Origin of the sequence: Citrobacter sp. Awk 2 (assembly GCF_028069815.1) — a bacterium.
Taxonomy (GTDB): domain Bacteria; phylum Pseudomonadota; class Gammaproteobacteria; order Enterobacterales; family Enterobacteriaceae; genus Citrobacter.
The window spans coordinates 1-57234 of the sequence record NZ_JANEWL010000007.1 but is presented as its reverse complement, the minus strand read 5'-3'; the positions used below and the strand labels follow the sequence as shown (position 1 = coordinate 57234).

Genomic DNA, 57234 nt, shown 5'->3' with positions numbered 1-57234 from the left:
CATATCGATCTTATTCTGCAAGGTTTAACGCAAAGGAGTCTGGAGTCATGAAAAAACCTGTCGTTCTTGGGCTGGTTATCGCGGCCCTCGTTGCCGTGATTGCCGGTGGAACGTGGTGGTATCAAAGTCGGCAAGATAACGGCCTGACGCTGTACGGCAACGTCGACATCCGTAGCGTCAACCTGAGTTTTCGCGTCGGTGGTCGACTGGCCTCGCTGGCGGTTGACGAAGGCGATGCCATTACCGCAGGCCAGGTGCTGGGCGAACTGGATCACGCCCCGTATGAGAACGCGCTGATGCAGGCAAAAGCCAATGTTGCCGCCGCCCAGGCACAGTACGACCTGATGCTGGCAGGTTATCGGGAAGAAGAAATCGCGCAAACTGCCGCGGCGGTAAAACAGGCGCAGGCGGCTTATGATTACGCGCAGAATTTTTATAATCGACAGGTAGGATTGTGGAAAAGTCGCACCATCTCCGCCAACGATCTGGAAAATGCCCGTTCATCGCGTGACCAGGCGCTGGCATCGTTAAAATCCGCGCAAGATAAACTCACGCAATATCGCAGCGGTAACCGTGTGCAGGATATTGCGCAGGCAAAAGCCACACTCGAACAGGCTCAGGCTGAGCTGGCACAGGCTGAGCTTAATTTGCATGACACCACACTAACCTCACCGTCTGACGGTACGCTGCTTACCCGTGCGGTCGAACCCGGCAGTATGCTAAGCGCAGGCGGTACGGTACTGACGCTGTCGCTCACCCGCCCGGTCTGGGTGCGCGCCTATGTTGACGAGCGTAATCTGAGCCAGGCGCAGCCGGGACGTGAAATTTTGCTCTACACCGACGGTCGGCCGGACAAACCGTATCACGGTAAAATTGGCTTCGTGTCACCTACTGCAGAATTTACCCCGAAAACGGTGGAAACCCCGGACCTGCGTACTGACCTGGTTTACCGTCTGCGTATTGTCGTGACCGACGCAGACGACGCGCTACGCCAGGGAATGCCGGTGACGGTAAAATTCGGTACCGAGGCGCGGCATGAATGACGCCGTCATTACGCTGAATGGTCTGACGAAACGCTTTGCCGGGATGGAAAAACCGGCAGTCGCCCCACTCGACTGCACCATTCATGCAGGCTACGTTACCGGGCTTGTCGGGCCTGATGGTGCCGGGAAAACCACGCTAATGCGGATGCTTGCGGGTCTGTTAAAACCTGATGACGGCAGCGCCACAGTGATCGGCTTCGACCCCATCAAGGACGACAGTGCGCTGCATGCGGTACTGGGCTATATGCCGCAGAAATTTGGCCTGTATGAAGATTTAACCGTCATGGAGAACCTCAATCTCTATGCCGATTTGCGCAGTGTCACCGGCGAAGCGCGAGAAAAAACGTTTGCCCGCCTGCTGGAATTTACCTCGTTGGGGCCATTTACCGGGCGTCTGGCTGGCAAACTTTCCGGTGGGATGAAACAGAAGCTGGGGCTGGCCTGTACGCTGGTCGGCGAGCCCAAAGTATTGTTGCTTGATGAGCCGGGTGTCGGCGTCGATCCCATCTCCCGTCGTGAACTGTGGCAAATGGTGCACGAACTGGCCGGGGACGGCATGCTGATCCTCTGGAGTACCTCGTATCTGGATGAAGCAGAGCAGTGCCGCGATGTGCTGCTGATGAACGAAGGCGAACTGTTGTATCAGGGCGAACCGACGCAACTGACGCAAACCATGGCGGGCCGCAGTTTCCTGATGAGCAGTCCGCAGGAAAACAACCGTCGGTTGCTGCAGCGGGCATTAAAACTACCGCAGGTCAGCGACGGGATGATTCAGGGGAAATCGGTACGTTTGATCCTGAAAAAAGCAGCCACTGCGGACGATATTCGTCGGGCGGACGGGATGCCGGAGATTAACATCAGCGAAACGACTCCCCGCTTCGAGGATGCCTTCATTGATTTACTGGGGGGGGCTGGTACGTCGGAATCCCCACTGGGCGCGATCCTGCATACGGTGGAAGGAACGCCTGGTGAAACGGTGATCGAAGCTAAAGCACTGACCAAGAAATTTGGTGATTTTGCGGCCACCGATCATGTGGATTTTGCCGTACAACGTGGTGAGATTTTTGGCCTGCTTGGGCCGAACGGTGCCGGTAAATCCACCACCTTTAAAATGATGTGCGGCCTGCTGGTCCCCACCTCCGGCAAAGCGCTGGTGCTGGATATGGATCTGAAAGTCAGCTCCGGCAAAGCGCGCCAGCATCTGGGTTATATGGCGCAAAAATTCTCCCTGTACGGCAACCTGACGGTTGAGCAGAATCTGCGCTTTTTCTCCGGGGTCTACGGTCTGCGCGGCCGTGCGCAGAAAGACAAAATTGGGAGTATGAGCGAGGCATTCGGCCTGAAAAGCATCGCGTCTCACGCCACCGACGATCTGCCGCTGGGCTTTAAGCAGCGCCTGGCACTGGCCTGCTCGCTGATGCATGAACCCGATATCCTGTTCCTTGATGAACCCACTTCCGGGGTCGATCCCCTCACCCGTCGGGAGTTCTGGCTGCATATCAACAGCATGGTAGAGAAAGGGGTTACGGTGATGGTCACCACCCACTTTATGGACGAGGCGGAATACTGTGACCGTATCGGGCTGGTGTATCGCGGCAAGCTGATTGCCAGCGGCACACCTGATGACCTGAAAGCACAAGCAGCCGATAGCGACACGCCGGACCCGACTATGGAGCAGGCGTTTATTACGCTTATCAATGACTGGGATAAGGAGCATACGCATGAGTAGCCACTCTCTCTCCTGGCGGCGCGTGCGGGCGTTGTGCGTGAAAGAAACACGCCAGATCGTCCGCGATCCCAGTAGCTGGCTAATTGCGGTAGTGATCCCGCTACTGCTGCTGTTTATCTTCGGCTACGGGATCAACCTCGACTCCAGCAAGCTGCGGGTGGGGATTTTGCTTGAACAGCAAAGCAAAGAGGCGCTGGACTTTACCCATACCATGACCGGCTCGCCCTATATTGATGCCACCATCAGCGATAACCGTCAGGAATTGATTGAGAAAATGCAGGCCGGACGCATTCGCGGCCTGGTGGTGATCCCGGTAGATTTTGCCCAACAGATGGCGCGCCCCAACGACGTAGCGCCCATTCAGGTCATCACCGACGGCAGTGAGCCAAACACGGCTAACTTTGTGCAGGGTTATGTCGAAGGTATTTGGCAGATTTGGCAAAAGCAACGGGCGGAAGACCGCGGTGAATCGTTCGAGCCACTGATCGATGTGCAGACTCGGTACTGGTTTAACCCGGCGGCCATCAGCCAGCATTTTATTATTCCTGGGGCGGTCACTATCATTATGACGGTCATTGGCGCGATCCTCACTTCGCTTGTGGTGGCGCGTGAGTGGGAACGTGGCACCATGGAAGCGCTGCTGTCTACCGAAGTCACCCGCGTCGAACTGCTGCTGTGTAAGCTTATCCCCTATTACTTTCTTGGCATGCTGGCGATGTTGCTGTGCATGTTGGTTTCGGTATTTATTCTGGGCGTGCCGTATCGCGGTTCGTTGCTGATCCTGTTTTTTATTACCAGCCTGTTTCTGCTCAGCACACTCGGTATGGGTTTACTGATTTCCACCATCACTCGCAATCAGTTTAACGCCGCACAGGTGGCGCTAAACGCCGCCTTCCTGCCCTCAATTATGTTGTCGGGATTTATCTTCCAGATAGATAGCATGCCGGCGATTATCCGCGCGGTGACTTACATTATTCCCGCACGCTATTTCGTCAGCACCCTGCAAAGCCTGTTTCTGGCGGGAAATATTCCGGTGGTGCTGATTATCAACGTGTTGTTTTTAATCGCTTCGGCGGTGATGTTTATTGGCCTGACGTGGCTTAAAACCAAACGTCGGCTGGATTAAGGGGACTGGCATGTTTCATCGCTTATGGACATTAATTCGCAAAGAGCTGCAATCGCTGCTGCGTGAGCCGCAGACGCGGGCCATTTTAATTTTACCGGTACTGATTCAGGTCATTCTGTTCCCGTTCGCCGCAACACTGGAAGTCACTAACGCCACTATCGCTATCTATAACGAAGATAACGGTAAACATTCGGTGGAATTAACCCAGCGTTTTGCCCGTGCCAGCGCCTTTACCCATATTCTGCTGCTAAAAAGCCCACAGGAAATCCAACCCACCATCGACACGCAAAAAGCACTGTTGCTGGTGCGCTTCCCGGCAGACTTCTCGCGTAATCTGGATACTTTCCAGCAGGCGCCCATGCAGCTCATTCTCGATGGGCGCAACTCCAACAGCGCGCAGATTGCCGCGAATTATCTGCAGCAGATCGTTAAGGAGTATCAGCAGGAGCTGATGGACGGCAAGCCAAAACCGAACAACAGCGAGCTGGTCGTGCGTAACTGGTATAACCCCAATCTGGATTACAAATGGTTCGTAGTTCCGTCGCTGATCGCTATGATCACCACCATCGGCGTGATGATCGTCACCTCACTGTCGGTCGCTCGTGAACGCGAACAGGGCACACTTGATCAACTGCTGGTTTCCCCACTGACAACCTGGCAGATTTTCATCGGTAAAGCGGTGCCCGCACTGATTGTTGCCACCTTTCAGGCCACCATCGTACTGGCCATCGGCATCTGGGCCTATCACATCCCGTTTGCCGGTTCACTGGGTTTGTTCTACTTCACCATGGTGATTTACGGGTTATCGCTGGTGGGATTTGGCTTGCTGATTTCGTCATTGTGCGCGACACAGCAGCAGGCATTTATCGGCGTCTTTGTCTTTATGATGCCGGCGATTTTGCTGTCCGGATATGTCTCTCCGGTCGAAAATATGCCGGTATGGTTACAAAACCTGACGTGGATAAACCCGATCCGTCACTTTACGGACATCACAAAACAGATTTACCTGAAGGATGCGAGTCTGAAGATTGTCTGGGGAAGTTTGTGGCCGCTATTGGTAATAGCGGCCACAACAGGCTCAGCGGCGTATGCGATGTTTAGACGCAAAGTGATGTAACTTTTTGTCTTTCGCCAACAGCGAGACCACTGCGGGTCCGGCAAGGATCGCCAGCCCCGCCAGCGCCAGTAACACGTTGTTTTGCAGCACACGCGACAGCAGCCACAGTACGATCATTGCCGCACCGAAATACCACGTGGTCGTCAGTTCTTCCAGCACGTCAGCCACATCACGCCAGCGCTGTTCATGGTGACGTTGCAATGCCAGCATTAAGATAACCGTTACGCCATACACGACGCATAATCCCAGGCCGACGTGCACCAACTTGCCGCTCATCCAGCCCATTACCAGCAACGCCACTACCAGTAAATGCAACACAATCTGCCAGCAACTTAGACCCGTTGCGACACGAACACGTTGTTGCCACCTCATGGCTTTTCTCCTGAAGGATTTTTAACTAATTATTCAGAGTACCGGACTTTACGGAAAATTCCGCAACACCGCATCTTTTTGTGACGGCGACTACACTATTTATTTCGCCACAGAATTCGCGATACGGTCAAAACCCCCGCATCCCGAAGGATGACGGAGAGAGTCAGGAAAGTGACGCCAACGGGAGAATCATGAGCGAATCCGCAGACCGATTTTCATTCAATGTGCTCACCATTAATACTCACAAGGGTTTCACCGCCTTTAACAGACGCTTTATTTTGCCCGAGCTGCGGGATGCCGTCAGGGCAGTTGGCGCAGATATTGTGTGCCTGCAGGAAGTGCTGGGCGCTCACGACGTACACGCACTGCAGATAGAAAACTGGCCGGATACCAGCCACTACGAGTTTCTGGCCGACAGCATGTGGAGCGATTTCGCCTACGGGCGCAATGCCGTGTATCCACAGGGGCATCACGGCAACGCCGTGCTATCGCGTTACCCCATTGAACATTATGAAAACCGTGATGTATCCGTTGGCACGAGTGAAAAGCGTGGTGTGCTTTACTGCCGCATTGTGCCGCCGATGCTTTCCCGCCCGATTCATGTGATGTGCGTCCACCTCGGTTTACGTGAAGCCCATCGCCAGGCACAGCTCAGCATGCTGGCAAATTGGGTCAATGCCCTGCCCGACACGGACCCCGTGGTGGTTGCTGGCGATTTTAACGACTGGCGACAGCAGGCGAATTATCCGTTGAAGAGCCAGGCCGGTCTTGACGAGATTTTTACTCGCGCTCACGGTCGCCCGGCACGAACGTTCCCGGTGCGATGTCCTCTACTGCGCCTCGACAGGATCTATGTAAAAAATGCTAACGCCAGTATGCCAACCGCGCTGGCGCTGCGACACTGGCGACATTTGTCCGATCATGCCCCCCTGAGCGCGGAGATTCGTGTATGAAAACTGGCTGGCGTGAAGGCAATCAAATTCAGCTACTGGAAAACGGCGATCAGTACTATCCCGCCGTATTTCACGCGATTGAACAGGCGGAGCAAAAAATCATTCTGGAGACCTTTATCTGGTTTGAAGATGCGGTAGGGAAACAGCTACATGCCGCGTTACTCGGCGCTGCCCAGCGAGGAATCAAAGCGGAGGTGCTGCTGGATGGCTACGGCTCGCCGGATCTTAGCGACAGCTTTGTTGAAGAGTTAACCGCGGCGGGTATTGTTTTCCGTTATTACGATCCGCGCCCACGTCTGTTCGGGATGCGCACCAATCTGTTTCGACGGATGCATCGCAAAATTGTGGTCATTGACGATCGCATCGCCTTCGTTGGCGGCATTAATTACTCCGCCGAACACATGTCTGACTACGGGCCGGAAGCCAAGCAAGATTACGCTGTGCGTGTTGAAGGCCCGATTGTGGTCGATATTCTTACCTTCGTGCTGGAGAGCCTGCCGGGACAAAGCGCCGTACGCCGCTGGTGGCGGCGGCATCACCGGGCCGTCGAAAATCATCGCCCCGGTGAAGCGCAGGTGCTGTTCGTCTGGCGTGATAACGAGGAACATCGCGATGATATTGAACGCCATTATTTGAAAATGCTCGCGCAGGCAAAGCGGGAAGTGATTATTGCCAATGCCTATTTCTTCCCCGGTTATCGTCTGTTGCATGCACTACGTAAAGCGGCGCGACGCGGCGTACGGGTAAAACTCATCGTTCAGGGCGAGCCTGATATACCCATTGTGAAAGTGGGTGCCCGGCTGCTGTATAACTATCTGGTCAAAGGGGGCGTCCACGTTTACGAATATCACCGCAAGCCGCTGCATGGCAAAGTGGCGCTGATGGACGATCACTGGGCTACCGTCGGCTCCAGCAATCTTGACCCGCTCAGTCTGTCGCTGAATCTGGAAGCCAATCTCATTATTCATGACCGTGCTTTTAATCAGATACTGCGCGACAACCTGAACCCTATTATTGCGCAGGACTGCAAGCGGGTTGACGAATCCATGCTGCCAAAACGTACCTGGTGGAACCTGACCAAAAGCGTATTGGCATTTCACTTTTTACGCCACTTCCCGGCACTGGTCGGTTGGCTACCGGCACACACTCCACGCCTGACTGAAGTGGAGCCGTCGGCACAACCCGCGCTCGAAACACAAGATCGCATTCAAACCGGGGATGCAGGAGGAAAAAACTGATGGCGACGTCGGGTGAAAAAGTTGCGGGTATCAAACGAGGAGGCGATGGCTAAATCATCATGACTTTAGTGCCGGATGCGGCTTAACGCCTTATCCGGCCTACTTTCAAGGCCGGACAGGCGCAGCGCCATCCGGCGACAAGCATTATCGACGATTGCCGAAGATACGCAGCAACATCAGGAACAGGTTGATGAAGTCCAGATACAGCGTTAACGCGCCGAGGATCGCATACTTGCGCAGATTCGAACTATCACGCAAGTCGATCTGCTCACCGATGTTTTTCAGCTTTTGCGTATCGTAGGCCGTCAGGCCGACAAACACGATCACCCCAATGTAGGTCACCGCCCACATCAGCGCTTCGCTCTTCAGCCAGAAGTTAACCAACGAGGCCAGAACGATACCAATTAACGCCATAAACAGCATGTTACCCAAGCCGCTGAGATCGCGTTTAGTGGTGTATCCGTACAGGCTCATGATACCGAACATCCCGCCGGTGACCACGAAGGTACTGGCGATAGACGAGTAGGTATAAACGATAAAAATACTCGATAGCGTCAGCCCGGTTAACGCCGAATAGAGCATAAACAGCGTCGTTGCCATTCCGGCACTGAGCTTTTGCACCATTCCCGACAGGACAAATACCAGCGCCAGTTGTGCAATGATCAGCCCAAAGAAGGTAATTTTGCTGGAAAAGACAAACATCATCACCGCAGGCGTATTCGCCGCATACCATGCAATAAACGCCGTCAGTAACAACCCACAGGTCATCCAGCCGTAGACCTGCGCCATGTAGGTTTGCAGACCGGAACGGGCCTGCACAATAGAATCGGATCGTGGGAATCGGTCCATGACAATCTCCTGAGTCAGTATGTGCCTAAACCAATTGTACTCTACCAGCGTTTTGCTGCTTGCTTATCGCTGTCGCGGGCGTCGACCCAACGTTCACCTTCTGGCGTGGCTTCACGTTTCCAGAACGGCGCTCGCGTTTTCAGGTAATCCATAATGAACTGCCCGGCATCAAACGCGCTACTACGGTGTGCACTGGTCACACCGACAAAAACAATTTCATCGCCCGGCCACAATTCGCCAATACGATGGATCACCGTTACCCGGCCTAACGGCCAGCGCGTACGCGCTTCGTCAACGATTTCCGCCAGCGCTTTTTCAGTCATCCCCGGATAGTGTTCCAGCGTTAATGCTTGCACGCTGTCACCCAGATTATGATTGCGGACTTTACCAGTGAAGGTGACCACCGCGCCGTCTTCATCGCGCTCGGCAAGCCAGGGGTATTCGTCACCGACGCTGAAGGGTGCATGCCCAACAACAATTCGCGTTTCAGCCATTTTAGCCTCCGGTCACTGGCGGGAAGAAAGCCACTTCATCACCCGCCCTGAGAGGATGATCAAAGCTGACCAGCGTCTGGTTTACCGCCGCCAGCAGCTTGCCATCTTCCAGCGCCAGTGCCCAACGATCGCCTTTGCCTGCCAGATGCTGGCGCAGTGCTTCTACCGTTGCAAATTCAGCTGTCACCTCTAGCGCATCGGTGTTAACCAGTTCTCGCACCTGGGCAAAGAAAAGAACCTTAATCATGTGCATCCACCTTAAAATCCCCCGACTTGCCGCCGCTTTTTGCCAGCAGACGTACCGGACCAATCACCATATCCTTTTGTACTGCTTTGCACATGTCGTAAATGGTCAACGCCGCTACGGAAGCCGCCGTTAATGCTTCCATTTCAACACCGGTTTTTCCCGTCAGCCGACATAGCGTTTCGATGCGGACACGGTTGTGTTCCGGTTCGGCCTGCAGGTTGACTTCAACCTTGCTGAGCATCAGCGGATGGCACAGCGGGATCAGATCCCAGGTGCGTTTAGCCGCCTGAATACCCGCAATGCGGGCCGTAGCGAAAACATCACCTTTATGATGGCTGCCATCAATAATCATCGCCAGCGTTTCACTGCGCATGGTCACGAATGCTTCAGCTCGCGCCTCGCGTACCGTCTCTGCTTTGGCAGAAACATCCACCATGTGCGCTTCACCAGCGGCATTAATATGGGTTAATTGCGACATACTTATTTCTTCAAATGTGGGTGGAAGTTACACGGACGTGTACGGGCATCGAGCTGCGGCGCAATAATATTTTCCCAGGCGGTACGACACGCTTTGGTCGACCCCGGCATGGCGAAAATCAGCGTCTTATTTGCCACCCCGGCAACCGCACGAGACTGCAGCGTCGCCGTACCAATCTCCTCAAAGGAGAGCATGCGAAATACTTCGCCGAAGCCTTCGACTTCTCTGTCAAACAGCGGCAGCAGCGCTTCCGGTGCCTGATCGCCTTCGGTTAAACCGGTACCGCCGGTAATGAGCACCACTTGCACATCGTCACTGGCAATCCACGCAGAAACCAGGGCGCGAATCGCATAACGGTTCTCTTTGACAATCGCCTTATCAACAATCTGATGACCCGCTTCTTGCGCCGAATCACGCAGATAATGGCCGGAAGTGTCATCTTCTTCGCCACGACGGTTGGAAACGGTAAGAATAGCAATGCGTGTCGGGATAAATTCAGCGCTTACCTGACTCATGAGAAACTCCTTTTAGCGATCAGCCGCCAATGTAAGATAAGTTTTGCGTAATACCGGTATTGTTCTGATGCAGGAAATGGGTCTGCTTTTTCTCCAGCAACGCGGCAGAGATACGTTCTTCAAGCGCAGCCTGCTGGGCGTCGTCGGTCAGCAAATCACGCAAGTTCACCCCGCCTTCACCAAATAAACACAGATGAAGTTTACCGACGGATGACACACGCAGGCGATTGCAGGTGGCGCAAAAGTCTTTCTCATAAGGCATGATCAGACCAATTTCACCGGCATAATCAGGATGACAGAAAACCTGAGCCGGACCATCGCTGCGCTGGCGTAACTGGTGGATCCAGCCGCGCTTAAGCAGTTCATCGCGCAGTACCTGCCCGGAGATATGGTGTTTGCGGAAGAGAGAACTGCCCTCACCCGTTTCCATCAGTTCAATAAAACGTAGCTGAATTGGCCGCGGTTGAACCCAGGCCAGGAAGGTGTCCAGTTGATGATGGTTTACATCGCGCATCAGCACGGTGTTGACTTTCACTTTTTCAAAACCGGCATCGAAGGCGGCGTCAATCCCCGCCATCACCTGCTGAAACTTATCCTGCCCGGTAATGGCGTGAAACTGACGGGCATCGAGGCTGTCGACGCTGACGTTAAGTGCCGTCAGCCCGGCATCGCGCCATGCAGCAGCATCGCGCGCCAGACGATAACCATTGGTGGTTACCGCAATCTGACGAATCGCGTCGTTTTCACGTACGGCAGCAATAATGTCGGTAAAATCGCGACGCAGTGACGGTTCGCCACCTGTCAGACGCACCTTTTCCGTTCCCAGACTGGCGAACGCACGTGTGACGCGGCGAATTTCATCAACGGTCAAAAAGCCGTTATTAGTCACACCACCTGGCTTATAGCCATCTGGCAGACAGTAGGTGCAACGAAAGTTACACACATCGGTAATCGACAAACGCAAGTAGTAAAACTTACGCGCGAATGCATCGGTAAGTTGAGAGCCCATGTACACCTTTCCAAATACGGGAGGCGAAGTCATTTCTTCCTGCGCCCTGGTGACAATCGTATTCACGTATCGTCACGGCCAAAGCACCGTATCGTTTGACCCAGGTGCAGAGGCTAGAGTGTTTATACTCGTCATGCTTCGAGTACATTGTGGTTATGCCGATACTAGCGTGTAAATGACACTTTTGCCATGTACACTTTCGCTGTATAAATATGTATATAGCGACATGATCGTGCAATTTCGCTACAGAATAAGCAAAAACCATGGTTTTGCATTGATATACATCATCTTGCTATCAGGTCGATGTCGTCAGAAAGGGGTAGATCGCAGAAAATTATTTTCTGCCGATGGCGACTGGATAATTGCTGAAAACACGCTATTTACGTTACTGTAGCGCCGATCAATTGATATCAGGAATAACTATGCGCACTCGTACGCTGGCAGATCTGGATCGCGTTGTCGCTCTCGGCGGAGGGCATGGATTAGGACGCGTTCTGTCGTCACTTTCCTCTTTAGGTTCACGCCTGACGGGCATCGTCACGACCACCGATAACGGCGGTTCCACGGGGCGAATTCGCCGTTCAGAAGGCGGTATTGCCTGGGGAGACATGCGGAACTGCCTTAACCAATTAATTACCCAACCAAGCGTTGCATCGGCGATGTTTGAGTACCGTTTTGGCGGTAATGGCGAACTTTCCGGTCATAACCTCGGAAATCTGATGTTAAAGGCGCTCGATCACCTCAGCGTGCGGCCTCTGGAAGCCATCAATTTAATTCGCAGCCTGCTAAAAGTTGATGCACATTTAATTCCCATGTCAGAACTGCCGGTGGACCTGATGGCGCTCGACGATCAGGGACATGAAGTGTATGGCGAAGTAAATATCGACCAGCTCACTACCCTGCCGCAAGAATTAATGCTCTCACCTAAAGTTCCCGCCACGCGAGAGGCGATTGAAACCATCGCGGAAGCGGATCTGATCCTGATAGGACCGGGGAGTTTTTATACCAGCCTGATGCCGCTACTACTGCTTGACGAAATGGCGCAGGCATTGCGTCGTACACCGGCACCAATGGTTTATATCGGCAATCTGGGACGCGAACTTAGCCTGCCTGCCGCCAGCCTGACCCTTGCCGATAAGCTGGCTATCATTGAGCAATATGTTGGTAAGAAAGTGATTGATGCGGTGATTGTGGGGCCAAAAGTCGATGTTTCGGCCGTGACCGACCGCATTGTGATTCAGGATGAACTGGAAGCCAGCGATATCCCCTATCGTCATGACCGTCAGTTGCTGCATAGCGCGCTGGAGAAAGCGGTGCAGGCGTTAGGGTGAACGTCTTTGCCTGATGCGCTGCGCTTATCAGGCCTACAAAACGCGCTGCACTGCCATCGGGCACCAAACTCTGCCTGATGCGCTGCGCTTATAAGGCCTACAGGTGCGCATGTAGGCCGGATAAGGGGTTTATCCCGCATCCGGCACACACTTACGATGCCGCGATAAACAACTCGCGCAACTGATGCAACTGGTCACGGATCTGCGCGGCCTCTTCGAACTCAAGGTTCTGCGCATGCTGCATCATCTGACCTTCTAACTCATGAATCTTCTGCTGCAACGCTTTCGGCGTCATATCCAGCTCAACCACCTCGGATTTCGCCCCAGCACGCGACTTCCCTTTACCTTTCGCTTTGGTCTTCGCAATATTCTGACCCAACGCCAGAATATCAACGACTTTCTTGTTTAGCCCCTGTGGCGTAATACCGTGCTCTTCGTTATACAGTTGCTGCTTCTCGCGACGACGTTCGGTTTCACCAATGGCCTTCGCCATCGATGCGGTAATTTTATCGCCGTAGAGAATCGCTTTACCGTTGATGTTACGCGCGGCTCGACCGATGGTCTGGATAAGCGATCGTTCCGAACGCAGGAACCCTTCTTTGTCTGCATCCAGAATCGCCACCAGGGAGACCTCTGGCATGTCCAGACCCTCTCGTAACAGGTTGATACCCACCAGCACGTCAAACTCGCCCAGGCGCAAATCACGAATGATTTCCATGCGTTCGACGGTATCAATGTCGGAGTGCAAATAGCGTACCCGCTCGCCGTGTTCTTCGAGATATTCGGTGAGATCCTCCGCCATCCGTTTCGTGAGTGTCGTCACCAGCACGCGTTCGTTAATCGCCGCGCGAATGCGGATCTCAGACAGCAGGTCATCAACCTGCGTCGCGACCGGACGAACTTCAATGACCGGGTCCAGCAGCCCGGTGGGTCGCACCACCTGATCGACCACATCATCACCGGATTTCTCCAGCTCATAATTGCCCGGCGTCGCTGAAACATAAATGGTTTGCGGTGCCAGCGCCTCGAACTCTTCAAACTTCAGCGGACGGTTATCCAGCGCCGACGGCAGACGGAATCCATATTCAACCAGCGTCTCTTTTCGTGCCCGGTCGCCGCGGTACATCCCACCAATTTGCGGAATCGTAACGTGGGATTCATCCACCACCAACAGGCCATCGGCGGGCAGGTAATCAAACAGCGTCGGCGGCGGCTCGCCCGGACCGCGTCCGGACAGATAGCGTGAATAGTTTTCAATACCCGAGCAGTAACCCAGCTCGTTCATCATTTCCAGATCGAACTGCGTACGCTGGCTTAAACGCTGTTCTTCCACCAGCTTGTTATTCGCCAGCAGGATTTTGCGGCGCTCCGCCAGCTCGACTTTAATTTCTTCCATTGCCTGCACAATACGTTCGCGCGGCGTCACGTAGTGGGTTTTCGGGTAAATGGTGAAGCGCGAAATCGTGGATTCAACCTGCCCGGTTAGCGGGTCGAACAGCGATAAGCGCTCAACTTCTTCATCAAACAACTCGACGCGCAGTGCGATATCGTCAGATTCGGCCGGAAAGATGTCGATCACCTCACCACGCACACGGAACGTCCCGCGCTGGAATGCCTGATCGTTACGCGTGTATTGCAGCTCAGCAAGCCGGCGCAGGATCGCGCGCTGGTCGATAATCATCCCCACCGTCAGGTGCAACATCATCTTCAGATACAGATCCGGATCGCCCAGACCGTAGATCGCGGAAACCGAGGCCACAACCACCACATCCCGCCGCTCAAGCAGGGCTTTGGTCGCCGACAAACGCATCTGTTCAATGTGTTCGTTTACCGACGCATCTTTCTCGATAAAAGTATCAGAGCTCGGGACATAAGCTTCCGGCTGATAATAGTCGTAGTAGGAAACGAAATATTCCACCGCGTTATCCGGGAAGAACTCTTTCATCTCGCCGTACAACTGGGCTGCGAGGGTCTTGTTAGGGGCCAGCACCATCGTCGGACGCTGTAAGTCCGCAATCACGTTGGCGATAGTGAATGTCTTCCCCGACCCCGTCACCCCGAGCAGCGTCTGATGCGCCAGACCATCCTCCAGCCCTTCTTCCAGGCGACGAATCGCCTCAGGCTGATCGCCAGAGGGTTTAAAAGCGGAATTCAGTTTGAACGGTTTACTCATGAGCAGCTACCTGAAGCAATGGGCGGGCAGGTGTGTAATTTTACTCGCAGCAGTATATTTTGCCAGTAAAATATACTGGATGAAAAAACAGTAACGCACCAGAATATTTCTGTTACGCCATCAGAAAGCCCGTCATAGCAGGCTAAAATTTTGGCACTGGCGAGATAAAACACCAGCAAAAATGTGTTATCCCCAAACCAATGACTTTTTTAACATTTGTCAAGACGGCAGATGAAAGTTTTATGGCAACGCATGACGCTTCTGCGACAGCCATTGCTTTTATCTAACATTCTGTATTTCAATGACTATTCTCTCGAGCCGTCTTTCGCATCAATTTAGTCGCAGGCCGCGTCTTCTCTCGCTTACATTGTGTTTTCTAACTCTAATACACAAGGTTATCCACAGGAATAGTGGATAACTGCCTCCAGCCCGTGCTGACTGCCGCCTGGCAAAAACACCGACTTGCCCTTTTCGGGTGGGATAAAAAAAAATTATCGGCATTTTTTTATATTTATCAGCCAACGAAGCCCTGGAGACGGTCGAGATCTTGCTCGCATTTTCACCATTTACCTGCCTGCACCATCCCGACGCGACCAGGCACTGGCAGTGTGCGCAAAATTAACCCGGATCGTTAAAATCCAGACATCGCTGCCGGTGGATCACGCTATCCCGCTGTTTTTCGCGTATTTCCCTTTTCTGGCAAGAGATTTGCAATTTTCTTCTGCTTCCCGGCCTGTCGGGCGAATAACTTCATGATGGAGAAAATCGATGTTGAGTCTTCGCGCAGTGAATCACTATTACGGCAACCAGCACACGCTATGGAATGTGGATCTCGACCTGCAGCCCGGCAAGTGTACCGGCGTGCTGGGACTTCCAGGGATGGGGAAAACGACGCTGGCCAATTGCATCATCGGCAATTTGCCTATCGAAAGCGGTACGATGGTCTGGCATCAGGCAGGCGCGCCACCGTGCGATCTGAGTCCGATCCCGGCGGCAAACCGCATTGCGCTGGGTATTAACTCCGTTTCACAAGAGAGACGAATTTTTTCGCAACTGACAGTCGAGGAAAATCTGCATATTGCGCGCCAGGCGGTTGAAGAAAGCGAAACGATGAACAGCAGCGATATATACCGCCTCTTCCCACAGTTGTACAGTCTGCGTCAGACCAAAGGGGGCGTCTTATCAGAGGATGATCAGCACCAGCTCGCACTCGCCAGCGCACTGGTTACACACCCACGCCTGCTGATCCTCGATGAGCCTACGCGAGGCACGGGCCAGGCGTATATCCACAAGCTGGGGAACCTGATTGTGAGGCTAAGCCAGGAGTTGGGCATCGCGATTATGCTCGCAGAGCAAAGCCTGCCGTTTATTCGTCGGGTCGCTGATTGCTATTGCCTGTTACATCGCGGACGCAATGTGGCCCAGGGACAACTGACGCAGTTCAACGACCCGTTTCTTAACGCCTGGATGGTGCCAGAGGCAAAACGCTAAGGTCAAGATAGTGCCCTGTCGTTGCGCGTTCTGGCTCGTCTTCCAGCCAGGGGATTTCCCCCAGCAGCGGGGCCGGAATCGCGCGTTTCAGCGTTGCCATATATTCAGCATGGCGTTTCCCTGGCGGAGTCACATCATTGGCGACCCACCCCGCCAGCGTCAACCCAGCCTGTTGTACCGCTTGCGCAGTCAGAATGGCATGGTTGATGCAGCCAAGCTTGACGCCAACCACCAGAATCACCGGCAGTTGTTCCGTTTGTACCCAGTCAGAAAAACTCAGCGTGGGTGAAAGCGGCGTATACCAGCCGCCAGCACCTTCCACCAGCACCCAGTCGGCCTGCATTTGCAGCGCCTGTAAACCCGCAGACATCACTGAAGCCAGAATCGGTCGCCCTTCATCAGCGCTGATGATATGCGGTGACGTGGGTTCGGCAAAGGTATAGGGGTTGATTGCCGTATAGTTCACTGCCACAGCGCTGTTGCGCTGCAGGGCAAGGGCATCAGAGTTTCGCAGACCATCTGCCGTCATTTCACTCCCAGAGGCGACGGGCTTATAGCCGACCGTTCGATAACCCAATTGCCCCGCAGCCTGCAGGAGCGCACAGCTGGCAATGGTTTTACCGACCTCAGTGTCCGTCCCGGTGACAAAATACGTTCTGGTCACGTTGAATTACTCCTAAAAAAAGTTGATACGTCAGCGGGTATTTTCCCTGCACGGAGGGCCAGGCTAACTGTAACTGCTGCAGCTGTGAACGGGTCAGTACGCGCTGTTCGCGTCCATCATGGAGATGCGTCGCACCGATCCCTTTTAGCGAGCGCATGGCGCTCAGCGCGTCGTCAAACCACAGTGTCACCGTATGATGCTGATACTCGACGTCCCAGCCATGCAGCGCCTTTTCAAGTTGCTCCACGGGCAAGAAACGGTTGGTGTGCTCCCGGTCATCTACCGCTTGCCACGCCCGACGTAATTCCGGCATCGAACCATGTGCCAACGTACTAAACGCCACCGTGCCTCCGGGACGCACAACCCGGCAAAGCTCGTTTAGCGCCCCGCGTAAATTATCGCACCACTGAACCGCCAGATTGCTCCAGGCCAGGTCAAAGGTGGCGGTGTTTTGTGGGATGGCTTCAATATCCGCCAGCAGATAATGGTGGGCGGCATTTTGCCGCTGTGCCTCTGCCAGCATTTGTTCAGAAAGATCCAGTGCGCTGACTTCACTTCCCTGCTCACGCCAGTAGCGACTCATGCGCCCAGGGCCGCAGCCCGCATCCAGTACCCGTGCATATTCCCGTTCACCAAGCAGCGCCAGCAAGGCGTCGGCGCTTTGGCACTGTAGCCCGGCATGTTGTTCATAGTGGGAAGCGGCGCGTCCAAATGCGGCAGCAATGGCCTGTTTATTGACCTGCGCCATGCAGCACCTCCAGTAAACGGTCGATATCCTGGCATTCATGAGCCTGCGTCAGCGTCAGCCGTAATCTGGCTGTGCCGACCGGTACAGTAGGAGGCCGGATGGCGGTCACCCAACACCCCTGAGCGCGTAAAGCCTCCGCCAGTTGCAGCGCTTTATGGTTATCGCCCACGATCAATGGCTGGATGGCACTGTCTGAATTTGCCAGCGTGAAATCCGGCGTATCCAGGCCAGCACGAAAACGTTGGATCAACATCGCCAGTTTTTCCCGGCGTTCATCCCCCTCGCGACTGCGGATCACTGCCAGCGCGGCACGCAATGCCTGCGCCTGCGCTGGCGGCATGCTGGTGCTGTAAATCAGATGACGGGCAAACTGCAGCAGATAATCAGCCACGCTGTCAGAACACAGTATTGCCGCACCGCTGACGCCAAATCCCTTACCAAATGTCACCACCAGCAGTTCAGGTTTGACCTGCTGTCGGGAGCACGAGCCGCGCCCTTCCTCACCGCACACGCCGATACCGTGCGCATCATCCACCAGCAACCAGGCCGCCTGGCGTTGCGCTGCGGCATGGATATCCGCCAGCGGTGCGCTATCGCCATCCATGCTGAACACGCCTTCGGTAACCACTAACTGCTGCCCCGGACAGGGGGCAGACAGCAGACGAGTCAGATGTTGCGGGTCGTTATGGGTAAAACGGCGTAACACGGCGGGACTCAGGCTGGCCGCTTCCAGCAACGACGCATGGCTGAGGCGGTCGGCGACAATCCGATCCTCTTTTCCCATCAACGCGGCGATCACCGCCTGGTTGGCAGCAAAGCCGGAGATGAACAGCAATGCTCGTGAATAACCCAGCCATTGCGCCAGTTCGTCTTCGAGCGCCTGATGCGCGATGGAATAGCCGCTAACATGGCCTGACCCTCCGCTACCGACGCCAAAACGTTCAGCCCCCTGCTGCCAGGCACAGACTATCTGCGGATGGTGACTCAACCCCAGATAATCGTTACTGGAAAAATTCAGATACTGACGCCCCTCGGCCAACAACCAGCGCCCTGCCCCCTGCGTCACCGCATAACGGCGACGCAGGGCATCAGCACAACGACGCGCCGTTAGCGCATCGTCAATTTTTTGCTGCCAGGTCATACGGTTGCCGCGTTGTAGTAATCGTCTGTATCCGGGGTGCGCAACGCCTGCTCCAGACGTTGCTGCTGTTCGTTATCCCCCGCCAGCACCGCCGTTTGTTGCGGATTCAGACCGAGCTTGCGGAATAAAAGCAGATCTTTGTCTTCGTTCGGGTTGGGTGTAGTCAGCAGCTTGCAGCCGTAGAAAATCGAGTTGGCCCCGGCCATAAAACACATTGCCTGGGTCTGTTCGTTCATCTGCTCACGCCCGGCAGAAAGACGCACGTATGACGTTGGCATCATGATGCGGGCCACAGCGATAGTGCGAATAAAATCAAACGCATCGACATCGTCGTTATCTGCCAGCGGCGTGCCTTTTACTTTCACCAGCATGTTGATCGGCACGCTTTCCGGCGGTGTTGGTAAATTCGCTAACTGCAGCAATAAACCAGCGCGATCGGTCACCGTTTCACCTAACCCCACGATACCGCCAGAGCAGACTTTAATCCCCGCCTCGCGCACTTTGTCCAGCGTATCAAGTCGCTCCTGGTAGGAACGGGTGGTGATGATATTGCCGTAGAACTCCGGCGAGGTGTCGAGGTTGTGGTTGTAGTAGTCGAGTCCCGCACTGGCCAGACGCTGAGCCTGCGTTTCATTGAGCGTGCCCAGCGTCATGCAGGCTTCCAGCCCCAGTTCTTTTACGCCCTGGACCATCTGTTCCAGGTAAGGCATATCGCGCTCATGCGGATTCTTCCACGCCGCCCCCATGCAAAATCGCGTTGAACCGGCCTGTTTCGCCTTACGCGCGGAATCCAGAACCTGCTCAACTTCCATCAGGCGCTCGGTTTCCAGACCGGTTTTATAGCGTGAACTTTGCGGGCAGTATTTGCAATCTTCCGGACAAGCACCGGTTTTAATCGACAGCAGCGTACTCACCTGTACCTGCCGCGGATCAAAATGCTGACGGTGCACCTGTTGCGCTTCAAACAGCAGATCCAGCAGCGGTTTTTCAAATAATTCGGTGACTTGCGACATTGTCCAGCGAGAAGTGTGAGCCATATTGATATACGTTTCGTTGTAAGTTTGGTGTAGACTCGTAAACCTAAATCTTTTTAATTTGGTTTACAAGTCGATTATGACAACGGACGATCTTGCTTTTGACCAACGCCATATCTGGCATCCATACACCTCGATGACCTCTCCTTTGCCGGTTTACCCGGTGGCACGCGCCGAAGGTTGCGAACTGATTTTAGCCAGCGGTGAGAGACTGATTGACGGCATGTCATCCTGGTGGGCGGCGATCCATGGCTACAATCACCCGCAGTTGAACGCCGCGATGAAAACGCAGATTGATGCCATGTCGCATGTGATGTTTGGCGGTATTACCCATGCCCCGGCCATTACATTGTGTCGCCAGTTGGTGGACATGACACCCAAGGCGCTGGAGTGCGTTTTTCTCGCGGATTCAGGTTCGGTTGCCGTCGAAGTGGCAATGAAAATGGCGCTGCAATACTGGCAGGCAAAAGGCGAAGCGCGTCAGCGTTTCCTGACGTTTCGTAACGGCTATCACGGTGACACCTTCGGCGCCATGTCGGTCTGCGATCCCGACAACTCAATGCACAGCCTGTGGAAGGGTTATCTGCCAGAAAACCTGTTTGCGCCCGCCCCGCAAAGCCGCATGGGCGGCGAGTGGGACGAACTGGATATGGTACCGTTCGCCCGCCTGATGGCCGCGCATCGCCACGAGATAGCAGCGGTGATCCTTGAGCCAATCGTACAGGGCGCTGGCGGTATGCGCATGTATCATCCCGAATGGCTGAAGCGTATTCGCAAGATGTGTGACCGTGAAGGTATCCTGTTGATTGCCGATGAAATTGCCACCGGATTTGGTCGTACAGGTAAACTGTTTGCCTGTGAACATGCTGGTATTACGCCGGATATTTTGTGCCTCGGCAAAGCGTTAACCGGCGGCACGATGACCCTTTCCGCGACCCTGACCACCCGCCTGGTCGCAGAAACCATCAGCAACGGTGATGCTGGCTGCTTTATGCACGGCCCGACCTTTATGGGTAATCCGCTGGCCTGCGCCGTCGCCTCGGCCAGCCTGTCGCTACTCAACACCGGCGAGTGGCGCTCACAGGTCGCGGCCATTGAAACGCAGTTGCGTGAAGAACTCGCCCCCGCAGCAGATTCCGACTATGTCGCCGACGTGCGCGTGCTTGGCGCTATTGGCGTCATTGAAACTACGCGTCCGGTGAATATGGCCGCATTACAGAAGTTCTTTGTCGAACAGGGCGTGTGGGTACGACCGTTTGGCAAGCTGATCTATCTGATGCCGCCGTACATTATTCAGCCCGAGCAGTTGCGCCGCCTGACGCAGGCCGTCAATGAGGCTGTGCGCCAGGCAACATTTTTTTGCGATTAATCAGCGGTAAGCTCTGCAGTTTCTGGCTACACTTTTTGGCTAACGAGAGGAGTCAGCATGAAATTAATCAGCAACGATCTGCGCGATGGGGAAAAGCTACCACATCGCCACGTCTTTAACGGCATGGGGTACGACGGGGATAATCTTTCGCCACATCTGGCATGGGATGATGTGCCCGCCGGAGCTAAAAGCTTTGTCGTGACCTGCTATGATCCTGATGCGCCTACCGGCTCCGGCTGGTGGCATTGGGTAGTGGTCAATCTGCCGGCGGATACCCGCGCACTACCGCAAGGGTATGGCTCCGGACGGGTTACCCTGCCGGATGGGGTCATTCAAACCCGAACAGATTTCGGCAAAGCGGGCTATGGCGGTGCGGCACCACCGAAAGGCGAAACCCATCGCTATATATTTACGGTTCACGCGCTGGATGTGGAACGGATTGATGTCGATGAGAGCGCCAGCGGCGCGATGGTCGGATTTAACGTCCATTTTCATTCGCTCGCCAGCGCATCGATTACTGCGATGTTTAGTTAAACGCAGCGCCGGATAAGCGTCAGCGCATCCGGCAGGGTATTACAGAAACTCAGGCAACAATTTTAACAACGCACCCTGCGCTAACAGTTCGGTCGCACATTCAATATCCGGGGCGAAAAAACGGTCCTGCGTATAGTGCGCAACCTGCTCACGCAGCGTCTGGCGCGCCTGCTCCAGTAGCGGACTTGAGGTTAATCCTTCACGTAAATCAATCCCCTGACAAGCCGCCAGCCACTCCACAGCAATCACGCCACGCGTATTCGCCGCCATCTCCCACAGTCTACGACCTGCAGCAGGTGCCATTGAGACATGATCTTCCTGATTTGCTGACGTGGGTAAACTATCCACGCTGTGCGGGTGCGCGAGGGCTTTATTCTCGCTCGCCAGCGCAGCTGCTGTCACCTGAGCAATCATGAAACCGGAGTTAACCCCGCCATTTTTCACCAGGAAAGGTGGCAGTTGCGACATATGTTTATCCATCATCAACGCAATACGTCGCTCGGATAACGCCCCGATTTCGGCAATCGCCAGCGCCAGATTATCCGCTGCCATTGCCACCGGTTCAGCATGGAAGTTACCACCAGAAATAACATCACCTTCTTCGGCAAACACCAACGGGTTGTCCGAAACGGCGTTGGCCTCCACCAGCAACACCTCCATGACCTGGCGCATTTGTGTCAGACAGGCTCCCATGACCTGAGGCTGGCAGCGCAGAGAATAGGGGTCCTGCACTTTTTCACAGTTGTGATGCGACTGTGAAAGTGCGCTGGAATCGGTCAGCACATGGCGATACAGCGTCGCGGCATCAATTTGTCCACGCTGTCCTCGTGCCGCATGAATACGGGCATCAAACGGACGACGCGAGCCTAATACCGCTTCGGTGGTCAGTGCCCCGCACACCGTCGCGGAAGCAAACAGCTCCTGCGCCTCAATCAACCCACGTAATGCAAAGGCGGTGGAAGCCTGGGTGCCATTCAGCAGCGCCAACCCTTCCTTCGCTTCCAGAGTAATCGGCTCCAGCCCGGCCTTCTTCAGCGCGTCTGCCGCCGGGAGCCATTCTCCCTGCCAGCGCGCCTTGCCTTCTCCCAACAGTGTCAGGGACATATGCGCCAGCGGAGCCAGGTCGCCCGATGCCCCCACCGATCCTTTCGCCGGAATGAGCGGGTACACCCCGGCGTTGACCAGCGCAATCAGCGCTTCAATGACGTTCAGGCGAATACCGGAAAAACCACGCGCCAGGCTGTTAATTTTCAGCACCATAATCAGGCGCACCATCGCATCATCTAACGCTTCGCCTACACCTGCTGCATGAGACAATACCAGCGAGCGCTGTAAATTTTGCAGATCGTCAGTCGCGATACGTGTCTGAGCCAGAAGCCCAAACCCGGTATTAATGCCATACGCCGTGCGGCCTTCCGCGACAATGCTATTGACGCAGGCGACGCTGGCATTAATTGCGTCAATCGCACTGGCATCAAGGCTCAGTTGAACCGGCTGTTGCCAGATATCGCGCAACTGCGCAAAGCTAAGGTGGCCAGGCGTTAAGGTAATTGTGTTCATATCAGCGTTTCCCCTGCGTGGCGGCAATCATCGGCAAATTCAGCCCTTCTTCGACGGCACATTCCACTGCAATGTCATACCCGGCATCGGCATGGCGCATGACACCTGTCGCCGGATCGTTATGTAATACCCGGGCAATACGTGCAGCAGCTTCATCAGAGCCATCACAAACAATCACCATGCCGGCATGTTGGGAGAACCCCATTCCAACGCCACCACCGTGGTGCAGTGATACCCAGGTCGCACCGCTGGCGGTATTCAGCAGCGCATTCAGCAGCGGCCAGTCGGATACCGCGTCAGAACCGTCGCGCATCGCTTCGGTTTCGCGGTTCGGGCTGGCAACAGAGCCTGAATCCAGATGGTCACGGCCGATGACGATAGGTGCAGACACTTCACCGCTGCGTACCATCTCATTAAATGCCAGACCCAGCTTTTGTCGCCATTCCAGACCAACCCAACAGATACGTGCCGGTAAGCCCTGGAAGTTGATCCGCTCACGTGCCATGTCCAGCCAGTGATGCAGATGCTTATCATCAGCCACGATCTCTTTCACTTTGGCATCGGTTTTATAAATATCCTGCGGATCGCCGGAAAGCGCTACCCAGCGGAACGGACCAATGCCGCGGCAGAACAACGGACGAATATAAGCAGGCACAAACCCTGGGAAATCAAAGGCGTTTTCCACCCCCATCTCTTTGGCCATCTGGCGAATGTTATTGCCGTAATCAAACGTCGGTACACCCATTTTGCTAAACGCTAGCATCGCCTCAACATGCGTCGCCATTGAACGTTTTGCCGCCTGTACCGTACCTTGCGGATCGGATACCGCTTTCGCCTGATACTCTTCCCAACTCCAGCCGGACGGCAGATAACCGTGCAGTGGGTCATGGGCGCTGGTCTGGTCAGTGACCATATCCGGGCGTACGCCGCGCTTAACCAGTTCCGGTACAATGTCGGCTGCGTTCGCGCACAATGCAATGGACACCGCTTTACCTTCGCGGGTGTATTTGTCGATACGCGCCAAAGCGTCGTCCAGTGAGGTGGCCTGCTCATCCACGTAACGGGTGCGCAGACGGAAATCAATGCGGCTTTGCTGACATTCAATATTCAGAGAACACGCGCCCGCAAGCGTAGCTGCGAGCGGCTGCGCACCGCCCATGCCGCCCAGCCCGGCGGTCAGAACCCAGCGTCCGCTCAGGCTGCCCTGATAATGCTGACGTCCGGCCTCAACGAAGGTTTCATAAGTGCCCTGTACGATGCCCTGACTGCCGATGTAGATCCAGCTCCCTGCAGTCATCTGGCCATACATCGCCAGACCTTTGGCGTCCAGTTCGTTGAAGTGTTCCCAGGTAGCCCAGTGCGGCACCAGGTTGGAGTTGGCAATCAACACACGCGGCGCATTGTCATGAGTTTTGAACACGCCGACCGGTTTCCCGGACTGAACCAGCAGAGTTTCATCAGATTCCAGTTCGGTCAGTGCCTTGACGATGGCGTCATAGCACTCCCAGTCACGCGCGGCGCGGCCAATCCCGCCGTACACCACCAGCTCATGCGGATTTTCCGCCACGTCAGGGTCCAGATTGTTCATTAACATGCGCAGCGGCGCTTCGGTCAGCCAGCTTTTGGCCGTTAAGGTAGTGCCGCGTGGGGCACGCACATCCTGCTGACGATACTTGCTGTGAGACATGACAAAAACTCCTCAGGCTGAATGTAGGCCGGATCAGGCGTGTATACCGCCATCCGGCACAGCGCCTGATGGCGACGCTAACGCGTCTTATCAGGCCTACGATTAACGATCACATTAGCTAAAAGTATATACTTGTCTATACAATCAGGCGCAAGACCGTAATTAACAACTGAGCTACATTTTTGCCATACTGCGGCAGCAATCACGATTTTCAGGACATAAATCGCCCTTGCAGACGATAGCGGGAACCAGGGAAAAGTAAGCGGGCATGAGAGACAATAGAAGACGCCGACCAGGTCTTCCGGCGGATCAACAGGCAGGGATCGTGCTCTTTGATATGCAACAGCGCACACTCTTCCGCGCTGGCGCGTACCGCTTCGACAATATGTTCCCCTTCCGTCAAAGGGGCGATGAGTGACAGGTAAGCATGCGGCGTGGTCTGGCTGTAATCCTGCAACAGATACTCCGGCACAATCTCCGCATTCACGCAGCGATCTTCAATCTGCACCGGCAGCTCGTTCTCATAGTGCACCATGATGGAGTGAAAAATGGGGGTGCCTTCTTTGACGTTTAACGCCGTGGCTTGCTGCGCATTTGCCCGGGTTCTTTCCAGCGTCAGAACCTCACAGCGGTGCTGATGCTGGCGCGCATTAATTTCATCCGCGATGCTGCGAATTTCGAACAGCGCGGATTGACCTTTAGGTTCGGCGACAAATGTTCCCACCCCTTGCAAACGCACCAGCAATCCTTCATCCGTTAGCTCACGTAGTGCCCGGTTGATCGTCATACGGCTAAAACCATACTGCGCCACCAGTTCCGCCTCCGATGGGATACGATCGTGAGGTTGCCAAATACCGCTGGAAATCTTCTCACTGATCTCCATTTTGACCTTTTCGTAAAAAGGAGCCGGAGCAGTTTGGGGGCGGGTTCGGTGCATTCGTTAGCCTTCCTTAAGCTGAGAATTTTAATAAGTGCAGTTTACAGGTATAACCCGGACCTGATAAGCGCAATTCCCTTAGGCATATCAGTGCCACCAGTGCGCAATTTGCCAACCCAATCGTGCCGCAACGCGCGCCGCCCTGCCATCATCATCAAAACGCGGGTTAAACTCAACCATATCCACCGCCTGTAATTTACCGCTGCGACAAAGGGGTTCAATGAGCCCCAACAACGTCGCCAGCGGGACACCCAACGCGGCAGGCGCGGATACGGCCGGCATTTCCCATACCGGTAATACGTCAAGATCGATAGTCAGATAGATGACATCCATGTTTGCAACAAATTGCGCCAGCTGAGTCTGAGCCGTATGACAGTGCAGATCTTCCACCACGATGACCCCCAGCCGTTGCGCCTCATCCCACAAAGCCTGGGTATTCGCAGCCCGACTGACGCCCACGCAGGCGTAATGAAATTCACGCTGCTGTTGCTCACAGAGATGTGCCAGTTGACGAAACGGCGTACCGGATGTGGGTTGTTCGGCGTAGCGTAGATCCATGTGCGCATCGAGGTTAACAATCCCCACTTTTGCCTGCGGGAATGCATCCAACACCCCTGCACCATGAGCAAATGCCGTTTCGTGTCCCCCGCCCAACACGAAGGTACGCATATCCGCCTGCAGGCAACGCTGCACCGCTGTGCGCAGCGCCTGCTGAGCACCTTCAAGGTCGGGCGCCTGGGCCACAATGTTTCCCAAATCCACCAGCCGTTGATGGCCCGCGTGACTGGCTAAATTGGCCAGCGCTTTACGCAGCACATCGGGCGCACCAGCCGCCCCCATACGCCCCTGATTGCGCTTTACACCTTCATCACAGGCAAATCCGAGCAACGCAATCTGCTCACGGTACATTTCCGGTGTAAATGCCGGGCTAAGCGAAATGGTCTGAAACAGACGCAGCGCAGTCGGCGACTCAGCGCGGTCATCACGCCCCTGCCAGAGAGCAGGAGAAGCGGGTTGCCAGTTGGTCATGATGGTTGCCCTCTGAAAACGCGTTGATAGAGTGGGTTGCGACCGGGTTCATAGAGAATTTCGACCGGTAATTGTGCGTCCCACACAACAAAGTCGGCCACAAACCCGGCTTTCAGTTGTCCATGAGTGGCGTGACGACCCAGCGCGCGGGCAGCATGGCGCGTTACCCCTGCCCATGCCTCTTCCGGCGTTAAGCCAAACTGTACACAGGCCATATTCATTGCCCAGTGCAGGCTAATAAACGGGCTGGTGCCTGGGTTGTAGTCGGTCGCCACCGCCATCGGAACCTGATACTGACGTAATAACTCAACTGGCGGACGCTGCTTCTCTTTGAGGAAATAAAAAGCGCCGGGCAATAGCACCCCAACCGTACCGTTTTGGCTCATCGCCGCTACGCCCGCTTCGTCCAGATATTCAATGTGATCGGCTGATAATCCGTGGTAGCGGCTAACCAGTTGCGCCCCGCCCAGTAATGACAGTTGTTCGACATGACCTTTAACCGGGATGCCCAACGCCTGCGCGGCCTGAAATACGCGTTCGCTCTGCGCCAGCGTAAAGCCCACGGTTTCACAGAACAGATCAACGGTTTCAAACAATCCCTGTTCCCACAACTGCGGCAAAATCGTTTCGCAAACCAGCGTAATGTAGCTATCGGGATCATCGCGATACTGCGCCGGTGTGGCATGTGCAGCTAACAGCGTTGGGCTTATTTCGACGGTGTTTTCTGCTGCCAGCGCAGCCACGACGCGTAAAATTTTCTCTTCTGTCGTCAAATCCAGGCCGTAGCCCGATTTGATTTCCAGCAACGTAACGCCTTCTTTGATCAACCGTTCCATTCGCCCCTGCGCCAGCTGTAAGAGCTGCTCATCGGAGGCGCTGCGCGTCGCCGTAACGGTGGCATTGATCCCTCCCCCCTGAGCACTGATCTGTTGGTATGAAACACCGTTTAGCCGCTGTTCCCATTCACCTGCACGATTACCACCAAACACCAGGTGCGTATGGCAATCAATCAGACCCGGCGTAATCAATCGTCCTTGCATATCAAGGGTATTATCGTGTGTAAGGTATAACGACGACTCAGGCACAATGTCCCGAATCTTACCCTGACGGACGATTAGCGCATGGCCATCCACCAGCCCATACGGAGTATCACGTTCAGGATCCATGGTCGCCAGGCGGACATTACGCCAGATAGCATCATCAGGGAAAAATTGCTGCATTCGACTCACCACTTGTCATAGGTTGTATAGACATTTATTTTGCATCCTGTGGATGTTGTCAACCTGAAGGACCAAAATTGTTATCTAATTGTGATATAAGGACTCTCTACACCCGACATTGCTGCTATAAAAAACAACTTTTTACCTTTTCACCTTCCCGTTTCGCTCAACTTAGTATAAAAAAGCAGGCTTCAATGGATAACTTTCAAAGCCCGGAGCAACCTGTGAACATTTCATCAGTTTCCCGTCTGGCGCTGGCAATGGCTTTTGGCGTGACGCTGACAGCCTGTAGCTCTACACCGCCCGATCAACGTCCTTCCGATCAGACCGCGCCTGGAACGTCTATGCGCCCGATTCTGTCGGCAAATGAAGCGAAAAATTTTGTCGCTGCACATTATTTTTCAGCTCTGACGCCAAACACTGCGCCATGGAGTCCTTCCTCTATTTCCCTGCCCGCCCAGCCTGACTTTGTCGTTGGCCCCGCAGGAACTCAAGGCGTTACCCATACCAGTATTCAGGCGGCAGTTGATGCGGCAATCATCAAACGCACCAATAAACGTCAGTACATCGCCATCATGCCTGGCGAGTATCAGGGCACGGTCTATATTCCGGCCGCGACAGGAAGCCTGACGCTCTACGGTATGGGCGAAAAACCGCTTGATGTGAAAATTGGCCAGGCGATTGATGGCGAAATGAGTACCGCAGACTGGCGTCGTACGGTGAACCCTGGCGGAAAATATATGCCGGGTAAACCTGCGTGGTATATGTATGATAATTGCCAGAATAAGCGTGGCACAAACATCGGCGTGATGTGTTCTGCGGTTGTCTGGTCGCAAAACAATGGTCTGCAGTTGCAGAACCTGACCATCGAAAATAACCTCGGTGACAGCGTTGATGCGGGTAACCACCCGGCCGTCGCACTGCGTACCGATGGCGATAAAGTGCAGATCGACAAGGTCAATATTCTGGGACGTCAGAACACCTTCTTCGTAACCAATAGCGGCGTGCAAAACCGTCTGGAAAACGATCGTCAGCCGCGTACGCTGGTGACGAACAGCTACATTGAAGGCGATGTGGATATGGTTTCTGGTCGCGGTGCTGTAGTGTTCGATAACACCGATTTCCGCGTAGTAAACTCCCGCACCCAGCAGGAAGCCTACGTATTTGCGCCAGCAACCCTGTCGAATATTTACTACGGTTTCCTCGCCACCAATAGCCGCTTTACCGCAGCAGGCGATGGCGTCGCGCAGTTGGGCCGCTCGCTGGATGTCGATTCCAACACTAACGGTCAGGTGGTTATTCGCGACAGCGTGATCAACGAAGGCTTTAACATGGCAAAACCCTGGGCTGACAGCGTTATCTCAAAACGTCCGTTTGCCGGGAACACCGGTGCGGAAGATGACAAAGGTGAAATTCAGCGCAACCTGAACGACACCAACTTCAACCGCATGTGGGAATACAACAACCGCGGTATTGGCAGCAAAGTGGTTGCAGTACCTAAGCAGTAAACGTCATTCCCTTTCGTACGCCCGGTAAGCGGATGCGCCGACCGGGCAGTGTGCCGGACAGGGGTTTACATGCCCTGTCCGGCCTGCAAAACGAATAACGAATTAGTACGCGTTAACCACCACCCACATTGGGCCCTGGCCTACCGCATAGCGTCCTTTCTCTGCCAGCAATCCCTGTTCACCCGCAATTTCATACACCGCAATATGGTGGGACTTCTGCCCTGCGGCAATCAGGTATTTCCCGCTGTGGTCGATATTAAAACCGCGCGGCTGTGTTTCAGTAGGCTGGAAGCCTTCTTTCGTCAGCACGCTTCCGTCTTCTGATACGCTGAATACCGTAATCAGGCTGGCGGTACGATCGCAGGCATACAGATGACGACCATCTGGCGTAATATGGATATCTGCCGCCCAGCGGGTATCGGCGAAATCAGCCGGCATCATATCCAGCGTCTGCACGCACTCAATTTTGCCGTACGGATCTTTCAGTTCCCAAACATCAACTGAACTGTTCAACTCATTCACGCAGTAGGTATATTGCTGATTCGGATGGAACACCATATGACGCGGACCCGCACCTTCAACGGTGGTCACTTCTGCCGGCTCCTGCGCGACCAAATGGCCATCATCACTGACGGTGAACAGGCAGATACGATCCTGTTTCAACGCAGGAACCCACAACGTACGGTTATCTGGTGAGATATTGGCCGAGTGGCAGCCGTCAAGACCTTCAACCACATCTACCAGCTCCACCGGCAGACCCTCTTCCAGACGCGTAACGCTTACACTACCCGCGTTATAAGAGCCGACGAATACGAAACGCCCTTGATGATCGGTCGAAATATGCGTCGGGCTCCCCGGCAGTGCAGATTCCGCAGCGAATGTCAGTGCACCGTCATCAGGTGCGATACGGTATGCCAGCACCCGAAACTCCGGACGCACACCGACATAGAGGTAGCGTTTATCCGGGCTGACAACCATCGGCTGTACCTGACCCGGTACATCAACCACCTGCGTCAGCGTCAGTGAACCATCGTGATTCAGGCCCCAGACGTGAATTTGCTGACTCTCAGGGCTGGCGGTATAAACGGTTTGCTTCATGAAAACTCCTTTGCTTTTGGCAGGTGGCTGCAATGGCCTGACACACGCCTAAGGTAGACGCTTTTATCGGTGAATGCTTAATTAAGGCTCAGAATTTTGTCCGGCCCCCGACTCGGTGTACCATTCTGACAGACAAAATTCTCAACCTTCATCTGGAAAAACCTATGACCGCACGCGTGATTGCCCTGGATTTAGACGGTACGTTGCTGACCCCGAAAAAAACCTTGCTGCCATCCTCTCTCGAGGCGCTCTCTCGCGCCAGAGAAGCAGGCTACCAACTTATCATTGTCACGGGTCGCCATCACGTTGCTATTCATCCTTTTTATCAGGCACTGGCGCTGGATACACCTGCAATTTGCTGCAACGGTACCTATTTGTATGATTATCAGGCGAAAAAGGTACTGGAATCCGATCCCCTTCCGGTTAACCAGGCGTTGCAGTTGATTGATATGCTGAATGAACATCAGATCCACGGGCTGATGTATGTTGACGAGGCCATGCTGTATGAACGCCCGACCGGGCATGTGGTGCGTACCGCAAACTGGGCGCAAACGCTGCCGCCAGAACAGCGTCCTACCTTCACTCAGGTGCCTTCGCTGGCACAGGCCGCGCATGACGTTAACGCCGTGTGGAAATTTGCCCTGACCGACGAAGATATTCCAAAGCTGCAGCAATTTGGTAAACATGTTGAACAGCAGTTGGGGCTGGAGTGTGAGTGGTCCTGGCACGATCAGGTTGACGTGGCCCGTAAAGGCAACAGCAAAGGACGACGCCTTGCCCAGTGGATTGAAGCGCAAGGTGGATCAATGGAAAACGTGATCGCCTTTGGCGATAACTTTAATGATATCAGTATGCTGGAAGCCGCGGGCACCGGCGTGGCGATGGGAAATGCCGATGATGCAGTCAAAGCCCGCGCCAATATTGTCATTGGCGACAATACCACCGACAGCATCGCCAAATTTATCTATTCTCAGTTGCTGTAATCAGGCGGTAATCGATACGCTCTTAATTTGGGCGTACAACCACAGGCCAGGCTTGATGCCAAGTTCATCCCTGGCCCATGGGCTGATTCTCGCCCACAGCGTTTTCCCGCCGACTTCAAGCTGTACTTCTACCTGTCCGTTGTCGTCATAGCATGACGCCACCTTTGCCCGTAGTACGTTACGAATACTGGTCTGCTGCGGCGGTTGTAATACCAGCGAAACATCAGATGCCTGAATCCGGATACGCAATGCGGTTTGCAGCGGTTTATCCAGCTTATTGACCCACAGATGCTGATCGCCCAGCGCCAGCGCGGTCATCGCATAGTGAGGATGATGTTCCAGCACGCTGACTTTCAGAATGCTGCTCTGCTGCTCTTTCGGCAACCAGGGGTGCATTACGCTACTCCCCCAGACGTCCTCCAGCGAACCAAATGCTTTCACCTGCCCGTTTTCCAGCACCATCACTTTGTCCGCCAGGTGCAAAATTTCATCGAGCGAGTGGCTGACATACAACATGGGAATATTAATTTCGCGCGCCAGCCGCTGCAGATAAGGCAACAACTCACGTTTACGTGGAATGTCCAGCGAGGCTAACGGCTCATCGAGCAGCAACAATTCGGGTGCGGTCAGTAACGCGCGACCAATAGCAACACGCTGCTTTTCGCCACCAGACAGGCCGCCAGGTAGACGGTCGAGCAAAGGCTCTATGCCCAGCAATGCCACCAGCTTATCAAACTGCCCGGCCATGCTTTTCGCCATACCATAACGCAGATTACCGCGCACTTTGTAATGCGGGAACAGACGCGCATCCTGAAAAACATAGCCCACCCGGCGTTTTTCAGGCGTCAGGCAGATACCGTTTTCAACGTCATTCAGTACCCGACCGTTGAGCACAATGCGCCCGGACTGTGGTTGGGTCAGGCCACTGATAGCATTAATCAGCGATGTTTTGCCCGCACCAGAGACACCAAAAATAGCGGTGATACCGCTGGCTGGCAGCGTTTCGTTGAGCGTCAGACAGTGGGTTCCCAGCGTCTGGGAGAAATTAAGTTCCAGCATAATTATCGCCCCGTCCGCTCACGGCTAATTCGCGCCAGCCACTCAGAAATGAGCAGCGAAATCAGCGCCAGCACAATAGAAATAATGCATAACCTTGCCGCCGCACTTTCGCCGCCCGGCGTCTGGATGAGGGTGTACATTGCCGAAGGAATGGTGCGCGTTTCGCCAGGGATATTTGAAACAAAAGTAATGGTTGCGCCGAATTCACCGAGTGAACGCGCGAACGCCAGCACCGTACCGACAATTATGCCAGGCAGCATCAACGGTAAGGTAATGGTCATGAATACGCGCCAGCGCCCGGCTCCCAGCGTTCGGGCCGCTTGCTCCAGCTTGACGTCTACGCCTTCAAGCGCCAGACGTATTGCCCGCACCATAAGAGGAAAAGACATTACCGCTGCGGCCAGAACCGCACCACGCCAGCTAAACGCAAACGTGATACCGAACCAGTCATATAACCACTCGCCAATAAATCCGCGCCGCCCCATAGCCACCAGCAGCAGGTACCCCACCACGACCGGAGGCAGTACCAGCGGCAAGTGCAGTACGCTGTCGAGCAACGCTTTGCCCGGGAACTTGCAGCGTACCAGTAACCAGGCAAAGAAGATCCCAAACGGCAGGCTAAACAACACGGCCAGGGAAGAAACTTTCAGGCTCAGTAAGACAGCCTGCCATTCTGGATCAGTCAGTATCATTACTTGGTCGTAAATCCATAACGTTTGAAGATTTCAGAAGCCTGCGGTCCCTTCAGGTAATCATAGAACGCGCTGACCGTTGCGTTGGCGTGCCCATCAACAACCGCGATAGGGTATTCCACTTTTTTATGTGAGTCTTCCGGGAAGGTCGCCACAACTTTTACGCCTTTGCTGGCTACGGCATCAGAACCGTAGACAATGCCCAGCGGGGCTTCGTTGCGTTCAACCAGCGCCAATGCGCCACGAACATCTTCAGCCGGTGCCAATTTCGGTGCCAGGGTATCCCATGCACCCAATTTTTGCAGCGCTTCTTTGGCGTAAATACCTGCCGGAACATGTTCCGGGTCGCCTACGGCCAGACGCCCGCCGTTCAACAGGCTGGTCCAGTTGGTTTTGCTGTCGATGGTGAAGTCTTTCTGTGCACTGGCTTTCGGCGCGACAACGACCAGACTGTTACCGAGCAGCGTTTTGCGCGTTGCGGTATCGATAGACTTTTTATCTACCGCGTAATCCATCCATTTCTGATCGGCTGAAATAAACAGATCGGCCGGGGCACCTGCTTCAATCTGGCGTGCCAGCGTAGAAGAAGAGGCAAAAGAGGAGACAACATCAACATTCTTCTCTTTTTTATATTCTGCGGCAATGTCCTGCATCGCGTTCGTTAACGACGCCGCTGCAAACACTGTGATTTTACCTTCATCCGCCAGTGCATGTCCGGCAACAGAAAGAGAAAGTGTTGCCCCTGCAAACAAGCGTAACCATGTACGTGCCATCTGTAACTCCTTTGAGTTTCGTTATGTAGGCGCAAATATAACGATTAAATCAGGATTTTCCCAGTGGTTATTACTACCAATTAGAGGTTACACAAAGAAAATATCGGCAGGGAAAGCAGGATCTTGAGGAACTAACGCAGTTTGATAATGAGCAATAAAAAACGCCCGGCTAAGCGGGCGTTCGGGGAATCAATGGTTCTGTCTGGATTGGTCTTTCTGACCGATACCGGAAAAAATGTTGAACACTTCACCCAGTCCGTAAATCAGTCCCAGAATGATGGCCATTACCACAGGTACCATGATTACGGCGAATACCAGACTTTTCAATAACTCTAACATGGTCAACTCCAGATATAGTCCTTAGTTGTATTCTAACCACATAACACAGAAAAGCACTCCCCTTTTGTGCGGTCGGCTTTGCTCGGGCGCGGTTTTCCGTCACAATACCCTTTTTTGCCAGGAGCTTGTTATGCAGGCCGAAATCCTACTTACACTGAAACTTCAGCAAAAACTGTTTGCCGATCCCCGCCGCATTTCTCTGCTTAAGCACATTGCGCTTTCCGGCTCCATCAGTCAGGGCGCGAAGGATGCAGGTATCAGTTATAAAAGCGCCTGGGACGCGATTAACGAAATGAACCAGCTGAGTGAGCAGACACTGGTAGAGCGCGCCACCGGTGGCAAAGGCGGCGGCGGTGCAGTGTTAACACGCTACGGCCAGCGCCTGATTCAGTTATACGATCTGCTGGCGCAAATTCAGCAAAAAGCCTTCGATGTCCTGAGCGATGACGATGCGGTTCCACTGAATAGCTTGCTGGCGGCCATCTCCCGCTTCTCACTGCAAACCAGTGCGCGTAACCAATGGTTTGGCACCATCACCGCACGCGACCACGACCAGGTTCAACAGCATGTTGACGTCCTGCTGGCCGATGGCGAAACCCGGCTGAAAGTCGCGATTACCGCGCAAAGCGGTGAACGTCTGGGGCTTGATGAAGGCAAAGAAGTCTTGATCCTGTTGAAAGCACCGTGGGTGGGGATCACCCAGGATGATGCTATCGCTCAGGCCGCCGATAACCAATTGCAAGGCACCATCAGCCATATTGAACGCGGAAGCGAGCAGTGTGAAGTGTTAATGACCTTGCCGGATGGACAGACGCTGTGCGCCACCGTGCCGACTGACGATGCGCTATCACTGCAAGAAGGCGCGAATGTCACTGCCTACTTCAACGCGGACAGAGTGATTATCGCCACGCTGTGCTAAATCGTTAAGCCCGCTTCGCCTGATGGCGCTGCGCTTATCAGGCCTACGTTCAGGCCGGATAAGGTACCCGCGCCGCCATCCGGCAACAAACTGCATTGACATTCCCGCCCGGACAACGTATCCCTGTCATTCATCGCTGCAAAAAATGGGATGCAAAATGTTATCGTTGCAAATTTCGCAAGGCACGTTTCGTCTGAGTGATACCAAAACGCTTCAGCTGAATTCGTTGACGTTAAACGCAGGTGATAGCTGGGCGTTTGTGGGGTCTAACGGCAGCGGAAAATCCGCACTGGCGCGTGCGCTCGCCGGAGAATTGCCGTTACTAAAAGGCGAACGCCACAGCCAGTTCACGCGTATAACCCGTCTCTCCTTTGAGCAGCTACAAAAGCTGGTCAGCGACGAATGGCAGCGTAACAACACCGATCTTCTGAGCCCAGGTGAAGACGATACCGGGCGCACCACCGCGGAAATTATTCAGGATGAGGTCAGCGACCCTGCTCGCTGTGCCGCCCTGGCGCAGCAGTTTGGTATTACCTCACTGCTCAGCAGACGTTTCAAATATCTTTCCACTGGCGAAACGCGGAAAACTCTGCTCTGTCAGGCACTGATGTCTGAACCCGATTTACTGATCCTTGATGAACCGTTTGACGGGCTGGATGTGGCTTCACGTCACCAGTTGGCAGAGCTGCTCGCAGCGTTACATCAGGCCGGTTTTACGTTAGTGCTGGTGCTAAACCGCTTTGATGAGATCCCCGATTTTGTGCAATATGCTGGCGTACTCGCCGATTGCACATTGACAGAAACCGGTGAAAAAACGGGTCTTCTGCAACAAGCGTTAATCGCCCAACTTGCGCATAGTGAACGGCTTGATGGTATTACCCTCCCCGAACCGGATGCACCTTCCGTACGCCGCATATTGTCTGAGAACGAACCGCGGATTATGCTCAACGACGGGGTCGTTTCCTATAACGATCGCCCTATTCTTCATCATCTGAGCTGGCGGGTAAACCCAGGGGAACACTGGCAGATTGTCGGTCCCAACGGGGCGGGAAAATCAACGCTACTCAGTTTAATTACCGGCGATCATCCGCAGGGCTATAGCAATGATTTGACGCTGTTTGGCCGTCGTCGGGGGAGCGGCGAAACTATCTGGGATATTAAAAAGCACATTGGCTACGTCAGCAGCAGCCTGCATCTGGATTACCGGGTGAGCACCACGGTGCGTAACGTCATTCTCTCAGGCTACTTCGATTCAATCGGTATTTATCAGGCCGTATCAGACAGACAACACAAGCTGGTGCAACAGTGGCTGGATATTCTGGGAATGGATAAGCGCACTGCTGACGCCCCTTTCCACAGCCTTTCCTGGGGGCAGCAGCGCCTGGCGCTGATCGTCCGCGCGTTAGTGAAACACCCTACGCTATTGATCCTTGATGAACCCTTGCAAGGTCTGGACCCGCTAAACCGCCAGTTGATCCGCCGCTTCGTTGATGTTCTGATCGGTGAAGGCGAAACCCAATTGCTGTTTGTTTCTCACCATGCTGAAGATGCACCCGCCTGCATTACCCACCGACTGGAGTTCGTACCAGAAAACGATATCTACACCTATCGGCAATCATCCCTGCGTTAGTTTTCATACCTGGGCGCGTTAATGCGCCCTTTTTTAGGCCTGATTTTTCAGATAAAATCTGCAATCATTAAATAACATAATGATTTAAAATCAAAAAATACAGTTCAGGTGTTAAGAACCCGCATGTGTAAACGATTCCACTAATTTATTCCATGTCACACTTTTCACAACTTTGTTATGCTATCTTCATTACATGATATAGGCATAACGGAGCGAATTATGAGAGTATTGGTTACAGGTGGTAGCGGTTACATTGGGAGCCACACTTGTGTGCAGTTGCTTAAGAATGGCCACGACGTCGTGATCCTTGATAACCTCTGCAACAGTAAGCGCAGCGTACTGCCCGTTATTGAGCGTTTAGGTGGAAAACATCCGACCTTCGTCGAAGGTGATATCCGTAACGAAGCGCTGATCACCGAAATCCTGCACGATCATGCCATCGATACGGTCATCCACTTTGCTGGTCTGAAGGCCGTCGGCGAATCCGTTGCTAAGCCGCTGGAGTACTATGACAACAACGTCAACGGCACTCTGCGTCTGGTCAATGCGATGCGCGCCGCCAACGTGAAAAACTTCATATTCAGCTCCTCCGCCACAGTCTATGGCGATCAGCCGCAAATTCCTTACGTTGAAAGCTTCCCGACTGGCACACCACAAAGTCCATACGGAAAAAGTAAGCTGATGGTCGAGCAGATCCTGACCGATCTGCAAAAAGCACAACCTGAGTGGAGCATTGCGTTGCTACGCTATTTCAATCCGGTTGGCGCACATCCATCAGGGGACATGGGCGAAGACCCGCAAGGCATCCCTAACAATCTGATGCCTTACATCGCGCAGGTTGCCGTGGGCCGCCGTGAGTCTCTGGCCATTTTTGGTAATGACTACCCTACCGTAGACGGTACCGGCGTTCGCGATTACATCCACGTGATGGATCTTGCCGACGGTCACGTTGTCGCCATGGAAAAACTGGCAGGCAAGCAAGGGGTACATATTTACAACCTTGGCGCTGGCGTTGGTAGCAGCGTACTGGATGTGGTAAACGCCTTCAGCAAAGCCTGCGGTAAACCAGTGAACTATCATTTTGCTCCGCGCCGCGACGGCGATCTGCCTGCCTACTGGGCTGATGCCAGCAAAGCAGACCGCGAACTTAACTGGCGCGTGACGCGTACACTGGATGAAATGGCACAAGATACCTGGCACTGGCAATCACGCCATCCACAGGGATATTCGGATTAAGGACACGTCATGACGCAATTCAACCCTGTCGATCATCCACACCGCCGATTTAACCCGCTCACCGGGCAGTGGATCCTCGTTTCGCCGCATCGTGCAAAACGTCCCTGGCAAGGGGCGCAGGAAACGCCAGCTAAACAGGTTCTGCCCGCGCATGATCCGGACTGCTTCCTGTGTGCAGGCAATACACGCGTTACCGGCGATAAAAACCCCGATTACACGGGAACCTACGTTTTTACCAACGATTTTGCCGCGCTGATGTCTGATACCCCGGATGCTCCCGACAGCCATGATCCATTAATGCGTTGCCAGAGCGCACGCGGTACCAGCCGCGTGATCTGCTTCTCGCCCGATCACAGCAAAACACTGCCAGAGCTCAGCGTACCCGCGCTGACCGAAATCGTGAAAACGTGGCAGGAACAAACCGCAGATTTAGGGAAAACCTATCCCTGGGTGCAGGTATTTGAAAACAAAGGTGCGGCGATGGGATGTTCAAACCCGCACCCGCACGGACAGATTTGGGCCAACAGTTTCCTGCCCAACGAAGCCGAACGTGAAGACCGTCTGCAAAAAGCGTACTTTGCCGAGCAGGGCACGCCAATGCTGCTGGATTATGTCCGGCGTGAACAGGCAGACGGCAGCCGTACGGTAGTAGAAACCGAACACTGGCTGGCAGTAGTGCCCTATTGGGCGGCATGGCCATTCGAAACACTGCTGCTGCCAAAAGCACATGTCCTGCGAATTACCGATTTGACCGACGAACAGCGAACTGACCTGGCGCTGGCGTTGAAAAAACTGACCAGTCGTTATGACAACCTGTTCCAGTGCTCTTTCCCCTACTCTATGGGCTGGCACGGCGCACCGTTTAACGGCGAAGAGAATGACCACTGGCAGTTGCACGCACACTTTTATCCACCGCTGCTGCGTTCCGCGACCGTACGTAAGTTTATGGTTGGTTACGAAATGCTGGCGGAGACCCAACGCGATCTGACAGCAGAACAAGCGGCAGACCGTCTGCGTGCGGTCAGCGACACCCATTTTCGCGAATCCGGAGTTTAAATAATGAGTCTGAAAGAAAAAACACAATCTCTGTTTGCTGAATCGTTTGGCTACCCTGCCACCCATACTATTCAGGCACCCGGTCGTGTAAACCTGATCGGCGAACACACTGATTATAATGACGGCTTCGTCCTGCCGTGCGCCATCGACTATCAAACGGTTATCAGCTGTGCCCCCCGCGATGATCGCACCGTTCGTGTGATTGCGGCGGATTACGACAATCAGATAGATGAATTCTCTCTTGATGCGCCGATTATCGCCCACGAAACCCAGCAGTGGTCAAACTACGTGCGCGGCGTCGTGAAGCATCTACAAAAGCGCAATAACGCCTTTGGCGGCGCGGATCTGGTGATCAGCGGCAATGTGCCGCAAGGTGCGGGCTTAAGCTCTTCCGCCTCGCTGGAAGTCGCCGTTGGTACGGTGTTCCAGCAGCTCTATCATCTGCCGCTCGACGGCGCGCAGATTGCCCTGAACGGTCAGGAAGCGGAAAACCAGTTTGTCGGCTGCAACTGCGGCATTATGGACCAACTCATCTCTGCACTGGGCAAGAAAGACCATGCGCTACTGATCGACTGCCGTACGCTGGGCACCAAAGCTGTTTCCATGCCGGAAGGTGTGGCGGTAGTGATCATCAACAGCAACTTTAAACGTACACTGGTTGGCAGTGAGTACAACACCCGTCGCGAACAGTGTGAAACTGGTGCGCGCTTCTTCCAACAACCCGCGCTGCGTGATGTCAGCCTTGAGGCCTTTAACGCGGTCGCACATGAACTGGATCCCATCGTTGCCAAACGTGTTCGCCATGTGATCACAGAAAATGCCCGCACGGTTGAAGCCGCAGCGGCTCTGGAGAAAGGCGATCTGCAACGTATGGGTCAGCTGATGGCTGAATCTCACGTTTCAATGCGCGATGACTTCGAAATCACCGTGCCACAAATTGATACGCTGGTCGAGATTGTTAAAGCAACTATCGGCGATAAAGGCGGTGTACGTATGACCGGTGGCGGCTTCGGCGGCTGCATCGTGGCGTTGATCCCACAAGATTTGGTTCCTGCCGTACAGCAGGCTGTCGCTGAACAATACGAAGCGAAAACCGGTATCAAGGAAACCTTTTACGTCTGCAAACCTTCACAAGGAGCCGGACAGTGCTAAACGAAATTCCCGTAATGGCGCCCGACGGCCAACCGTTTCGCCTGCTCACCCTGCGTAATGACGCGGGGATGGTAGTCACGCTGATGGACTGGGGCGCGACGCTGCTTTCTGCCCGTATCCCGCTTAGCGATGGTAGCGTGCGAGAAGCATTACTCGGCTGCGCCAGCCCGGAGCAATACCCACAACAGGCCGCATTTTTAGGCGCATCCATCGGCCGCTATGCTAACCGTATCGCAGACAGCCGTTATACCTATGCCGGTGAAACCGTTGCGTTACTGCCAAGCCAGGGTGACAACCAGTTGCATGGTGGGCCGGACGGTTTCGATAAACGCCGCTGGCAGATAGTGGATCAAAATGATCGTCAGGTGCTGTTTGCCTTAACCTCTGACGATGGCGACCAGGGTTTTCCGGGTCACCTCTGCGCCACCGCGCAATATCGCCTGACCGATGATAACCGTATTTCGATTACCTACCGTGCGACGGTGGATAAGCCCTGCCCGGTAAATTTGACGAATCACGTTTATTTCAATCTTGACGGCGACAAAACGGATATCCGTCAGCATACGTTGCAGATTCTGGCCGATACGTACCTGCCGGTTGATGAAATGGGTATCCCGCATGACGGACTGAAACCCGTGGCTGGCACCTCGTTCGATTTCCGGGCACCTAAACGCATCGACAGCGAATTTCTGGCCGATGACGATCAGCGCAAGGTGAAAGGTTACGACCACGCTTTCTTGTTGCAGGCGCAAGGCGATGCCCGCAAACCGGTCGCTATAGTTTGGTCCCAGGATGAAAAACTGCAAATGGAGGTATACACCTCTGCCCCGGCATTGCAGTTCTATTCCGGTAACTTCCTCGGCGGCACGCCCTCCCGTGGACCTGAAGTCTATGCCGACTGGCAAGGACTGGCGCTGGAAAGTGAATTTCTGCCTGACAGCCCAAATCATCCAGAATGGCCGCAACCAGATTGCTTTCTGCGACCGGGTGAAGAGTACACCAGCCTGACCGAATACCGGTTTATTCCTGCCTGACAGTTTACCGTGACGAGCTGATACCCGGCTCGTCATTTATTCCCTCTCGGGATCCGCTCAAAACCACGCCACTCAAAGACAAAATCGCAACCTTGAGTTCACAAGAACCTTACACTGCGCCGCTATTTTCGCTATGGTTATGCGTAAGCATTGCCGCTGGTGCATTACGGCAATATAATGATAATTATTATCATTCAATATGATTCATAGGAGTGAGTGTATGGCTGTAACTAAGCTGGTTCTGGTACGTCACGGTGAAAGTCAGTGGAACAACGAAAACCGTTTTACCGGTTGGTATGATGTTGACCTGTCTGAGAAAGGCGTGGGCGAAGCAAAGGCGGCAGGTAAACTGCTGAAAGAGGAAGGCTACAGCTTCGATTTTGCTTATACCTCTGTGCTGAAACGTGCCATCCACACCCTGTGGAATGTCCTGGACGAACTGGATCAGGCCTGGCTGCCCGTTGAGAAATCCTGGAAACTGAACGAACGTCATTACGGTGCGCTACAGGGGCTGAACAAAGCCGAAACCGCTGAGAAATATGGTGACGAGCAGGTTAAGCAATGGCGTCGTGGTTTTGCGGTAACCCCGCCGGAACTGACTAAAGATGACGAGCGCTATCCGGGTCACGATCCGCGTTATGCCAAACTGACGGACAAAGAACTTCCGGTCACCGAAAGCCTGGCGCTGACTATCGATCGCGTTATCCCTTACTGGAATGAAACCATTCTGCCGCGCATGAAAAGCGGTGAGCGCGTCATTATTGCCGCTCACGGTAACTCCCTGCGTGCGCTGGTGAAATACCTGGATAATATGGGTGAAGATGAAATTCTTGAACTGAACATCCCGACGGGTGTACCGCTGGTGTATGAGTTCGACGAAAACTTCAAGCCGCTCAAACATTACTATCTGGGTAACGCTGACGAGATCGCAGCAAAAGCCGCAGCGGTAGCCAACCAGGGTAAAGCGAAGTAATTTTCGCGGCTGGGTCAATAAAAAAGCGTGGAATTTTCCACGCTTTTTTGTTTCGCCACGGTCGGGACCACATCAAATGTAGGCCGGATAAGGCATCGCCCTCACCCGCGACGTGATTTTACCGCATCCGCCAGCTGGCGCAGCACAGCATCGGTATCTTCCCAACCAATGCAGGCATCAGTGATGCTCTTACCGTAAGTCAGCGGTTCACCGCTATCCGGGTTCTGATTACCTTCGACCAGATGGCTTTCGATCATCACACCAATAATGGCTTTCTCGCCGCCGGCAACCTGTCCACAAACATCGCTGGCTACATCCATCTGCTTTTTGAACTGCTTGCTGGAGTTGGCATGGCTAAAGTCGATCATCACCTGCGCAGACAAACCCGCTTTGACCAGACCTTCTTTTACGTCTGCGACGTGCTGAGCGCTGTAGTTTGGCTCTTTGCCACCACGCAGAATGATATGACAATCGCCGTTACCACTGGTATTCACAATGGCGGAGTGACCCCATTTGGTCACGGACAGGAAGCAGTGTGGTGCGCCTGCGGCGTTAATGGCATCAATGGCAACTTTGATGGTGCCATCGGTACCGTTTTTAAAACCAACCGGACAGGAAAGACCTGACGCCAGCTCACGGTGCACCTGAGACTCAGTGGTACGCGCGCCAATTGCGCCCCAGCTCATCAGATCCGCAAGATATTGCGGGGTGATCATATCCAGAAACTCACCCGCAGCCGGCAATCCGCTGTCGTTGATATCCAGCAGCAATTTACGTGCGATGCGCAGGCCATCGTTGATCTGGAAGCTGTTGTCCATATGTGGATCGTTGATAAGCCCTTTCCAGCCGACGGTGGTACGCGGTTTTTCAAAGTAAACGCGCATGACGATTTCAAGCTCGCCTTTCAACTCTTCGCGCAGCGCCAGAAGACGTGCGGCATACTCTTTAGCGGCAGCCGGATCATGAATTGAGCACGGTCCAATAACAACCAACAGGCGATCGTCATTCCCTTTCAGAATTTTATGAATCGCTTTACGGGCATGCGCAACCGTATTTGCGGCATTTTCAGTAGCGGGGAATTTTTCCAGCAGTGCAACCGGGGGTAATAACTCGTTGATCTCTTTAATGCGTAAATCGTCGTTCTGATAATTCATGATTATTCCAGCGTAGCCATACTTATATAAATGAATGCAATCCCCCCAATCTATATCTTCAGTCATAAAGTGTAAACGGGGTTTTACAGTACGAACCGTGTTATCCCGGGATTAAGCAAAAAAACGCAAGAATGTAGCGAATAGTGATATCCAGACCGCAAATCCCAACTGTAATTGCGGCTTTTATTATTATTTTCAAAATTCTGTGCTGACTATCGATACACATCGTGGATCTTTACCCACTGTACGGTAAGGCAACGCCCACTATTTACGTGGCTGATAAAGGGAGAATAGAAGCTCTCCTTTTTAATTTTATCCCCCCAAAAACGGTATGATGTCATACAGTAAAGGTGAGAATAACAAAGGGATGGCACAATGGCGCACTCACATACTCATACTTCCCCCGACCAGCCAAAAGATAATAACGCCCGTCGACTGCTGTTCGCCTTTTGCATTACAGCGGGATTCATGCTGGTCGAAGTGGTGGGAGGGATACTTTCAGGCTCGCTGGCGCTGCTGGCGGATGCCGGACATATGCTCACCGACGCCGCAGCGCTGCTTTTTGCTCTGCTGGCCGTACAATTTTCCCGTCGACCGCCGACCATCCGACACACTTTCGGCTGGCTGAGGCTCACGACGCTGGCCGCATTTGTTAACGCTATTGCGTTGGTGGTGATCACGATTTTAATCGTCTGGGAAGCGATTGAGCGCTTCCATACGCCCCGTCCGGTCGCCGGCGGGATGATGATGGTTATCGCTGTTGCGGGTTTACTGGCTAACGTCCTCGCCTTCTGGGTTTTACATCGCGGCAGTGAAGAGAAAAACCTCAACGTTCGTGCTGCAGCACTGCATGTTATGGGCGATTTACTGGGCTCGGTCGGCGCGATCATTGCGGCACTGATCATTATCTGGACGGGCTGGACCCCTGCAGACCCTATTCTCTCTATTCTGGTTTCTGTTCTGGTGTTGCGTAGCGCCTGGCGCTTACTGAAAGACAGTGTGAATGAATTACTCGAGGGCGCGCCCCATGCGCTGGATATCACCGCTCTACAGCGACATCTCAGCCGGGATATCCCCGAAGTTCGCAATGTACACCATGTTCACGTCTGGATGGTGGGTGAAAAACCGGTTATGACGCTGCATGTTCAGGTCGTCCCGCCGCACGATCACGATGCGTTGCTGGAACGCATTCAGCACTTTCTTATTCATCACTATCAGATTGAACACGCGACGATTCAGATGGAATATCAGCCGTGCAATGGACCGGACTGTCACCTGTATGAGGGACTGTCCGGCCATTCACATCACCATCACTAATGGGAAAACGCGCGTGAACCCCGTTCGCGCGCGCTGTTAATCCACATCCTGCTGCCGTTCAACGCGATCACAGTCAGAATCATGTATTCCAGCGACATGGCATACACCCCTTGCAGGGCAAAGATCACGACGCTGATGATGTTAATGAGCACCCACAATAGCCAGTTCTCGACGTATTTGCGCGTCATCAGGATCATCGCCACAATCGATAGCACCATCATGCAGGAATCCCAAAACGGGAACGCATCCGGTTGCAATTCAGGTAATGCGACCTGTAATCCCAGTCCTTGCATGATAGTCACCGCAATACGGGTGAGAAACGCAAACACCGGATCGATGTACACCGTCATCAGACCAATTGCCACCACACAAGCCGCCAGCCAGCCCAACGCTTTTGGCAACGGCAGCCAGCGAATTTTAAGTTCAGCCTCATGCTGGCTGGTTTGCCGGGACCAGGCGTACCAGCCATAGATATTGGCGGCAAAAAAGAACACCTGCAGCAACAAGCTGGCGTAAAGTTGGATCTGAAAGAAGATAATCGCAAACAGCGTGACGTTTATCAGACCAAAGAAGTAATTACTGATTTTCTCCATACTGGCGAGGCCAATACACAGTAACCCGGCGATAGTCCCCACCGCTTCAATCCACGACAGATCGTACCCGCCTGCACCGATTGGAATATGTACCAGAATGTTCTGCGTGCTAAAAAAATCCATCTTTTCCCCCAGAGCGAAACGCCGTAATTAAGCTCGTAGTGTAGCCGCAAATTCCAGCATGCGGTTTAACGGCAGCAATGCGCCTTCTCGCAGCGCGGCATCAACATGTATCTCATGAGCCACACCACCCTGCTCAAGTCCCTCAGCAATCGCTTTAAGGCCGTTCATTGCCATCCACGGACAGTGCGCACAGCTACGACACGTTGCACCTTCACCCGCTGTCGGGGCTTCAAGCAGCTCTTTATCCGGAACAGCTTGCTGCATTTTGTAAAAAATACCCCGATCGGTCGCCACAATCAGTTGCTTGTGCGGTAACGATTTAGCGGCGCTGATTAGCTGGCTGGTTGATCCCACCGCATCAGCCATATCAACGATAGACTGGGGAGATTCAGGGTGCACAAGTACGGCAGCGTCAGGATACAGCCCTTTCATGCGTGTTAATGCCTGGGTTTTAAATTCATCATGAACGATACAGGCACCCTGCCAGCAGAGAACATCCGCCCCGGTCTGTTTTTGTACGTAATTACCCAGGTGCTTGTCAGGAGCCCAAATGATTTTTTCCCCCAAGCTATCAAGGTGTTCAATCAGTTCGACGGCAATACTGGACGTCACGACCCAGTCCGCACGTGCTTTAACGGCGGCTGAAGTGTTGGCGTAAACCACGACAGTGCGATCCGGATGCGCATCGCAAAATGCGCTAAACGACTCAATCGGGCACCCCAGATCTAGTGAGCATTCAGCCTGTAAGGTTGGCATCAGTATGGTTTTTTCCGGGCTCAGAATTTTGGCTGTTTCGCCCATAAACCGGACTCCCGCAACCAGCAACGTAGAGGCCGGATGTTTTGATCCGAACCGCGCCATCTCCAGCGAGTCAGAGATACAGCCTCCGGTTTCTTCGGCCAACTGCTGTATTTCAGGATCGGTGTAATAGTGCGCAACCATGACGGCATCACGCTCTTTCAGCAGACGTTTAATTTTCTCTCGATAAAATTGCTTTTCATCCACACTCAACGGCGCAGGTTTTGGCGGAAACGGGTAGATTGCTGCTTCAGGATCAAACATCACGCTCATCTTGCTTTCTCGTTTTACTGGCTTAACGAAATAACCGAGTAGAAGCGTGACATACGCTATATTCGGTTAGAATTGTTTTGTATGCTAAACAAGATAGCGGATTGGTGTCGAAAAGTCACAAGAATTGCGAGTGATGAATGCCGGATGGCGACTGGCGTCTTATCCGGCCTACATGAGTCGTGCCGTCAGTAGGCCTGATAAGCGAAGCGCATCAGGCAAGCAGATTCGAATCTTATAAATCGCAGATAGCAAAAAGGCGCCGCCAGCGCCCTCTTTTACACTGGTGGGGCGTGCAGGATGACTCGCTTCGCTCGCCCTCCGGGCCGTCGCCGTAAACGGCTCCGTTGTCTCACTACGTTCGACCCGAACCTGCTGCAGGTTCGAATCGTTAATTCTGTGCATAGCAAAAAGGCGCCTTTAGGGCGCCTTTTTACACTGGTGGGGCGTGCAGGATTCGAACCTGCGACCAATTGATTAAAAGTCAACTGCTCTACCAACTGAGCTAACGCCCCCATATGGGGTTTACTGCTTCAATTATTCAGGATGGTGGGTCGTGCAGGATTCGAACCTGCGACCAATTGATTAAAAGTCAACTGCTCTACCAACTGAGCTAACGACCCGCTCGGATGTCACCTGAAAAATTTTTTACTCGACACCAATATAAGAATTGGTGGGGCGTGCAGGATGACTCGACTTCGTCTCGCCCTAGCGGGCCGTTGCTAAAGCAACGTTATCCTTCACGTTTAACATCTGAGTACGATGTTAAAGTTGGTGGGGCGTGCAGGATTCGAACCTGCGACCAATTGATTAAAAGTCAACTGCTCTACCAACTGAGCTAACGCCCCGAGTGGTGGGTGATGACGGGATCGAACCGCCGACCCCCTCCTTGTAAGGGAGGTGCTCTCCCAGCTGAGCTAATCACCCGTTACTGCGCTGGATACTGCATTAAGTGGTGGGTCGTGCAGGATTCGAACCTGCGACCAATTGATTAAAAGTCAACTGCTCTACCAACTGAGCTAACGACCCACTTTTGCGCTGCTTTTGGTTTGTTTGATATCCCTTGGCAACGGCGGCATATATTACTGATTTCAGATTTTAGCGCAACAAAAATTTCGATGTAAATAACTCAACTGCTTAGGAATCACACGACGCGACCAGAAATAACACGATTTCTGGTCGCATGGTGTGCATTACATCGCGCCAAGACGTTTTTGCGCTTGTTTCGCGCCATCAGTACCAGGGTATTTAGTGATAACCTGCTGATAAACGGCTTTCGCTTTTGCTGTGTCACCTTTGTCCTGCATGATGACGCCGACTTTATACATCGCGTCTGCAGCCTTCGGTGATTTTGGGAAGTTTTTAACTACGGATGCAAAATAGAACGCTGCATCATCTTTTTTACCCTTGTTGTAATTCAACTGACCGAGCCAGTAATTCGCATTTGGCAGGTAAGTAGAATCCGGGTACTTTTTGATGAAGTTCTGAAATGCAACGATCGCATCATCCTGACGGGATTTATCCTGCACCAGAGCGATTGCCGCATTGTAATCAGTATTCGCATCGCCAGTTTGCGCCGGAGCGCCTGACGAGGCTGCAGCACCCGCATCGGGTGCTGGGGTTGCCGCCCCACTCTGATCACCAGCCGCAGATTGCGCCGCAGGCGCGCTACCGCTGCCGAGATTATTCATCTGCAGCAATATCTGTTTTTGGCGTTCAACAACCTGATTCAGCTGGTACTGACTTTCCTGAATTTGACCACGCAGGGCATCAATATCGGACTGATTATCGGAGAGTTGTTGCTGGAGTTGGGTTAAAAGCTGACTGTGAGCGTTAGAAATACGCTCGAGTTGAGTGACGCGGTCTTCGACCGAGCCAGAGCCGACACTACTGATTGGCGCCTGAGCAAAAGCGGCCCAGGGGGCCGCTATGCCAACCAGTAACGACAGACTCAACAGGTGATGTCTGAAGTTACTGCTCATGCAATTCTCTTAGTAAACCAGTACGGCGCGACGGTTTTTGGCGTAAGCCGCTTCGTCATGACCCAGTACTGCAGGTTTTTCTTTACCGTAAGAAACGATGGAGATCTGGTCCGCAGAAACGCCTTTACCCTGCAGGTACATCTTAACGGCGTTAGCACGACGTTCACCCAGGGAGATGTTGTACTCAGGAGTACCACGTTCGTCCGCATGACCTTCTACGGTGACTTTGTAAGACGGGTTGCTACGCAGGAAGTTAGCGTGCGCATCCAGCATTGCAGCGAAGTCAGAACGGATATCGTACTTATCCAGATCGAAGTAAACGATGTTGTTCTGCTGCAGTTGTTGCATCTGCAGACGCGCTTGCTCTTCGGAGGACATGTTGCCGCTACCGTTTGCATCCATACCAGTGCCGGCACCCAGCATGCCTTCGCTGCCGTCATTGCTGGCGTTCTTGTTAGAAGAACATGCCGCAATAGCCATAACAGGCAGAGCAATCATCAGCCCTTTCAGCACTTTGTTCAGTTGCATTTCAATGATTCCTTTATTAATCAATTATTTATTATCACAGATACGGCGACCAGGCAGGGAATTTAACCTGTCCATCAGTTGCCGGAAGACGCGCTTTGAAACGCCCATCTGTAGAAACCAAATTCAGCACGGATCCCATCCCCTGAGAAGAGCTGTAGATTACCATAGTGCCGTTAGGTGCCAGACTTGGCGTTTCGTCCAGGAACGTTGACGACAGAACTTGTACGCCACCCGCTACCAGATCTTGTTTGGCAATGTGCTGCTGACCATTCGCCGAGCTTACCATTACCATAAACTTACCGTCGCTGCTGACATCAGCATCCTGGTTTTGCGAACCTTCCCAGGTAATACGCTGCGGAGCACCGCCGTTGACGTTAACTTTATACACCTGCGGACGACCGGCCTGGTCAGACGTAAAGGCCAGGTTTTGGCTGTCCGGGAACCAGGTAGGTTCCGTGTTGTTGCTACGACCATCAGTGACCTGACGGATCTGACCGGAACCGATGTCCATAACGTACAGGTTCAGGCTACCGGTTTTAGACAGGGCAAACGCCAGTTTGCTGCCATCCGGAGAAAACGCAGGTGCACCGTTGTGACGCGGGAACGAAGCAACCTGACGCACTGCGCCGTTGGACAACGTCTGAATAACCAGCGCTGAACGACCACTTTCGAAGGTAACGTAGGCCAGTTTAGAACCGTCCGGAGACCACGCCGGAGACATCAACGGCTGCGGAGAGCGGTGAACGACAAACTGGTTGTAACCATCGTAGTCAGACACACGTAATTCGTACGGGAACTGACCACCGTTCGTCTGAACAACATACGCGATACGGGTACGGAATGCGCCCTTAATACCGGTCAGTTTTTCAAATACTTCGTCACTTGCAGTATGCCCCGCATAACGCAGCCACTGCTTGTTCACTTTATAGGTGTTCTGTGCCAGTACGGTACCTGGTGCGCCACCGGTATCAACCAGTTGATATGCAACGCTATAGGAACCATCCGGGTTTGGCGTAACCTGGCCTACCACGACGGCATCAATACCCAGAGCGGACCATGCAGCAGGCTGAACTTCAGCTGCAGTCCCCGGCTGCTGAGGCAGACGAGATCTGTCTAGTGGGTTAAATTTACCGCTGTTACGCAGGTCAGCACCTACGATACCACCGATATCTTCAGGTGCAGCGCCCGGCCCTGCCCACTGGAACGGGACAACGCCAATCGGGCGTGCCGAGTCTACCCCTTGGGTGATCTCGATACGTACTTCTGCATGCAGCACTGCTGCCCACAGCATCAGAAAACCAAATGCTACTCGTAATGCCTGCTTCATCATATCTCCCTTATCTGGACGGAACGCCCACGATAATTTAGCAGAATGTTAACAAACTCAAATACACAAAACTACCAGTTAAACTATGCTCTATTGCGGAATAAATTTCACAACAAGCTGATTATTTTTAACTGCATTATAGACCGCATCATTTGGAGGCTTAGGTAAGCTAGCTAGTCTTGCCGCAGTCTTAGCTGCCGAACATAAAGCCTCGTCCCCCCCTTCAGATGTGATACCAATCAGCGAGCCATCAGGATTTAAATTCAATCTAAGAACACACTGCTTTCCGATGTATGACTTATAGTCATGGAAATTCCTAGATATTGCCCCCGTAATTTGGCTTGCATACCCATTAAGTTCCGCGCCAGTTGCCGCCCCAGCTGCAGAGGAGTTGCCTGAATTAGAACCACTCCCTTTTGACGGGTTCCCCGATTTCGGCGCATTCTTACCGGAGCTTAAGTCACCTAATAAGTCGTCAACCCCCGAAGCGGCAGCCGCTTTTTCGGCGGCGGCTTTTTTCGCGGCGGCGGCTTTATCGGCTGCTGCTTTCTTATCGGCAGCGGCTTTCTCTGCAGCAGCTTTTTTATCTGCAGCGGCTTTTTCGGCGGCGGCTTTCTTCTCTGCAGCCGCTTTTTCAGCAGCGGCAGCTTTCGCGGCAGCCGCTTTTTCGGCAGCAGCAGCGGCTTTCTCAGCGGCAGCTTTTTCAGCCGCAGCTTGTTTAGCGGCTTCAGCCTGCGCTTTCTTCGCGGCGTCTGCGGCGGCCTTGGCAGCCTGCGCCTCAGCAACCTTCTTAGCATCGGCAGCCGCTTTTGCAGCTTCAGCTTCAGCTTTTTTCTGGGCATCAGCAGCGGCTTTCTTCGCAGCATCTGCCGCTTGTTTCGCCTGAGCATCTGCTTTGGCTTTCGCGTCTGCTGCAGCCTTCGCCGCAGCTTCTTCAGCCTGCTTCTGTTGCTCCTGTGCTTTCGCCGCAGCGGCTTCAGCCTGTTTCTGCTGTTCCGCCTGCTCGCGCACTTTTTCCTGCGCCGCTAAACGTTCTTTCTCCAGCTGTTTCAGACGCTCTTGCTCTGCCGCCTGCTTCTCACGAAGCTCCTCGGCCTGCTGCTGCGCCTGTTTCTCACGCTGTTCTTCTGCACGTTTCGCACTTGCCTGCTGTTGCTGCTGCCTGTCGTACTGTTGAACAACAGCACCAGGATCGACCATAACGGCGTCGATGGACGAGCCACCACCACCGCCGGCTGAAGCATCAATGTGCTCATCGAACGAACTCCAGATCAGTGCCGCAAATAAAATGACATGCAGCACCGCTGAAATAATTATCGCCCTTTTGAGCTTGTCGTTTTGTTCGGTTGCCTTTGACACTCTCGGTTCCCAAAAAACTGTTCGCCTGTTACGCGCTATCTTTCAAGCCAGGAATACGCAGACATCAGATTGGCTGCGTCATTAAGCCAACCGATTTCACGCCTGCACTGTGTAACAAGTTCAGCGCTTTAATTATTTCATCATAAGGCACGTCTTTCGCACCACCGATTAAAAAGACCGTTTTCGGGTTGGCCTGCAGGCGGCTCTTCGCTTCCGCAATAACCTGCTCTGGTGGTAGTTGATCCATCCTGTCTTTTTCAACCACCACGCTGTATTGTCCAACACCGGAAACTTCAATAATGACCGGAGGTTCGTCGTTGCTACTAACGGCTTGCGACTCAGTCGCATCCGGCAGGTCGACTTCCACGCTCTGTGTAATGATTGGCGCTGTTGCCATAAAGATCAGCAACAAAACCAGCAGTACGTCGAGCAACGGTACAATATTGATTTCGGACTTGAGTTCGCGACGACCTCGTCCACGCGTTCTGGCCATGGTTTACCCCTTGTTGCTCTCGCTAACGGTAAACGCCTGGCGGTGCAGAATCGCGGTGAACTCTTCCATAAAGTTGTCGTAATTCAGTTCCAGCTTGTTCACGCGCTGATTCAGTCGGTTGTAAGCCATAACCGCCGGGATTGCCGCAAACAAGCCAATGGCTGTTGCAATCAACGCTTCCGCGATACCCGGTGCAACCATTTGCAGGGTTGCCTGTTTTACCGCGCCCAGCGCGATAAATGCGTGCATGATCCCCCAAACGGTACCGAACAGACCAATGTATGGGCTGATGGAGCCGACGGTTCCCAGGAACGGAATATGCGTTTCCAGCGTTTCCAGTTCGCGGTTCATAGAGATACGCATCGCACGGGATGCCCCCTCAACAACCGCTTCCGGCGCGTGGCTATTTGCCCGATGCAGGCGCGCAAATTCTTTGAATCCACTGTAGAAAATTTGTTCCGAACCGGCCAGATTATCCCGGCGCCCTTGGCTTTCCTGGTACAAACGCGATAATTCGATACCAGACCAAAACTTATCTTCAAACGCTTCTGCTTCACGTGAGGCGGCATTCAAAATACGGGTCCGCTGGATGATAATGGCCCAGGATGCGATTGAGAAACCAATCAAAATCAACATGATAAGTTTAACCAGAAGGCTTGCCTTCAGGAACAAATCAAGGATATTCATGTCAGTCACTGCTTAAACTCCGCGACAATAGACTTGGGAAGCGCACGAGGCTTCATTTTGAGTGGATCAACGCAAACAATCAGAACTTCGGCTTCATTCAGCACGACGTTCTCTGCGTTGACAATGCGTTGCGTGAAAACCAATGAGGTGCCACGCATTGACGTAATTTCGGTTTGGACTTCGAGCATATCGTCGAGCCGGGCTGGCGCAAAATATTCCAGGGTCATCTTGCGTACCACAAAGGCTACACGTTCTGCCAACAGCACCTGCTGACTGAAGTGATGATGACGCAGCATCTCTGTGCGTGCTCGCTCATAAAAAGCAACATAGCTGGCGTGGTAAACCACCCCACCGGCATCGGTGTCTTCATAATAGACACGAACCGGCCATCGAAATATATACTTATTCATTCTTACTGCCTCTTTGTTGGCTTCGTCCACTCACACCAGTCGCTTATTTTTGTAAACGCCTGGTGACTCGCGTTCTTGCCGCCGCGATGCATCAAGAATGTCGTTGTATATCGCGCTGTCTTCACTGTACATCCCGGTAGTGCTTTCAAACTTCGCTACTATACGCGCGGGAATGATGCTTTGGAATGGGGGAAAGTAAACGGAGAGTAAAAAATTATGGGCTTATGCAAGCCCATAAATATTTAAGGATGTTTCTTATTCAAAAGAAGAAGAAAATCAGACCAACAACGAGGACGATATCTGCGATCAGCGGGCAGAAGATGCCCTGCCAGTGCACCGCACGAGGACGAAATCCAACGCCATGAATGACGCCAGTGCAGACCGCCCACATCAGCAGGAAGCCATGCCAGATCTCAAGCTCACTGGTTTTGGCCGCGAAACGTGACGGATCCCAGAATATGCAACCAGCCAACACGATTGCCAGCACAAAGGAAAGCGCCCGCAAGGGGCGCTTATCCATCGCGTTGTATACCATCGCGATAATGTTGGTCATCAACTTTCTTCTTGTCCGGCTTTGCCTGATTCAACGTGCTCAAGCGCCAGTGCTGTGATTATCCCAAATGCACAGGCAAGAAGCGTTCCCAAAATCCATGCGAAATACCACATTTTTAGCTCCTTACTTAGTACAGAGAGTGGGTGTTGCTTTCAATATCTTCTTTTGTGATGCGACCGAACATCTTCCAGTAACACCAGCTGGTGTAGAGCAGAATAATCGGTACAAACACCGCCGCAACCCAGGTCATTAGGTTCAATGTTCTCTGGCTGGAGGTGGCATCCCACATGGTCAGACTTGCGTTCATCATGGTGCTGGACGGCATCACAAACGGGAACATTGCGATACCGGCAGTCAGGATGATGCAGGCTAACGTCAGTGAGGAGAAGATGAACGCCCAGGCCCCTTTCTCCATACGAGAAGTCAGAATGGTCAGCAGCGGCAGAACCACGCCCAACGCCGGAACCAGCCACAGGATAGGTGCATTGTTAAAGTTCACCATCCAGGCGCCCGCTTCACGCACCACTTCTTTGGTCATCGGGTTAGAGGCCGCGTGGTGATCCAGTGCGGAAGTCACAACATAACCATCAATCCCGTAAATAACCCAAACACCGGCCAGTGCGAAGCAAACCAGGGTCACCAGCGCCGCAACCTGTGAGGTGGTACGAGCACGCAGGTGTAGTTCACCTACGGTACGCATCTGCAGATAGGTTGCACCCTGAGTGATGATCATCCCTACGCTCACAATCCCTGCCAGCAGACCAAACGGATTCAGCAACTGGAAGAAGTTACCGGTGTAGTACAAACGCATGTACTCATCCATGTGGAACGGAACACCTTGCAGCAGGTTGCCAAACGCAACGCCGATAACCAGCGGCGGAACGAAGCTACCAATGAAGATGCCCCAGTCCCACATGTTGCGCCAGCGCATATCTTCAATCTTGGAGCGGTAATCGAAACCGACCGGACGGAAGAACAATGACGCCAGTACCAGGATCATCGCCACGTAGAAACCGGAGAACGCAGCAGCGTACACCATCGGCCATGCAGCGAACAATGCGCCACCCGCGGTGATAAGCCATACCTGGTTACCGTCCCAGTGCGGGGCGATGGAGTTAATCATAATTCGACGCTCGGTATCATTACGACCGAGGAAACGGGTGAGCATGCCCACCCCCATGTCGAAGCCATCAGTGACCGCAAAACCAATCAGCAGAATGCCAACCAGCAGCCACCAGATAAAACGCAATACTTCATAATCGATCATTTGACGACTCCTGTCTTAGCGTGCCGGCTGAGTAGTCACAGTAGACTGCTCGTAGTGATAACGACCGGTTTTCAGGCTACTCGGCCCAAGGCGTGCGAACTTGAACATCAGGTACAGTTCAGCCACCAGGAACAGGGTATACAGGCCGCAAATCAACAGCATCGAGAAGATGAGATCACCCGCAGTCAGCGAAGAGTTCGCCACGGCTGTCGGTAACACTTCACCTATCGCCCACGGTTGACGGCCATATTCTGCGACAAACCAGCCAGATTCAATGGCAATCCACGGCAGCGGAATAGCATACAGCGCTGTGCGCAGCAGCCATTTTTTCTCGCCGATACGATTACGAATCACGGTCCAGAAGGACACAGCAATGATAGCCAGCATCAGGATGCCGCACGCCACCATAATACGGAATGCGAAGTACAGCGGCGCAACACGAGGGATAGAGTCTTTCGTGGCTTGCTGGATTTGCGCTTCAGTCGCATCAGTCACTTTATCTGTATAACGTTTCAGCAGCAGACCATATCCCAGATCTTTCTTCATGCTGTTGAACTGGTCGCGAACAGCCTGATCGGTAGAGCCTGCGCGCAGTTCTTCCAGCAGCTGATACGCTTTCATCCCGTTACGGATACGCTCTTCGTGCTGCACCATCAGATCTTTCAGACCAATGACCGGTGTATCAACAGAGCGGGTAGCGATGATGCCCAACGCATAAGGAATTTGAATCGCAAAATGGTTTTCCTGCGCATCCTGGTCCGGAATACCGAACAGCGTAAAGGATGCCGGTGCAGGTTGGGTTTCCCACTCGGCTTCAATAGCAGCAAGTTTGGTTTTCTGCACGTCGCCCATTTCGTAACCAGATTCATCACCCAGAACGATAACAGACAGAATGGCAGCCATACCAAAGCTGGCAGCGATAGCAAAAGAACGTTTAGCAAACGCGAAGTCACGGCCGCGCAGCATATAGTAGGAGCTGATACCCAGAACGAACATCGCGCCACAAACATAACCAGAAGCCACAGTGTGAACAAATTTCACCTGAGCAACCGGGTTGAGCACCAGTTCAGAGAAGCTCAGCATCTCCATACGCATGGTTTCAAAGTTGAAATCCGCAGCGATTGGGTTTTGCATCCAGCCGTTCGCAACCAGAATCCACAGTGCGGACAGGTTAGAACCCAGCGCCACCAGCCAGGTGACACACATATGCTGGACTTTACCCAAACGGTCCCAGCCGAAGAAGAACAGACCTACAAAGGTGGATTCGAGGAAGAAGGCCATCAAACCTTCAATCGCCAGCGGCGCACCGAAAATATCCCCTACATAGTGGGAATAGTAAGACCAGTTAGTCCCGAACTGGAACTCCATGGTCAGACCGGTTGCCACACCCAGAGCGAAGTTGATACCAAACAACTTGCCCCAGAACTTGGTCATATCTTTATAAATCTGTTTGCCGGAAAGGACGTAGACCGTTTCCATGATGGCCAACAAGAACGCCATACCGAGCGTCAGTGGCACAAACAGGAAGTGGTACATCGCGGTCAAGGCAAACTGTAAGCGCGACAGTTCGACTATATCTAACATCATGACTCCTTGCTCATCGCATGAAGACTCCGAGAGTGAACCCCGTTAGAAAGGGTCACACGCATGCCCCAATACAAATTTATTTGCTTCCTTCCCCCGCTGCTCTTTCTTCTCATTTGAAGAAAGGACAATGATGAAAAGTTACAAACATGTTAATAAAACACTCAAATTGATCCCGCAATTATATTACGCCGTAAAATCCTTACAATAAACAGGTTTTTATCGAGGTAAATTTGCATTTTTCGATAG

At 53.4% G+C, this 57234-nt stretch carries 57 protein-coding genes, 5 tRNA genes, 1 other RNA gene and 1 riboswitch (1 of these 64 only partly in view); of the genes, 21 read left to right on the top strand and 42 right to left on the bottom strand.

Going from position 1 to position 57234, the window contains the following annotated elements:
* The 5 genes in view from cecR to NNO02_RS03540 are tightly spaced (at most 10 nt apart) and all read left to right on the top strand, a layout consistent with a single transcriptional unit that may run on beyond the window.
* On the top strand, positions 1-51 hold the end of the coding sequence (gene cecR, locus NNO02_RS03560; RefSeq protein WP_271454217.1) for a transcriptional regulator CecR. It extends 627 nt beyond the left edge of the window; 51 of the gene's 678 nt are visible here — the last part of the coding sequence; the start codon falls outside the window, past its left edge; the stop codon is at positions 49-51.
* Complete coding sequence (hlyD, locus tag NNO02_RS03555) at positions 48-1043, top strand: secretion protein HlyD (RefSeq protein WP_271454216.1); 996 nt, start codon at positions 48-50, stop codon at positions 1041-1043. The genes cecR and hlyD overlap by 4 nt, the downstream gene beginning before the upstream one ends.
* On the top strand, positions 1036-2772 hold the full coding sequence (locus tag NNO02_RS03550; protein ID WP_271454215.1) for an ATP-binding cassette domain-containing protein: 1737 nt from the start codon (positions 1036-1038) through the stop codon (positions 2770-2772). Before hlyD ends, NNO02_RS03550 begins: the two co-directional genes overlap by 8 nt.
* Positions 2765-3898 carry an ABC transporter permease gene (locus NNO02_RS03545; protein ID WP_121584394.1) on the top strand — a complete coding sequence of 378 codons (1134 nt, stop codon included), beginning with the start codon at positions 2765-2767 and terminating at the stop codon, positions 3896-3898. The genes NNO02_RS03550 and NNO02_RS03545 overlap by 8 nt, the downstream gene beginning before the upstream one ends.
* A gap of 10 nt (positions 3899-3908) precedes the next feature.
* On the top strand, positions 3909-5015 hold the full coding sequence (locus tag NNO02_RS03540; protein WP_271454214.1) for an ABC transporter permease: 1107 nt from the start codon (positions 3909-3911) through the stop codon (positions 5013-5015).
* On the opposite strand, the gene NNO02_RS03535 is transcribed toward NNO02_RS03540, so the two are convergent.
* A complete protein-coding gene (locus NNO02_RS03535; protein ID WP_048212208.1) occupies positions 4977-5387 on the bottom strand; it encodes a YbhQ family protein in 411 nt (136 codons plus the stop codon). The two genes, NNO02_RS03540 and NNO02_RS03535, sit on opposite strands and share 39 nt — an antisense overlap.
* Before the next feature lie 191 nt (positions 5388-5578).
* On the opposite strand from NNO02_RS03535, the gene NNO02_RS03530 reads away from it, so the two are divergent.
* The gene (locus NNO02_RS03530; protein WP_271454213.1) at positions 5579-6340 is read left to right on the top strand and encodes an endonuclease/exonuclease/phosphatase family protein; all 762 of its coding nucleotides are present in this window, start codon (positions 5579-5581) and stop codon (positions 6338-6340) included.
* Complete coding sequence (clsB, locus tag NNO02_RS03525) at positions 6337-7578, top strand: cardiolipin synthase ClsB (protein ID WP_271454212.1); 1242 nt, start codon at positions 6337-6339, stop codon at positions 7576-7578. Before NNO02_RS03530 ends, clsB begins: the two co-directional genes overlap by 4 nt.
* A gap of 144 nt (positions 7579-7722) precedes the next feature.
* Here the strand turns inward: clsB and NNO02_RS03520 are convergent, their stop codons facing one another.
* The 6 genes from NNO02_RS03520 to moaA all read right to left on the bottom strand — a co-directional run bounded on the left by NNO02_RS03520 (position 7723) and on the right by moaA (position 11170).
* Complete coding sequence (locus NNO02_RS03520; protein ID WP_137384338.1) at positions 7723-8427, bottom strand: Bax inhibitor-1/YccA family protein; 705 nt, start codon at positions 8425-8427, stop codon at positions 7723-7725.
* A gap of 41 nt (positions 8428-8468) precedes the next feature.
* The gene (gene moaE, locus NNO02_RS03515; protein WP_271441256.1) at positions 8469-8921 is read right to left on the bottom strand and encodes a molybdopterin synthase catalytic subunit MoaE; all 453 of its coding nucleotides are present in this window, start codon (positions 8919-8921) and stop codon (positions 8469-8471) included.
* Position 8922: 1 nt separating this feature from the next.
* Positions 8923-9168: a molybdopterin synthase sulfur carrier subunit gene (moaD, locus tag NNO02_RS03510; RefSeq protein ID WP_271449724.1), complete on the bottom strand. Its 246-nt coding sequence runs from the start codon at positions 9166-9168 to the stop codon at positions 8923-8925.
* Complete coding sequence (gene moaC / locus NNO02_RS03505; protein ID WP_137384341.1) at positions 9161-9646, bottom strand: cyclic pyranopterin monophosphate synthase MoaC; 486 nt, start codon at positions 9644-9646, stop codon at positions 9161-9163. Before moaC ends, moaD begins: the two co-directional genes overlap by 8 nt.
* A gap of 2 nt (positions 9647-9648) precedes the next feature.
* Positions 9649-10161 (bottom strand): molybdenum cofactor biosynthesis protein B, encoded by a 513-nt coding sequence (gene moaB, locus NNO02_RS03500; RefSeq protein WP_271449725.1) that lies wholly within the window; start codon positions 10159-10161, stop codon positions 9649-9651.
* A gap of 19 nt (positions 10162-10180) precedes the next feature.
* The gene (gene moaA, locus NNO02_RS03495) at positions 10181-11170 is read right to left on the bottom strand and encodes a GTP 3',8-cyclase MoaA (RefSeq protein WP_115602345.1); all 990 of its coding nucleotides are present in this window, start codon (positions 11168-11170) and stop codon (positions 10181-10183) included.
* Positions 11158-11303, bottom strand: a riboswitch (molybdenum cofactor riboswitch). Its footprint overlaps the gene before it by 13 nt.
* A gap of 289 nt (positions 11304-11592) precedes the next feature.
* On the opposite strand from moaA, the gene yvcK reads away from it, so the two are divergent.
* On the top strand, positions 11593-12501 hold the full coding sequence (gene yvcK, locus NNO02_RS03490; RefSeq protein WP_101741867.1) for a uridine diphosphate-N-acetylglucosamine-binding protein YvcK: 909 nt from the start codon (positions 11593-11595) through the stop codon (positions 12499-12501).
* Positions 12502-12652: 151 nt separating this feature from the next.
* Here yvcK and uvrB read toward each other — a convergent pair whose 3' ends face one another.
* On the bottom strand, positions 12653-14674 hold the full coding sequence (gene uvrB, locus NNO02_RS03485; protein ID WP_271441251.1) for an excinuclease ABC subunit UvrB: 2022 nt from the start codon (positions 14672-14674) through the stop codon (positions 12653-12655).
* Positions 14675-15442: 768 nt separating this feature from the next.
* Between uvrB and NNO02_RS03480 the strand changes: the two genes are divergently transcribed.
* Positions 15443-16165: an ABC transporter ATP-binding protein gene (locus NNO02_RS03480; protein ID WP_271454211.1), complete on the top strand. Its 723-nt coding sequence runs from the start codon at positions 15443-15445 to the stop codon at positions 16163-16165.
* Here the strand turns inward: NNO02_RS03480 and bioD are convergent.
* The 4 genes from bioD to bioB are packed head-to-tail and all read right to left on the bottom strand — an operon-like array spanning position 16131 to position 19755.
* Positions 16131-16829: a dethiobiotin synthase gene (gene bioD, locus NNO02_RS03475; RefSeq protein ID WP_271454210.1), complete on the bottom strand. Its 699-nt coding sequence runs from the start codon at positions 16827-16829 to the stop codon at positions 16131-16133. The two genes, NNO02_RS03480 and bioD, sit on opposite strands and share 35 nt — an antisense overlap.
* Entirely contained in the window at positions 16792-17577 is a 786-nt protein-coding gene (bioC, locus tag NNO02_RS03470) for a malonyl-ACP O-methyltransferase BioC (protein ID WP_271454209.1), read from the bottom strand. Before bioC ends, bioD begins: the two co-directional genes overlap by 38 nt.
* Positions 17561-18718: an 8-amino-7-oxononanoate synthase gene (gene bioF / locus NNO02_RS03465; protein ID WP_271454208.1), complete on the bottom strand. Its 1158-nt coding sequence runs from the start codon at positions 18716-18718 to the stop codon at positions 17561-17563. The genes bioC and bioF overlap by 17 nt, the downstream gene beginning before the upstream one ends.
* Positions 18715-19755, bottom strand: coding sequence for a biotin synthase BioB (gene bioB / locus NNO02_RS03460; RefSeq protein WP_271441246.1), 1041 nt, complete (start codon positions 19753-19755; stop codon positions 18715-18717). Before bioB ends, bioF begins: the two co-directional genes overlap by 4 nt.
* 76 nt (positions 19756-19831) lie before the next feature.
* Here bioB and bioA point away from each other — a divergent pair, with 76 nt between their 5' ends.
* Both bioA and NNO02_RS03450 read left to right on the top strand, forming a co-directional pair.
* Positions 19832-21121, top strand: a complete 1290-nt coding sequence (bioA, locus tag NNO02_RS03455; protein ID WP_271454207.1) for an adenosylmethionine--8-amino-7-oxononanoate transaminase — start codon at positions 19832-19834, stop codon at positions 21119-21121.
* Between the two features lie 57 nt (positions 21122-21178).
* Entirely contained in the window at positions 21179-21655 is a 477-nt protein-coding gene (locus tag NNO02_RS03450) for a kinase inhibitor (RefSeq protein ID WP_271454206.1), read from the top strand.
* A 39-nt stretch (positions 21656-21694) separates the two neighbouring features.
* On the opposite strand, the gene hutH is transcribed toward NNO02_RS03450, so the two are convergent.
* From hutH to hutI, 5 genes are all read right to left on the bottom strand, one after another.
* Entirely contained in the window at positions 21695-23215 is a 1521-nt protein-coding gene (gene hutH, locus NNO02_RS03445; protein WP_271454205.1) for a histidine ammonia-lyase, read from the bottom strand.
* Between the two features lies 1 nt (position 23216).
* Entirely contained in the window at positions 23217-24902 is a 1686-nt protein-coding gene (hutU, locus tag NNO02_RS03440; protein WP_271441242.1) for a urocanate hydratase, read from the bottom strand.
* 211 nt (positions 24903-25113) lie between these two features.
* Positions 25114-25839 (bottom strand): histidine utilization repressor, encoded by a 726-nt coding sequence (locus NNO02_RS03435; protein ID WP_271441241.1) that lies wholly within the window; start codon positions 25837-25839, stop codon positions 25114-25116.
* An 87-nt stretch (positions 25840-25926) separates the two neighbouring features.
* Positions 25927-26868 (bottom strand): formimidoylglutamase, encoded by a 942-nt coding sequence (gene hutG / locus NNO02_RS03430; protein ID WP_271441240.1) that lies wholly within the window; start codon positions 26866-26868, stop codon positions 25927-25929.
* On the bottom strand, positions 26865-28088 hold the full coding sequence (gene hutI, locus NNO02_RS03425; protein ID WP_271441239.1) for an imidazolonepropionase: 1224 nt from the start codon (positions 28086-28088) through the stop codon (positions 26865-26867). The genes hutG and hutI overlap by 4 nt, the downstream gene beginning before the upstream one ends.
* Positions 28089-28312: 224 nt before the next feature.
* Here hutI and NNO02_RS03420 point away from each other — a divergent pair, with 224 nt between their 5' ends.
* Positions 28313-29596, top strand: a complete 1284-nt coding sequence (locus tag NNO02_RS03420; protein ID WP_271441238.1) for a putative acyl-CoA thioester hydrolase — start codon at positions 28313-28315, stop codon at positions 29594-29596.
* A 102-nt stretch (positions 29597-29698) separates the two neighbouring features.
* On the opposite strand, the gene pgl is transcribed toward NNO02_RS03420, so the two are convergent.
* Entirely contained in the window at positions 29699-30694 is a 996-nt protein-coding gene (gene pgl, locus NNO02_RS03415) for a 6-phosphogluconolactonase (RefSeq protein WP_271454204.1), read from the bottom strand.
* Between the two features lie 164 nt (positions 30695-30858).
* Here pgl and NNO02_RS03410 point away from each other — a divergent pair, with 164 nt between their 5' ends.
* Positions 30859-31677, top strand: a complete 819-nt coding sequence (locus NNO02_RS03410) for a pyridoxal phosphatase (protein ID WP_137384360.1) — start codon at positions 30859-30861, stop codon at positions 31675-31677.
* Here NNO02_RS03410 and modC read toward each other — a convergent pair whose 3' ends face one another.
* From modC to NNO02_RS03390, 4 genes are all read right to left on the bottom strand, one after another.
* Positions 31678-32736: a molybdenum ABC transporter ATP-binding protein ModC gene (modC, locus tag NNO02_RS03405; protein ID WP_271454203.1), complete on the bottom strand. Its 1059-nt coding sequence runs from the start codon at positions 32734-32736 to the stop codon at positions 31678-31680.
* Positions 32737-32738: 2 nt separating this feature from the next.
* Positions 32739-33428 carry a molybdate ABC transporter permease subunit gene (gene modB, locus NNO02_RS03400; RefSeq protein ID WP_005125418.1) on the bottom strand — a complete coding sequence of 230 codons (690 nt, stop codon included), beginning with the start codon at positions 33426-33428 and terminating at the stop codon, positions 32739-32741.
* Positions 33428-34201: a molybdate ABC transporter substrate-binding protein gene (gene modA, locus NNO02_RS03395; RefSeq protein ID WP_137384362.1), complete on the bottom strand. Its 774-nt coding sequence runs from the start codon at positions 34199-34201 to the stop codon at positions 33428-33430. Before modA ends, modB begins: the two co-directional genes overlap by 1 nt.
* 189 nt (positions 34202-34390) lie before the next feature.
* Positions 34391-34540 (bottom strand): AcrZ family multidrug efflux pump-associated protein, encoded by a 150-nt coding sequence (locus NNO02_RS03390; RefSeq protein WP_003023026.1) that lies wholly within the window; start codon positions 34538-34540, stop codon positions 34391-34393.
* A gap of 130 nt (positions 34541-34670) precedes the next feature.
* Between NNO02_RS03390 and modE the strand changes: the two genes are divergently transcribed.
* The 7 genes from modE (at position 34671) to gpmA (ending at position 42540) form a co-directional block, all read left to right on the top strand.
* A complete protein-coding gene (gene modE / locus NNO02_RS03385; protein WP_137384363.1) occupies positions 34671-35459 on the top strand; it encodes a molybdenum-dependent transcriptional regulator in 789 nt (262 codons plus the stop codon).
* Between the two features lie 157 nt (positions 35460-35616).
* Positions 35617-37089 (top strand): molybdate ABC transporter ATP-binding protein ModF, encoded by a 1473-nt coding sequence (gene modF / locus NNO02_RS03380; RefSeq protein WP_271454202.1) that lies wholly within the window; start codon positions 35617-35619, stop codon positions 37087-37089.
* A gap of 219 nt (positions 37090-37308) precedes the next feature.
* The gene (gene galE / locus NNO02_RS03375) at positions 37309-38325 is read left to right on the top strand and encodes a UDP-glucose 4-epimerase GalE (RefSeq protein ID WP_271450199.1); all 1017 of its coding nucleotides are present in this window, start codon (positions 37309-37311) and stop codon (positions 38323-38325) included.
* 9 nt (positions 38326-38334) lie between these two features.
* Entirely contained in the window at positions 38335-39381 is a 1047-nt protein-coding gene (gene galT, locus NNO02_RS03370; RefSeq protein ID WP_271454201.1) for a galactose-1-phosphate uridylyltransferase, read from the top strand.
* 3 nt (positions 39382-39384) lie between these two features.
* On the top strand, positions 39385-40533 hold the full coding sequence (gene galK / locus NNO02_RS03365; RefSeq protein WP_271450201.1) for a galactokinase: 1149 nt from the start codon (positions 39385-39387) through the stop codon (positions 40531-40533).
* Complete coding sequence (galM, locus tag NNO02_RS03360; protein WP_271441231.1) at positions 40527-41567, top strand: galactose-1-epimerase; 1041 nt, start codon at positions 40527-40529, stop codon at positions 41565-41567. The genes galK and galM overlap by 7 nt, the downstream gene beginning before the upstream one ends.
* Positions 41568-41787: 220 nt before the next feature.
* Complete coding sequence (gpmA, locus tag NNO02_RS03355; protein ID WP_271454200.1) at positions 41788-42540, top strand: 2,3-diphosphoglycerate-dependent phosphoglycerate mutase; 753 nt, start codon at positions 41788-41790, stop codon at positions 42538-42540.
* 101 nt (positions 42541-42641) lie between these two features.
* Here gpmA and aroG read toward each other — a convergent pair whose 3' ends face one another.
* On the bottom strand, positions 42642-43694 hold the full coding sequence (gene aroG, locus NNO02_RS03350; RefSeq protein ID WP_271454199.1) for a 3-deoxy-7-phosphoheptulonate synthase AroG: 1053 nt from the start codon (positions 43692-43694) through the stop codon (positions 42642-42644).
* Between the two features lie 375 nt (positions 43695-44069).
* On the opposite strand from aroG, the gene zitB reads away from it, so the two are divergent.
* Positions 44070-45011: a CDF family zinc transporter ZitB gene (gene zitB, locus NNO02_RS03345; RefSeq protein WP_271454198.1), complete on the top strand. Its 942-nt coding sequence runs from the start codon at positions 44070-44072 to the stop codon at positions 45009-45011.
* Here the strand turns inward: zitB and pnuC are convergent.
* From pnuC to cydA, 19 genes are all read right to left on the bottom strand, one after another.
* Complete coding sequence (pnuC, locus tag NNO02_RS03340; protein WP_271454197.1) at positions 45008-45727, bottom strand: nicotinamide riboside transporter PnuC; 720 nt, start codon at positions 45725-45727, stop codon at positions 45008-45010. The genes zitB and pnuC overlap by 4 nt on opposite strands.
* Before the next feature lie 27 nt (positions 45728-45754).
* The gene (gene nadA, locus NNO02_RS03335) at positions 45755-46798 is read right to left on the bottom strand and encodes a quinolinate synthase NadA (protein ID WP_271441227.1); all 1044 of its coding nucleotides are present in this window, start codon (positions 46796-46798) and stop codon (positions 45755-45757) included.
* Positions 46799-47079: 281 nt separating this feature from the next.
* Positions 47080-47212: non-coding RNA, RtT sRNA (locus NNO02_RS03330), on the bottom strand.
* A gap of 22 nt (positions 47213-47234) precedes the next feature.
* Positions 47235-47310 (bottom strand) — tRNA-Lys (locus NNO02_RS03325).
* Between the two features lie 32 nt (positions 47311-47342).
* Positions 47343-47418, bottom strand: a tRNA-Lys gene (locus tag NNO02_RS03320).
* Between the two features lie 149 nt (positions 47419-47567).
* A tRNA-Lys gene (locus tag NNO02_RS03315) sits at positions 47568-47643 on the bottom strand.
* Between the two features lie 3 nt (positions 47644-47646).
* Positions 47647-47722: transfer RNA gene (locus NNO02_RS03310), tRNA-Val, on the bottom strand.
* A gap of 26 nt (positions 47723-47748) precedes the next feature.
* Positions 47749-47824, bottom strand: a tRNA-Lys gene (locus NNO02_RS03305).
* A gap of 164 nt (positions 47825-47988) precedes the next feature.
* Positions 47989-48777, bottom strand: a complete 789-nt coding sequence (cpoB, locus tag NNO02_RS03300) for a cell division protein CpoB (RefSeq protein ID WP_048212240.1) — start codon at positions 48775-48777, stop codon at positions 47989-47991.
* 9 nt (positions 48778-48786) lie between these two features.
* Positions 48787-49305, bottom strand: coding sequence for a peptidoglycan-associated lipoprotein Pal (gene pal / locus NNO02_RS03295; protein ID WP_003022983.1), 519 nt, complete (start codon positions 49303-49305; stop codon positions 48787-48789).
* A 34-nt stretch (positions 49306-49339) separates the two neighbouring features.
* Positions 49340-50632, bottom strand: a complete 1293-nt coding sequence (gene tolB / locus NNO02_RS03290) for a Tol-Pal system beta propeller repeat protein TolB (protein WP_038638949.1) — start codon at positions 50630-50632, stop codon at positions 49340-49342.
* 90 nt (positions 50633-50722) lie between these two features.
* Entirely contained in the window at positions 50723-51991 is a 1269-nt protein-coding gene (gene tolA / locus NNO02_RS03285) for a cell envelope integrity protein TolA (RefSeq protein ID WP_271454196.1), read from the bottom strand.
* Positions 51992-52055: 64 nt separating this feature from the next.
* Positions 52056-52484, bottom strand: coding sequence for a colicin uptake protein TolR (gene tolR / locus NNO02_RS03280; protein ID WP_137381327.1), 429 nt, complete (start codon positions 52482-52484; stop codon positions 52056-52058).
* Positions 52485-52487: 3 nt separating this feature from the next.
* Positions 52488-53180: a Tol-Pal system protein TolQ gene (gene tolQ / locus NNO02_RS03275; RefSeq protein ID WP_003022976.1), complete on the bottom strand. Its 693-nt coding sequence runs from the start codon at positions 53178-53180 to the stop codon at positions 52488-52490.
* Positions 53177-53581, bottom strand: a complete 405-nt coding sequence (ybgC, locus tag NNO02_RS03270; protein WP_005125439.1) for a tol-pal system-associated acyl-CoA thioesterase — start codon at positions 53579-53581, stop codon at positions 53177-53179. Before ybgC ends, tolQ begins: the two co-directional genes overlap by 4 nt.
* A gap of 259 nt (positions 53582-53840) precedes the next feature.
* A complete protein-coding gene (gene ybgE, locus NNO02_RS03265) occupies positions 53841-54134 on the bottom strand; it encodes a cyd operon protein YbgE (RefSeq protein WP_271454195.1) in 294 nt (97 codons plus the stop codon).
* Entirely contained in the window at positions 54134-54247 is a 114-nt protein-coding gene (cydX, locus tag NNO02_RS03260; protein WP_061381940.1) for a cytochrome bd-I oxidase subunit CydX, read from the bottom strand. Before cydX ends, ybgE begins: the two co-directional genes overlap by 1 nt.
* Before the next feature lie 14 nt (positions 54248-54261).
* A complete protein-coding gene (gene cydB, locus NNO02_RS03255; RefSeq protein ID WP_271441224.1) occupies positions 54262-55401 on the bottom strand; it encodes a cytochrome d ubiquinol oxidase subunit II in 1140 nt (379 codons plus the stop codon).
* A gap of 15 nt (positions 55402-55416) precedes the next feature.
* A complete protein-coding gene (gene cydA / locus NNO02_RS03250; protein WP_137381347.1) occupies positions 55417-56985 on the bottom strand; it encodes a cytochrome ubiquinol oxidase subunit I in 1569 nt (522 codons plus the stop codon).
* Between the last annotated feature and the right edge of the window lie 249 nt (positions 56986-57234).

What these genes read in the sequence shown, in the direction of transcription:
- tolR (WP_137381327.1), bottom strand. Translation starts at nt 52,484, where the DNA reads ATGGCCAGAACGCGTGGACGAGGTCGTCGCGAACTCAAGTCCGAAATC.
- cydB (WP_271441224.1), bottom strand. Translation starts at nt 55,401, where the DNA reads ATGATCGATTATGAAGTATTGCGTTTTATCTGGTGGCTGCTGGTTGGC.
- NNO02_RS03435 (WP_271441241.1), bottom strand. Translation starts at nt 25,839, where the DNA reads ATGCACCGAACCCGCCCCCAAACTGCTCCGGCTCCTTTTTACGAAAAG.
- pnuC (WP_271454197.1), bottom strand. Translation starts at nt 45,727, where the DNA reads ATGGATTTTTTTAGCACGCAGAACATTCTGGTACATATTCCAATCGGT.
- bioC (WP_271454209.1), bottom strand. Translation starts at nt 17,577, where the DNA reads ATGGCGCAGGTCAATAAACAGGCCATTGCTGCCGCATTTGGACGCGCC.
- bioB (WP_271441246.1), bottom strand. Translation starts at nt 19,755, where the DNA reads ATGGCTCACACTTCTCGCTGGACAATGTCGCAAGTCACCGAATTATTT.
- NNO02_RS03535 (WP_048212208.1), bottom strand. Translation starts at nt 5,387, where the DNA reads ATGAGGTGGCAACAACGTGTTCGTGTCGCAACGGGTCTAAGTTGCTGG.
- bioA (WP_271454207.1), top strand. Translation starts at nt 19,832, where the DNA reads ATGACAACGGACGATCTTGCTTTTGACCAACGCCATATCTGGCATCCA.
- modC (WP_271454203.1), bottom strand. Translation starts at nt 32,736, where the DNA reads ATGCTGGAACTTAATTTCTCCCAGACGCTGGGAACCCACTGTCTGACG.
- hlyD (WP_271454216.1), top strand. Translation starts at nt 48, where the DNA reads ATGAAAAAACCTGTCGTTCTTGGGCTGGTTATCGCGGCCCTCGTTGCC.
- moaB (WP_271449725.1), bottom strand. Translation starts at nt 10,161, where the DNA reads ATGAGTCAGGTAAGCGCTGAATTTATCCCGACACGCATTGCTATTCTT.
- ybgC (WP_005125439.1), bottom strand. Translation starts at nt 53,581, where the DNA reads ATGAATAAGTATATATTTCGATGGCCGGTTCGTGTCTATTATGAAGAC.
- cpoB (WP_048212240.1), bottom strand. Translation starts at nt 48,777, where the DNA reads ATGAGCAGTAACTTCAGACATCACCTGTTGAGTCTGTCGTTACTGGTT.
- NNO02_RS03520 (WP_137384338.1), bottom strand. Translation starts at nt 8,427, where the DNA reads ATGGACCGATTCCCACGATCCGATTCTATTGTGCAGGCCCGTTCCGGT.
- hutU (WP_271441242.1), bottom strand. Translation starts at nt 24,902, where the DNA reads ATGTCTCACAGCAAGTATCGTCAGCAGGATGTGCGTGCCCCACGCGGC.
- NNO02_RS03530 (WP_271454213.1), top strand. Translation starts at nt 5,579, where the DNA reads ATGAGCGAATCCGCAGACCGATTTTCATTCAATGTGCTCACCATTAAT.
- modB (WP_005125418.1), bottom strand. Translation starts at nt 33,428, where the DNA reads ATGATACTGACTGATCCAGAATGGCAGGCTGTCTTACTGAGCCTGAAA.
- bioF (WP_271454208.1), bottom strand. Translation starts at nt 18,718, where the DNA reads ATGACCTGGCAGCAAAAAATTGACGATGCGCTAACGGCGCGTCGTTGT.
- gpmA (WP_271454200.1), top strand. Translation starts at nt 41,788, where the DNA reads ATGGCTGTAACTAAGCTGGTTCTGGTACGTCACGGTGAAAGTCAGTGG.
- hutH (WP_271454205.1), bottom strand. Translation starts at nt 23,215, where the DNA reads ATGAACACAATTACCTTAACGCCTGGCCACCTTAGCTTTGCGCAGTTG.
- NNO02_RS03550 (WP_271454215.1), top strand. Translation starts at nt 1,036, where the DNA reads ATGAATGACGCCGTCATTACGCTGAATGGTCTGACGAAACGCTTTGCC.
- yvcK (WP_101741867.1), top strand. Translation starts at nt 11,593, where the DNA reads ATGCGCACTCGTACGCTGGCAGATCTGGATCGCGTTGTCGCTCTCGGC.
- NNO02_RS03450 (WP_271454206.1), top strand. Translation starts at nt 21,179, where the DNA reads ATGAAATTAATCAGCAACGATCTGCGCGATGGGGAAAAGCTACCACAT.
- moaD (WP_271449724.1), bottom strand. Translation starts at nt 9,168, where the DNA reads ATGATTAAGGTTCTTTTCTTTGCCCAGGTGCGAGAACTGGTTAACACC.
- zitB (WP_271454198.1), top strand. Translation starts at nt 44,070, where the DNA reads ATGGCGCACTCACATACTCATACTTCCCCCGACCAGCCAAAAGATAAT.
- NNO02_RS03410 (WP_137384360.1), top strand. Translation starts at nt 30,859, where the DNA reads ATGACCGCACGCGTGATTGCCCTGGATTTAGACGGTACGTTGCTGACC.
- uvrB (WP_271441251.1), bottom strand. Translation starts at nt 14,674, where the DNA reads ATGAGTAAACCGTTCAAACTGAATTCCGCTTTTAAACCCTCTGGCGAT.
- hutI (WP_271441239.1), bottom strand. Translation starts at nt 28,088, where the DNA reads ATGCAGCAATTTTTCCCTGATGATGCTATCTGGCGTAATGTCCGCCTG.
- tolB (WP_038638949.1), bottom strand. Translation starts at nt 50,632, where the DNA reads ATGAAGCAGGCATTACGAGTAGCATTTGGTTTTCTGATGCTGTGGGCA.
- aroG (WP_271454199.1), bottom strand. Translation starts at nt 43,694, where the DNA reads ATGAATTATCAGAACGACGATTTACGCATTAAAGAGATCAACGAGTTA.
- nadA (WP_271441227.1), bottom strand. Translation starts at nt 46,798, where the DNA reads ATGAGCGTGATGTTTGATCCTGAAGCAGCAATCTACCCGTTTCCGCCA.
- cydA (WP_137381347.1), bottom strand. Translation starts at nt 56,985, where the DNA reads ATGTTAGATATAGTCGAACTGTCGCGCTTACAGTTTGCCTTGACCGCG.
- moaC (WP_137384341.1), bottom strand. Translation starts at nt 9,646, where the DNA reads ATGTCGCAATTAACCCATATTAATGCCGCTGGTGAAGCGCACATGGTG.
- pal (WP_003022983.1), bottom strand. Translation starts at nt 49,305, where the DNA reads ATGCAACTGAACAAAGTGCTGAAAGGGCTGATGATTGCTCTGCCTGTT.
- modA (WP_137384362.1), bottom strand. Translation starts at nt 34,201, where the DNA reads ATGGCACGTACATGGTTACGCTTGTTTGCAGGGGCAACACTTTCTCTT.
- clsB (WP_271454212.1), top strand. Translation starts at nt 6,337, where the DNA reads ATGAAAACTGGCTGGCGTGAAGGCAATCAAATTCAGCTACTGGAAAAC.
- galE (WP_271450199.1), top strand. Translation starts at nt 37,309, where the DNA reads ATGAGAGTATTGGTTACAGGTGGTAGCGGTTACATTGGGAGCCACACT.
- modE (WP_137384363.1), top strand. Translation starts at nt 34,671, where the DNA reads ATGCAGGCCGAAATCCTACTTACACTGAAACTTCAGCAAAAACTGTTT.
- cydX (WP_061381940.1), bottom strand. Translation starts at nt 54,247, where the DNA reads ATGTGGTATTTCGCATGGATTTTGGGAACGCTTCTTGCCTGTGCATTT.
- NNO02_RS03480 (WP_271454211.1), top strand. Translation starts at nt 15,443, where the DNA reads ATGTTGAGTCTTCGCGCAGTGAATCACTATTACGGCAACCAGCACACG.
- galK (WP_271450201.1), top strand. Translation starts at nt 39,385, where the DNA reads ATGAGTCTGAAAGAAAAAACACAATCTCTGTTTGCTGAATCGTTTGGC.
- modF (WP_271454202.1), top strand. Translation starts at nt 35,617, where the DNA reads ATGTTATCGTTGCAAATTTCGCAAGGCACGTTTCGTCTGAGTGATACC.
- galT (WP_271454201.1), top strand. Translation starts at nt 38,335, where the DNA reads ATGACGCAATTCAACCCTGTCGATCATCCACACCGCCGATTTAACCCG.
- NNO02_RS03540 (WP_271454214.1), top strand. Translation starts at nt 3,909, where the DNA reads ATGTTTCATCGCTTATGGACATTAATTCGCAAAGAGCTGCAATCGCTG.
- NNO02_RS03545 (WP_121584394.1), top strand. Translation starts at nt 2,765, where the DNA reads ATGAGTAGCCACTCTCTCTCCTGGCGGCGCGTGCGGGCGTTGTGCGTG.
- pgl (WP_271454204.1), bottom strand. Translation starts at nt 30,694, where the DNA reads ATGAAGCAAACCGTTTATACCGCCAGCCCTGAGAGTCAGCAAATTCAC.
- hutG (WP_271441240.1), bottom strand. Translation starts at nt 26,868, where the DNA reads ATGACCAACTGGCAACCCGCTTCTCCTGCTCTCTGGCAGGGGCGTGAT.
- moaE (WP_271441256.1), bottom strand. Translation starts at nt 8,921, where the DNA reads ATGGCTGAAACGCGAATTGTTGTTGGGCATGCACCCTTCAGCGTCGGT.
- moaA (WP_115602345.1), bottom strand. Translation starts at nt 11,170, where the DNA reads ATGGGCTCTCAACTTACCGATGCATTCGCGCGTAAGTTTTACTACTTG.
- NNO02_RS03390 (WP_003023026.1), bottom strand. Translation starts at nt 34,540, where the DNA reads ATGTTAGAGTTATTGAAAAGTCTGGTATTCGCCGTAATCATGGTACCT.
- ybgE (WP_271454195.1), bottom strand. Translation starts at nt 54,134, where the DNA reads ATGACCAACATTATCGCGATGGTATACAACGCGATGGATAAGCGCCCC.